Consider the following 56,822-nt stretch of genomic DNA (forward strand, 5'->3'; position numbering starts at 1 on the left):
GGTGACCAGAACCCGCATGACTGTGTCCTTTCGTGGGCGAGCGACGCGTGCAGGTGATGTTCGCTGACCGCGCTCACACTATTGTGTCCCACATGCGCGGAATCATCCTTGCCGGCGGGACCGGTACGCGCCTGCACCCGATCACGCAGGGCGTCAGCAAGCAACTGGTTCCGGTGTACGACAAACCGATGATCTACTACCCGCTCTCCACGCTGATGTTGGCGGGTATCCGTGACGTGCTGATCATCACGACGCCACATGACAGTGCCGCGTTCCGTGGACTGCTCGGCGACGGCGGTCAGTTCGGGATCAGCATCAGCTACGTGACGCAGCAGTCGCCGGACGGGCTGGCGCAGGCATTCGTGCTGGGTTCCGATCACATCGGCGACGACTCGGTCGCACTCGTGCTGGGCGACAACATCTTCTACGGCCCAGGGCTGGGCAGTCGCCTGCAGGGATTCGAGAATGTCGACGGCGGAGCGATTTTCGCCTATTGGGTGGCCGATCCGTCGGCGTACGGTGTCGTCGACTTCGACGAGACCGGGACGGCGGTTGCGCTGCAGGAGAAGCCCGACTGGCCGCGATCCAACTACGCCGTTCCCGGCCTGTACTTCTACGACAACGACGTCGTCGACATCGCGCGCAACCTGAAGCCCAGTGCGCGAGGCGAATACGAGATCACCGACATCAACGCGCATTACCTCGACCGCGGAAAACTCGCCGTCCAGGTCCTGCCGCGGGGCACCGCGTGGCTCGACACCGGGACCTTCGATTCGCTGCTCGACGCGGGCAACTTCGTGCGCACCGTCGAGCAGCGGCAGGGTCTCAAGATCGCCGTGCCGGAGGAGATCGCCTGGCGCCGTGGGTTCATCGACGACGCCGAGCTGGCCGCCCGCGCGGAGAAGCTGCGCAAGTCGGGCTACGGAGACTATCTCCTGGAGCTGCTCGAACGAGGAAAGGGTCTTTGAATGCGGCTGCGTCCATTGGCGATCGACGGTGCCTGGGAGATCACGCCGGTCCAGCACGGCGACGACCGCGGACTGTTCGCGGAGGTGTTCAAAGGTGACCTGCTCGCCGAGGCCATCGGCCACCGCCTCGACCTCGCCCAGGTCAACCTCTCGGTGTCGGCCGCAGGCGTGCTGCGCGGGGTCCACTTCGCCGACGTACCACCCGGACAGGCCAAGTACGTCACCTGCCCAGCCGGCGCGATACTCGACGTCATCGTCGACATCCGCGTCGGCTCACCCACTTTCGGCACATACGACACCGTGCTCCTCGACGACGTCGACCGCCGCGCCGTCTACCTCTCCGAAGGACTCGGCCACGCGTTCTGCGCACTCGCCGACGGATCCTCGGTCACCTACCTGTGCTCGACCGGCTACAACCCAACCGCCGAACACGGCATCAACCCCCTCGACCCCGAACTCGGGATCCAGTGGCCGACGACGGCCCGGGACGGCACGCCCCTGGAGTACGAACTGTCGGCGAAGGACACCGCCGCGCCGGGATTGTCGGCGGCGCGGGACGTGGGTTTGTTGCCGGTGTTCGACGACGTCACCGGGTATCTGCGAGGGTTGGCGTCGGGTCCGGTGGGTGAGTAGCCGGGGTGCGTGGGGCCGAGATCACCGCTGGTCGGGAGACTGATTCTCCGCATTCTGCAACGCGATCGCCCTCGCCAGCCGCGCGTATTTGATCTCGAGCTCGCGGAAGCGCAGGTAGGTCGAGACCGTGGTGAAGGCGAACGCGATGACCAGCAGGAACAGCACCAGATCCAGGCCACGCTGGATACCGATCTTGTTGGCCACCCAGGTGACGTCGTCCTGGCGCAGCATGGCATACACACCGAACACCACGAACGCGACGAACAGCAGCTTCACCCCGGCCGACGCGCGAGCGGTCCCGCGGTGGACGATGAAGAACGCGACCAAGGCCAGCACGCCCAGGATCGCCAGGATCTGCAACCAGATCATCGGGCTCACTTCCTCATACGGCCGTGGAGCAGACCGTCGGCGACGATGTTCACGCCGTTGATCAGGGACTGCCCCTTGGCTCGTGAGTAGTCGGTGTAGAGGATCGTCACGGGCTGTTCGGTGACCCGCCACTGGTAGTGGTCGATGAGTGCGACGAACTCGGAGGCGTGGCTCATTCCGCTCATCATCAGGTCGAGGTCGTCGGCGACGGTCCGATTGAAGGCGCGTAACCCGTTGTGCGCGTCGGTCAATCCGAGTCGACGTGTACGCGGACTCAGGAACACGATGGTGCGCAACGCCATTCGTCGGACGAGTGGTACCGATTCGCTGCGCCCCTCGGCGAACCGGGTGCCGACGACGATGTCGACCGGCTCGGTGCGCAGCCGGCCGACCATCGCGACGACGTCTTCGACGCGATGCTGACCGTCGGCGTCGAAGGTGACGAAGAAGCGGGCGTTCGGCTGGGCGCGCGCGTACTCGACCCCGGTCTGGATCGCGGCACCCTGACCGAGATTGACCGGATGGCGGACGAGGCGGATGCCGTCGGCAGATGCCGCGGCGGCACGGATCTCGGCCGACGACCCGTCCCGACTGCCGTCGTCGACGCACACGATGTTCGGGAAGGTCCGCGCGGCCGCGGTCACCACGTCCCGGATCACCTCGGCCTCGTTGAAGACGGGTATGACCAGCCACACGTCATCGTTGCTGGTGGAGCCCGAGGTCATGACGGTAACCCTAGCCGAGGCCCCCGCGGCGATGACCTACCCTGGTCGCGTGCCGATCGACGTGATGATGCCGTTCTACGGTGATGTCGCGCAGTTCCGGCAGGCGGTGTCGAGTGTGCTGGGTCAGCGCGACGGCGACCTGCGGCTGGTCGTCGTCGACGACTGCTACCCCGATGCCGAGCCGCGTGTCTGGCTGGAGTCCCTCACCGACCCGCGGGTGCACTATCACCGCAACACGACCAACCTCGGGGTGAACGGCAACTTCCGACGATGCGTCGAGTTGGTCGAGGCCGACCACTTCGTGGTGATGGGCTGCGACGACGTGATGCTGCCGGACTACCTCGGGACCGTCCGCGCACTCGCGGCCGCGCACCCGGATGCGTCCGTCGTGGCGCCCGGCGTCGAGGTCATCGACGACCGCGACCGCGTCGTACGACCGCTGGCGGATCGGATCAAGTCCGTCCTGTCGCCGAACGCATCTCCGGGGACACCCGTCGTGCTCGCCGGTGAGTCGATGGCGACCAGCCTCTACCACGGGAACTGGACGTATTTTCCGTCGCTGCTGTGGCGCACTGCGCCCGTCCGCGAGGTGGGTTTCCGGCCCGGCCTCGAGATCGTGCTCGACCTGGCCCTGCTCGTCGACCTGGCCGCCGACGGCGGCTCCCTCGTCCACGACCCCACCGTCATCTTCCGTTATCGACGCCACGACGCGTCGGTGAGTTCAGTGCAGGCCGTCGACGGCCGGCGCTTCGCGGAGGAGAACGCCTTCTTCGCCACCGAGGCACGACGATGCGCGGAGCGCCGGTGGCCGCGTGCCGCGCGGGCCGCCCGGCTGCACGCGACGTCGCGCCTCAATCACGCTCAGTCGCGGGTGGCGGCGGCCGTCGGAACCGTGTTGCGGCGGCCCAACGCGACGGCGTGAACCAGCATCCCGACGACGGGACCGCCGGCCAGGGCGAGCGCGACACGGCCCTGGACTCCCACCGGTATCAGCAGTAGCGCGACCGACGCGACGGTCGCGCACCACCAGCCTGCCGCGTACCAGCGATGCGCATCCACCGCGATCGCCGCGGCACCGGTGACGGTCAGCAGTGCGAGCACCGTCGCGCCCATCGTCAGGGCCGCCAGTGTCGCGCCGGGCAACCGGAAATCGGCGCCGAATACGCTCGTCATCAGCCACGGTCCGGCCAGCCAGGCGAGGCCTGAACCGGCGACGCCGATGGCCGCCACGCCCGTGGCGGGCGCGCGCAGCGCCGTCGCGAGGTGGTCGCGACCGTCGACGAAACGCGTGATCAGCACACCCTGAAAACTGTTCAGCGGCACCAGCAGCGGCGCCCGGGTGAGGGTGACGGCGAGGACCACAGCCCCGACGGTCGCGGTGTCCGCGGACCGCCCGGCCGTGGCATTGATGAGTACCGGAAATCCCATCACCAGAACGGCACTCGCCGCGGCCGCGGCCATGGCGGTGAGCGTGTTGGCGGTCAGCCGTCGCGACCCGACGTCGCCGGGGAGACCGACCGCGTGCCGGGCGGACGGCGATGTCAGCAGGAGCAGCATCCAGGACACGGAACCGGTGACGGTGATGATCAGGAACGCCGTGACATCGGCTCCGACGACGACCGCGATGACGGCGCCGACGAGACGGATCAGTGCGTCCACGGACAGCAGGACGGCGAACGCACCCCAGGACACCGATCCCGACAGCGCACCCGCGAGGTGCGCATAGACGGCGAACGACGCCACCCCGACCGACAACAGCACCACCGACAGCCAGCGATGGTCGGTGAACACATGGGCACTCCACAGCGGCGAGGTCGCCGCGACGATCGCGCCGAGGATCCCCCCGATCGCGGTGTTGACCAGCCAGGGACGAGCGGTGGTCGCGGAGTGTCCGTCGACGGCGGCGCGCACCGTGCGGGTGGTCTCCTGCAGCTGTCCGTTCTGAGAGCCGGTCACCATGCCGTAGGCGGCCCAGAAGACGGCGAACACCGCGTAACCCGCCGCACCGAGATATCGTGCGGCGAGCAGGAGTACGAGGTAGCCGGAGGCCGCTGCGACGAGCGTCGCGATCGTCACCCGACCGAGTGCCCCGGCGGCGGGAGGGTCCGCTGCCGGGAGGCGGTCGTCGTCGGACATCGCGGTCGGTTCGCTCAGGACGGCCCGGGGAACGACGGCAGCGCGGCGGTGAACAACCATTCGTCCCACAGCGGTCCGAGGGACATCGTCGAGTAGTTCGCGGCCAGGGCGATGAAGTCCTCGGTGGTGGCCGACCCGTAGCGGTACTTGTCGGTCCAGCGACGCAGGAGCGCGAAGAAGTTGCCGTCGCCGATGCTCAGCCGCAGGGCGTGCAACGTCAACGCACCGCGCTTGTAGACCCAGTCGTCGAACATCCGTCGCGGACCGGGATCGGCCAGGGTGGCCCGCACCGGATGTGCGGCGAGTTTCTCGTAGTAGTGGCGGGCCCACTCGGAGGCGCTCCTGCCGCCGGAGTGCTGACTCCACAGCCACTCCGCATAGCAGGCGAACCCCTCGTGCAGCCAGATGTCGCGCCACCGCGAGAGGGTCACCGAGTTCCCGAACCACTGATGGGCGAGTTCATGGGCGACGAGCCGTTCGGCGTGGCCGGTGCCGTCGCAATGGTTCGCTCCGAAGGTCGAGAAACTCTGCGCCTCGATCGGGATCTCCAGCGAGTCGTCGGTGACGACGACGGTGTAGCCGGGGAACGGATACGGGCCGAACATCTCGACGAAGGCCTCGAGCATCTCGACCTGCCGGCCGAAGTCGATGTCGAAGGTGCGCATCAGCCGGGGCGGCAGGATCGCCGTGACCGGTACCGGCTTGGTGGCCAACGTCTTTCTCTTGTACATCCCTATCTGCACCGAGGCCAGATAGGTAGGCATCGGTTCCACCTGGTGGTAGGCCCACGTGGTCTGGGCGGCCCGGGTGCGTTTGGACTCCAGCACACCGTTGGCCAGGGCGTAGTACGGGCTGTCGGTGGTGATGACGATCCGGTAGGGGGCCTTCGCGCTGGGGTGGTCGTCGCACGGGAACCAGGACCCCGCGCCGTTGGGCTGGTTGGCACACAACGCGCCGTCGGTGAGCTCCTCCCAGCCGACTTCACCCCAGGAACCGCGGATGGGTCGCGGCGTTCCCGAATACCGGATCACGATGGTCATCGCGCCGCCCGGCGGTATCGGGGTGTCGGGGGTGATCGCGAGTTTGCGGTTGCGATGGGAGTACCGGGCGCGCTTGCCGTTCACCGATACCCGCGACACGGACATCGTCGACGCCAGGTCCAGGGTGAAACGCTGCAGATGGATGAACGACGTCGCGGTCAGCGTGGCGACGCCTTCGAGCCGGTTCGGCGTGACCTTGTACTCGAGATCCAGGTCGTACCGCGAGATGCGGTACCCGAGGTTGCCGTTGTCGGGCAGGTACGGATCGAGAGCGTCGAGGGGAGCGCCGAGAAGGGGCTGACGTGGACCCTTGGCCGACTTTCCCGGCACTGACTCTCCTGTCTGTTCGAAAGCGACCAGGTGTCGCGGCGCGTTTTCCCCCGCTGCCGTCGTCGGTCGCGGACACTTAGGTTACCTGCCGCACCCCGGCTGCACCGGGCGGCAAGGTCGTGAGAAGCTGGAGAACCAAACCGGACCGCAGTCCGCTTCATTGGGGTCGGGAACGAAAGGGAGACCATGTTCGGTGTACGCAGCGTGACATTTTTCTTGGCGCGACTGATTCTCGGTTACATCTTCATCATGCACGGGTGGCAGAAGCTGCACACCAACGGAATCAGCAACGTGGAGAAGGGATTCGATGCCATGGGCGTCCCCGCTCCGGATCTGGCGGCGCAGTACGCGACCTGGGTCGAGTTCATCGGTGGCATCCTGCTGATCCTCGGATTGTTGCTGCCGATCGTGTCGATCCTGCTGATCGCGGACATGATCGGGGCAATCGCCTACGCCCACTGGGATGCCGGGTTCTGGAACAGCGATGGCGGATACGAGCTCCCGCTCGCCCTCATCGCCGGCCTGCTCGCCGTCGGCTTCGCCCAGGCGGGCACCGCTGCGGCGGACCACTATGTGTTCCGTCGTCGCCGTCGGGGTGCTGTCGTCGAGTAGTCGGGTCCTGCCCTTTCTGTTGATCGAGTAGGTCGGAGCGTCAGCGGCGCCTCGCTTCGCTCGGTGCCTACTCGATCGGCGGGGTGAGGTAGGCCCTGGTGAGGTTGCCGTTTGGTCCGCAGACCGGACCAAACGGCAACCTCCGCACGATCTGCCCAGTACACGCTTCGCTCGGTGCCTACTCGATCAGCGGGGAGTTCACCCGCTCCAGGGCACGATCGGATTGCCCTGCCAGCGGGTATGCGCCGGCACCACGTCGCCACGCATGACCAGCGAGGCCGGTCCGACCGTCGCACTCTCGCCGAGACCCGAGGCGGGCAGCGCGACGCAATGAGGCCCGAGCGTCGATCCGGCCTCGAGCACCACCTGATCGATCGCCATCACCCGATCGTGGAACAGGTGCGTCTGCACCACACATCCACGTTGCACGGTCGCGCCGTCGCCGAGGGTCACCAGGTCTGCCTCGGGCAGCCAGTAGGTCTCACACCAGACGCCCTTGCCGATGTGTGCGCCGAGCATCCGCAGCCACAGGTTCAGGATCGGTGTGCCGGTCGCCGCGTTCGCGAACCACGGCGCGGCGACGGTCTCGACGAACGCATCCGACAACTCGTTGCGCCACACGAACGAACTCCACAGCGGATGCTCGGACACCTGAATCCGGCCGACGACCAGCCACTTCGCGGCCGCCGCGATGCAACAGGCAGCCGCACCGGCGACCAGCAGCAGCAATCCGCTCACGAGAGCGGCGACCCAGTACGCCGAGTGCTGCGCGATGTACTGCAGCCCGATCAGCATGAAGATGCCCAGGCCGAACGACACGATCACCGGGATGATGCGCAGGGTCTCGACGACAGACCGCGCCGCCTTCAGCTTCCACGACGGGTGGAAGGTGCGTGAGGTGTCGGAGGCGGCTGCCGTGCGACGTAGCCGGACAGGCGGACTGCCCAGCCAGCTGGACCCGGACTTCGCGCGGTCCGGTGTCGCCGACAACACGGCCACCAGGCTGTTCTTGGGTACCTTGCGGCCTGGTCCGGTCATGCCCGAGTTGCCCAGGAACGAGCGCTTGCCGATCTTCGCCTCGTCGATGTGCAGCCAGCCGCCCCCGAGTTCGTAGGAGGCGACCATGGTGTCGTCGGCGAGGAATGCTCCGTCGCCGATGGCGGTGAACTTCGGCAAGACCAACGCCGTCGAGATCTCGGTCCCGGTGCCGACCTTCACGCCGAGGATGCGGAACCACCACGGCGTCAGCAGGCTCGCGTAGAGCGGGAACAGGTAGGTGCGGGCGGCGTCGAGGAGGCGTTCGGTCATCCACACCTGCCAGCCGACCCGTGACCGGACCGGGTGATAGCCCTTCGACAGCCCGAGCGACAACAGACGCACCAGCACCGCGGTGATGACGGCGAAGACCATGAGGCTGGTCAGTGTCGCCACCGGGAGCAGGGCGAGGCAGCGCAGCCCGACACTGCGCAGCCGGTCGGCGTGCAGGGCCCACGACCCCATCACGGCCAGCCCGGCACCGAGCGCGATCAGCGGGATGGCAGCCAGCAGTATCGACGAGATGACGTAGACCGGAACCCACTGTGTCCCGCGTGGCGGACGGTGATCCGGCCACGGGTGAGCGGCCTTGCGCACCTTGGCCGCCGGTGAGCCGGCCCAATGCTGTCCGGCCTTGACCCGGCCGCGCACCGCCGATCCGGGTTCCACCTCCGCGTCGCGTCCGACGACCGCGCCCGGCAGCAATGTCGAGCGTGCCCCGACCGAGGCGCCGCGTTTGATGACGATCTCCCCGATGTGCACGCGGTCACCGTCGATCCACCACCCGGCGAGATCGACCTCGGGCTCGATGGACGCGCCGTCGCCGATGGTGAGGAACCCGGTGACCGGGGGAATCGTGTGCAGATCGACGCCGCGCCCGATCGTCGCACCGAACGCGCGCGCCAGGTGGATCATCCAGGGCGCGCCGGAGAGATTCGCGGCGCCGCTCGCCTCGAGCAGGCGCTCGGCCACCCAGAGTCGGATGTGCGTGCCGCCCCCGCGCGGATATGTTCCGGGCGTCAGGCCGGCGAGCAGCAGCCGGGAGCCGGTCGCGGCGATCGCCATGCGCCCGGGCGGGGTGATGAACACCAGGAACGCGACGAGCAGCACCCACCAGTTCACCGGCACCAGCCACGGCACGTCGCGGCCCGCCCGGTCGACGACCTCGATGGCGACGTTGTTGACGACGCCGAGCCAGGTGGCCCACTGCAATCCGGTGAGCGTGGTCAACGGAATCGACAACGCGAGCTGGGCGAGTCCGGCCCGACGAGGCGTCGGTGTCACGTCGCGCTCGACGACCACGCGCGACGGGGTCCGTGCGTCGAGCATCTCGGCCAGCGAACCCAGGCGGGGATGATCGTAGAGGTCGGCGACGGTGATGTCGGGATAGCGGGTCCGCAGCGCGGTGACCAGTTGGGCCGCCGCCAGCGAACCGCCACCCTCGGCGAAGAAATCGGCGCGTGGATCCTCGATGACGACGCCGAGGACATCGGTCCAGCACGCAGCGACCCAGACCTCGGTGTCGCTGAGATCCTCGGACTTCTCCGACGATGCGGTCCCCGGCAGCGGCCAGGGCAGCGCGTTGCGGTCCACCTTGCCCGAGGTCCGCGTCGGGAGCTCGTCGACCAGGGCCAGACGCGGCACCATCGGGGCGGGGAGCTGGTCGACGAGCGTGGCGTGTGCCGCGGCGACGTCGAAATCCGGATGCGGCGACACCAGGTAGCCGACGAGCAGGCTGTTGCCCGCCGCCGACTTGCGCACCGCCGCCGCCGCGCCGCTGACACCCGGAAGTTGTTGCAGTGCATTGTCGATCTCGCCGAGTTCGATCCGCCGGCCGCCGACCTTCACCTGATCGTCGGCGCGCCCCTGGAATAGCAGGCCCGCCGGGTCGAGGCGGACGAGATCGCCACTGCGGTAAGCCCGTTCCCAACCCAGCGTGGGCATCGGTGCGTACTTCTCGGCGTCCTTGGCGGGATCGAGGTAGCGGGCCAGGCCGACGCCGCCGATGACGAGCTCGCCGACGGCGCCCTCGGCCACCGGCCGACCATCCGGACTGACGACCGCGAGATCCCAACCGGGCAGCGGCAATCCGATGCGGACCGGGCCCGTGCCGTCGAGCGGTGCCGCGCACGCGACGACGGTGGCCTCGGTCGGACCGTACGTGTTCCACACCTCCCGACCCTCGACCGCGAGCCGTTCGGCGAGCTCGGGTGGGCAGGCCTCGCCGCCGAAGATCAACAGCCGCACAGCTTCCAGGGCTTCCGGCGGCCACAGCGAGGCGAGCGTCGGCACCGTCGAGACGACGGTGATGTCGCGCTGGACGAGCCACGGGCCCAGGTCCATCCCGCTGCGCACCAGAGCGCGGGGAGCCGGGACCAGGCAGGCGCCGTACCGCCACGCGAGCCACATCTCCTCGCACGATGCGTCGAAGGCCACCGACAACCCGGCCAACACGCGGTCGTCCGGACCCAGCGGGTCGTCGAGCAGGAACATGCGTGCCTCGGCGTCGACGAAGGCGGCCGCGTTGCGGTGGGTGACGGCGACACCCTTCGGGGTGCCCGTCGATCCCGAGGTGAAGATGATCCAGGCGTCGTCGTCGACGGTGGGGCGCTGCGGGGCCGGGTCGTCGGCGGGCTCGGGCAGCGCCGTCACGCCACCCGGGCCGAGGACGGCGTCGACCCGAGCCTCGCCGAACACCAGTTCGGCGCGCTCGTCTGGGTCGTCGGCGTCCACCGGGACGTAGGCGGCGCCCGCGTACAGCGTCGACAGGATCGCGACATAGAGGTCGCGGCTGCCCGACGGCATGCGGATGCCGACACGCCCGCCGCGTCCGACGCCCGCGGCGCTCAGTCGCTCGGCCCCGCGGCGGACGAGTGAGAGGAGCTGGGAGTACGTGAGAGACAGATCACCGTCGTCGATCGCCGGGGAATCCGGGAACCTCGCAGCGGTCTCGTCGAGGACGTCGCAGAGGGTGCGCGGAGCGCTGGCCTGCGGTGACAGGAGGAACTGGGGAGGGATGACCACTCGTCACCACCATCGTCTCGGCACGAACGGAGGAATATAGCCGACGAATCCGTCCAGTATCTGTGACGTGGGTGAACATTCAGTGGCGCAGGTCTCGGCCTGTCCGATCGGTGAGGTTGGGCGCGAAACCTGCCGGATCACGGGCACAGCATCACAGGACCGGTGTAGTTTTCGCACTGACATATCTCAGCACGAACCCATCGGGGGGTGTGGCGCGCCTGCCACGGGCGTGTTGAGCATTGTGATGACGAGGGATGAGCAATGCCGATTGTGCACCACCGCAAACCGAGTCTCCTGTCCTTTCCGATGTGGCTCGGTACACGAACACTCCTGCGACCGGCGCTGTCCCTGTGGCCGCTGAACAAGCCGGGGATGGCCGGGCTGTTCCTGATCGACCGGGTCCTCGCGGTGGGACCGAAGCCGGGGGGCGTCGTCCGGGAGCAGATGACTCTTGACGGTAGACCCGTCGAGCTGATCATGCCGTCCGGACCGTCGCGCCGCGACTCGGAGGCGGCGATCCTCTACCTCCACGGCGGGGCCTTCGTGGTGTGCGGCCTCGGGTCTCACCGATCGATTGCGAGCCGATTGTCGAAGGCCTGTGAACTCCCGGTCTTCTCGGTGGAGTACCGGCAGCTGCCCGCTTTCGGCGTCGGGACCTCGGTGGCCGATGCAGTCGGCGCCTACCGCGAACTGGTCGGGGAGCGCGGCTACCGTCGGGTCATCGTCGCGGGCGATTCGGCCGGGGGATTCCTCGCAGGGAAGGTCATCGAGGCGGCCGCCCAGGAGGGCCTCCCGCGGCCGACCGCGTTCATCGGTATCTCTCCGCTGCTCGACCTCGAGGTCGGCACCAACCCGGATCGCAGCAGCCGGTCCGACGCCTACATCCCGCAGAGCAAGATGCGGCAGCTGGCCGCACTGTTCGGTCGCGGGCCCGTCGCATTCCAGGGCACCCGTCGTGTCCCCGACGTGGCCGACGAGGACTTCCCGCCGACGGTCATCATCACGGCCGAGGGCGAGATGCTCGAGCCGGACGCGATCGGTCTGGTGGAGTCGCTCGACGAAGTGGGCGTCGACGCCGTCGCGCACAGTTACTCTTGGCAGGTGCACGCGTTCCCGGTGCTCACGACCCGGCATCCGGAGACGTTGCACGCCATCGAGGTGACCGCCGCATTCGTTGCCCAAGCCATTCGAGAGGCCAAGGACGCTGACGACCGGAAGGACCAGCGGGCCGGCTGAGTCCGGGCCCGATGACTCCACCAGCGAGGACGGACCGACGCCCGTACGTGGCAGCGTCGACGCGCGGTTCACCCTCGCCGCCGAACGCACCGTGTTGGCCTGGGTGCGAACCGCCCTGGGTTTCATGGCCGCCGGGGTCGCCGTCGTCTACGTCGCCGGCAACATCGAGCATCCGGTCCTCGAGACCGCTCTCGGTCTGGTCATGGTGGCGCTCGGTTGCATCATCGCCCTCCTCGGGGCGTGGCGGTGGCGCCAGACCAGTCGCGCCCTGCGTGACGGCGGCGCGATGCCGGGGCCAGCTCACGTCACGTTCCTGATCGTTGGGATAGTGATCGTGGCCGTGGCGATAGCCGTGGTGATCGTGATCCAGACCTGAGGTGAGAAACGTTTCGATGATCAACAACGACTTCCAGCGCGGCGCGCAGAGCTTCTCCCGCGGCATGACCATCGTCGGCTCGGTGATTCTGATGATCTGTGTCGCGCTGCTGACGGTGAACTGGTGGCAGGAAGGCCGCTGGGTCTGGGTGGGCATCGGGATCGCCATCATCGTCGTCAACATCGGGCTGGTGATCCTGCAGTTCCGCCGTCGCAAGTTCCCCGAGCGGGGCGCCGACGACGACTCGGCCACGTGATCGACGCCCCGCTCCCGCCGACGGCAAGCCCGCTCCCGCCGACGGCAACCTCATCTGCGCCGGCGGCAACCGACCGAATCCCGGTTCGTCGCGGCGAACGATGACCTCGGCCCGCGATCGCTTCGAGGGCGCCCGGGTGGCGCGCCTGGCCACCGCCGGTGACGACCACCGACCACACCTGGTGCCGGTGGTGTTCACCCTCGCCGACGACACGGTGGCGTTCTGCGTCGACCACAAGCCGAAACGGACACAACGCCTCCGACGACTCGCGAACATCGAGGCGAACCCGATGGTGTCGCTGCTGGTCGACCACTACGACGACGACTGGACCTCACTGTGGTGGGTGCGAGTCGACGGCGTAGCCGAGGTCGTCGGCCCGGACAGCGCGGAGGGCGCCCGCGCCATCGACCAGCTCGCCGCGAAGTACCCGCAGTACCGCACGGATCGCCCCGACGGTCCGGTCGTCGTCGTCCGCGATCTCAGGTGGCACAGTTGGTCGGCCACGAGCTGAGATCTGGATCGAGGTTGCCGTCGGGCGATCAGGCGGTCAGTTCGTCCTCGCAGCAGACGATCCCGGACCGTGCGTCGTCGGCGAACTGGGTGCGGTACAGCTCGGCATAGCGCCCGTTGCGGGCGAGCAGGGTGGCGTGGTCACCACGTTCGACGATGCGCCCCTGCTCGAGCACGGCGATCTCGTCGGCAGCCCGGATCGTCGACAACCGATGCGCGATCACGATCGACGTCCGCCCGACGAGCGCCTCGCCCAGTGCCTCCTGGACCGCGGCCTCCGACGTCGAGTCGAGATGGGCGGTCGCCTCGTCGAGGATGACGACCGAGGGCTGGGCCAGCAGCAGACGGGCGATGGTCAGCCGTTGCCGCTCCCCACCGGACAGGCGGTAACCGCGTTCGCCGACGACGGTGTCGAGCCCGTCGGGCAGTGACTGCACCAACTCGTCGAGGCGGGCTCGCCGCAGCGCATCCCAGATCTGCTGTTCGGTCACCGTCGGGTCGGCGAGCGCGAGATTGGCGCGGACCGTGTCGTGGAAGAGATGTCCGTCCTGGGTCACCAGGCCGACGGTCCTATGCACCGACGCACTCTGCAGGTCTCGGATGTCGACGCCGTTGAGTTCGATGGTGCCTGCGTCGACGTCATAGAGGCGCGTCGCGAGGTTCGCGATCGTCGACTTCCCGGCACCGGAACTGCCGACCAGCGCCGTCATGGTCCCGGCCGGCACGTCGAGGTCGATGTCGTGCAGGACTGTCGAGCCGCCGCGGTTGTCCAGTTGCGCAACCTCTTCCAACGACGCCAGCGACACCTTGTCGGCCGACGGGTAAGCGAACGACACGTCGCCGAAGCGGACCGACACCGGGCCCTGCGGCACCGGCCGGGCGTCGGGTTTGTCCGCGATCAGCGGTTCGAGATCGAGGACCTCGAAGACGCGCTCGAAACTGACGAGCGCACTCATGATCTCGACGCGTGCGTTGGCCAGCGCGGTCAGCGGTGCGTACATGCGGGTGAGCAGGAGCGCCAGCGAGACGACGGCGCCTGCGGACAGGTGGCCGCCGACGGCGAGCCATCCGCCGAGACCGTAGACCAGTGCGAGCGCCAGCGCCGAGACGAGGGTCAGCGCGGTCATGAAGTACGCCTGGAGCATCGCACGACGAACCCCGATGTCGCGCACGCGATCTGCGCGATCAGCGAACTCCGAGGACTCCATGTCGGGGCGGCCGAACAGCTTGACCAGGGTGGCGCCCGGAGCCGAGAACCGTTCGGTCATCTGCGTCGACATGCGGGCGTTGTATTCCGCGGCCTCGCGCGACAACGCCGCCATCCGACGACCCATCCGACGCGCCGGCACGACGAACACCGGGAGCAGGACGAGCGCGAGAATCGTGACCTGCCAACTGATCGCGATCATCACGCCGAGGGTCAACACGAGCGTGACGGCATTCGACACCACGCCCGACAGTGTGTCGCTGAACGCACGTTGTGCCCCGATGACGTCGTTGTTCAGGCGACTGACCAGCGCGCCGGTCCGCGTCCGGGTGAAGAACGCGACCGGCATCTTCTGGACGTGATCGAACACCGATCGACGCAGATCGAGGATCAGACCCTCGCCGATGTTCGCCGAGAACCAGCGTGTGCCGATTCCGGCTGCGGCCTCGACGACGGCGATCAGGGCGATCAACAACGCCAGTCCGACGATGGCGCCGCCGCCGCCACCGCCGGTGATCAGATTGACCACTCGCCCGGCCAATAGTGGCGTCACCACCGTCAGCAATGCGGTCACCACCGACAACACCAGGAACACCACGATCCGACGACGATGCGGCTGCGCGAAACCGGCGATCCGACGCAGCGTCGCGCGGCGTTCGCCCTTGAGTGCCCGCGCCTGTGGCGCGTTCATCGACTTGTACATGGTGTCCCAGCCCACCGATTCCATGCTCATGCCGACCACGGTAGAACTTAAAGCTCACTTGAAGTCCACTCGGACCGTCACGAACAGGTTGCGAACCGGCGTTCGGTGGCTGCCAGAAGTGCAGCCCGCCGCCGGTCAGATGCGGCCGAGACGTTGGCGTAGTTGTGCCACTGGAGGTTGCGCACGCCAATCTTCCCGAAGGTCCCGCGAAACATGATCTTGGTGACCGGATCTCCGAACCACCAGCGGTACACGGGATGCGGTGTGGTCATCACCGTCTGCACCGACACTCCTCGCAGTTCGGTCATCAGGTTGCGGAACGGATTGCCCTTCGCGCCGCGGATCTCCTCATAGGCGACGCCCTGGGTGAGCACCCGATCGAGGAAGCCCTTGGTCGCTGCCGGCATCGCCTCCCACCAGATGGGGAAGACGAAGGCGAGGTGATTCGCGGCGAGTATGCGCTGCTGATAGTCGGCGACCACGGGATCGACGACCTGTTGCAGTCGCCATGCACGCAGGTCGTCGGCGCTCATCACCGGATCGAAGCCGTCGGCGGCCAGATCGATGACATCGACCTCGTGTCCGGCCGAACGTGCTCCGCGGATCGCTGCCGCGGCGACAGCGGCCGAGAAACTGCGTTCGTGTTCGACGTCGGCGGCCGAGGCCAGCGTGTACGGGTGATCGAGGATGACGAGGGTTCGCATGGCGACCTCCGGGGGGAAAGGTTGAATTAGCAACAGTTGTAATATCAACTGATACTCCATGAACCGTTGTACGTCAAACCTTGTTACGGTTGTCCGATGCGCGGCGCCGACGAGCTCCCCGACCTGCCGGATGACTTCGCGCGGTTCTGGTTCCTCCTCCGGCGGGTCGCCGGACTGATGGACCGGACCGGCGACGCCCTGTTCCGCACGGGGCTCGGGATCTCGCTGCCACAGTTCCTCGTGCTGTCCACGATCGACGCGTACCCGGGGAGGCTGAATCAGCAGATGATCGCCGACCGGCTCGGCCTCACGAAGTCGACGGTCAGCCGACAGATCGACAACGGGGTGTCGGCGGGCCTGATCTCGGTGTCGCGATCGGAACACTCGCGGCGGGAGAACGACATCAGGCTGACTGAGTCGGGTACCGACATGGTGCACCGTGGCGACGATCTGTTCGCCGCTGCGCGCGCCGATTTCCCGGACGTCTCGGCCCGGGAGATGCGGGTGACCCTCGCGACGCTGTCCGCGTTCGACCGCGCCTTCGGCGCCACGTTCGCATCGGACTGACCCGCCTCGCGTCGGCACAACCATTCGAGCTGAGTACGTTGGTCACAGAGTGATCGATCGGTGAGAAGTCCGCGAGCTCGACGGCCGCGGCCGGCAGGAACGAGGTCAGACATGTCAGCAGAACTCAAACTGGGGTTCAAGGCGTCGGCGGAGCAGTTCGATCCGCGTGAGTTGGTGGAGATCGCGGTGGCGGCCGAGGAGCACGGGATGGACTCGGTCGCGGTGAGTGACCACTTCCAGCCGTGGCGGCACAACGGTGGGCATGCGCCGTTCTCGTTGGCGTGGATGGCCGCCGTCGGTGAGCGCACGAAACGTGTGCAGATCGGGACGTCGGTGATGACGCCGACCTTCCGCTACAACCCGGCTGTGATCGCGCAGGCGTTCGCGACGATGGGGTGTCTGTATCCGGGGCGGATCATGCTCGGGGTGGGTACCGGTGAGGCGCTCAACGAGTATGCGACCGGTTTTCAGGGTGAGTGGCCGGAGTTCAAGGAACGCTTCGCGCGGCTGCGGGAGTCGATCCGGTTGATGCGGGAGTTGTGGACCGGCGAGGAGGTCGATTTCGACGGCGACTACTACCACACGCAGGGCGCGTACATGTATGACGTTCCCGAGCAACCGATCCCGGTGTATGTGGCCGCGGGGGGTCCGGTGGTGGCGCGCTATGCCGGGCGGGCCGGTGACGGTTTCATCTGTACCTCGGGCAAGGGTGCGGAGTTGTATCAGGAGAAGTTGATCCCGGCGGTCAAGGAGGGTGCGGAGAAGGCGGAGCGGGATTTCGAGACGATCGATCGGATGATCGAGATCAAGATCTCCTACGATCCGGATCCGGAGCTGGCGTTGGAGAACACGCGATTCTGGGCGCCGCTGTCGTTGACCGCGGAGCAGAAGCACAGTGTGAACTCGTCGACGGAGATGGAGCGTCTGGCCGACGAGTTGCCGATCGAGCAGGTGGCCAAGCGGTGGATCGTGGCCTCGGATCCGGATGAGGCGGTGGAGAAGGTGAAGTTCTACACCGATTCCGGGCTGAATCATCTGGTGTTCCATGCGCCGGGCCATGATCAGCAGCGGTTCCTGACCAATTTCGAGAAGGATCTCGCGCCGAGGCTCCGCGAACTCAGAGTGTGAGCTTGGGTGAAGGACCGGCGCGCACTCGTTCAGCTGAGGTGCTCGAGCAGGAACTCCAATGTCCGTGTCCACGCGTGCCGCTGAGCTGTGGCGACGTCCTCGGGAGCGCCGCCGCCGATCAGTCCGGCGGAACGGGTGACCGTGGTCGGTACCGCCGGCGGACGGATGAAGTGTCCGACGCGCGGGTAGATCAACAGTTCGTCGTCGGCACAGCGATCGGCACCGAGCCGGATCCGGCGATCGATGATCGCCCGGGCCATCTCGGCGGCGGGGTAGCACCGGTCGTTTGTGCCGGCGATCGCCAGGATCGGGCAGTCTATCCGCTCTACCGGGATGGCGGCATCGGCGACCGCGTGATGATCCCGCAATCCCGCCTCGTAGGCCTTCGTCGTCGCCATGGCCATCGACGACCGCCCGGCAAGGAGGCTGCGGCGCACCATGTTCATCGTCACCTGGCCGAGTAGACGTTCGGCACGGACGGGTACGTAGGGCAGATCGATCCCCTCGTGGGTGAGGGACGACACCTGCTCGGGAGGTCCGTCGGTGCGTAGGGATTGAAAGACGACGTGGCTGGGCGCGACGGCCACGATCGCTCGGAGCGGCGAGCGGGTCATGGCCACCGTCGTCAACGCTGTCTGCACGCCGATCGAGGACGCGTGAATCGCGACCGCGCCGTCGTCGACATACGGTCTCGCAGTAAATGCCTCGATCCCGTGGGCGATCGCCTCCACAGGAATCCGGGCTACGGAATCCGGGAGTCCGGGACGGCCGGTGTAGGCCAGGACCGACGTCGCGTACCCGTGTGAGGCGAACAATGCGGCAGTAGCCCAGGTGGAGCGCGTGACCATCGTGCCAGGGACGACGATCACGCCGGGCAGGGAACTGTCGTCGTCGGCCGGTCGGTACGTGTGGAGCTCCCACCCTGGCCCTCGAAGATCTTCGCAGACCAACCCGCGTCCCCACACCCGACGAAGGGTCGTGCTGGACACCTCGGAGCCATCGGATGCGGTGGCGGTGAACTCGAGCGCCGAATCGCACGCCTCGAACAGTGTCGGTACGGCGCGCGACGTCATCACGGGCTGCATGGTGACCCACGGTTCATCGTTGTCGGCGATGTCGAGGAGTCCGTTCCCGCCGACCGGATGTCTACCCGATGACCGCCAACGCCGCCCGTTCGCATCGACGCCGTATACGTCCAAGTCGACCGTTGTCGCCGAGGTCCCTGTCACCTGGAACCGAACGGGTGAGTCAACGAGCCCGTCGCCGGTGTCGATCACATGGAGGTGCATCCGTGGCTGGGGTGTGGCGGCCGTGTGTCAGGACAGGACGAATGTCGCACCCATGGCCGGCCCGTAGCGGAAGATGTTGGCGTAGACGGATTCTCCCGCAGATGCGCCGGTGTCCTGGAGGGTGGTGTATCCGAAGATGTGACCCAGCGAGGATCGGTAGGTGGTCGTGGTGTCGAAGCGGTAGGTGTACGAATAGGTCACCTCGACACCCATCGTTGCCGGATTCGAGGTCCAGGCCCTGACCACCGTGGTCTGGCCCATGTTCAGGGTGGCGGGAGGTGCATCGATCCAGCGGAAGTCCGACGAGCTGCCTGCACCCACGCTGGTGTCGGGGAACCGGCTGAGTGTCAGAGGCATTCCGGTCTGGTTCGTGATCACGAGAACCGCGCTCGACCCTCCGGGTGGAATCGGGCGAGCTGCTGCGGACGTGGTGGTCGTCACGCCCGCGAGGACCAACGTCACCGCGAGCGCCGAGGCGATCGCAGTGACGAGCCGAACGACACTTCGATGTGATCTCATGGCGATCTCCTTTGTCGATCCTTCGGTGGATCATCCGAGCGTATGAAGCATGCGAGGCCCGGATAAGTCCCAAAGATGGGGGTATCCAGGTCGCGGGCTCCGGCTGCGATTCGCCGTTGTGGCTCCCATGAAAGTCATCAGCTGCCAGAATGATCCACGGGCCGTGTGCGGAGCGCGGGAGGTGACATGACGGCGGACAGCGGATTTCGCGTCGGGATCGTGGACGATCACCGATCTGCGATATGGGGGATCGAACGCATACTCGAGGACAACGGCCGGTTGCGCCTCGTGGCGTCGGCCGCGACCGTCGACGAATTGCTGCACACGACTTCAGATCTCGCCGTCGTGATCCTCGACCTGCGTCTCGCCGATGGCACGTCACCTGAGGACAACGTCGAACGGTTCCGTGCCCTGGGCATCCATGTACTTGTCTACACCTCTGGGGATCAGCCCGAACTAGTGAGGTCTGCGGCGCGAGCAGGAGTCCTCGGCGTGATCCGTAAGAGTGCGGAGCAGGACGAGGTCGTCGATGCGATCACCTCAGCCGCTCGGGGTGAGGAGGTGCTGGGTATGGAGTGGGCCGCGGCGATCGACGCCGACCCCGACCTCGAACGAGTGCGACTGAGCCCTCAACTCCAGCGCGTGCTCACCCTCTATGCCAATGGCGAGACCTCACGTCGCATCGGCGAGCTCATGAATGTACAAGTCGATACGGTGCACGAGTATCTGAAGAGGATTCGCCAGAAGTATGCGGAGGCCGGGCGGCCGGCACGGACCAAGCTCGAACTGTTCAAACGTGCGGTCGAGGACGGATTGTTACCGATGCACCCGCCGCACCATCGCTCGTGATGGCGGCGCCGGACGGCCGGCGCATCCAACGACTGCTCGCGCGGTTCGTCGGGCTCGGCTACCTCGGGTATCTGGCGGTGTCCGCCCCGGAGTTCGGGCGCGCCGCCGAGTTGGTGTCCGCGTGGTGGACACCAACGGTCCTGTTCCTGACTTTTCTACCCGGCTTGGCGCTGTTGGTAGCGAGCTTCCGCGCGGTTCTCAGGACGATGCACCTTCTCGCGGTCTCCGCCGCGGGCGGCTATCTGACCTCGAATGTTCTCTGGCTGATCGCGTGGAACGGGACCAGGGTGGAGGATCTGCGCAGCAATTGGCTGGTGATCTTCTCCGGTCTCGCCGGATTGAGCGCGGCTCTGGTGCTGCGCGCGACGTGGGCGGTGGGCATCCAGGTCGTCGCCTCGATTCTGTCCAGCCTCACGAACCAACTGGGTCTGATCAGCACGCGACCGACGGCCGTCCGGGTGATCTACGAGTCGGTGTGGGCGACTGCTTTCAGCTGTGTGTTCGTGGTGGCGGTCCTCATCGCTGTCCGCACCGCCCGAACACTGGACGAGACAAGAGATCTCGTGCAACACGAGTCGGCTGCCGCCGCCGCGCGTGCAGCGCGTGACCACGAACGTGCACGCTTCGATGCCCTGGTCCACGATCAGGTCCTCGCGACCTTGCTAGAGGCGCATCGGGCTCCGCATGAGCCCAGTACGTCCCGGCATGCGCGCACGGCGCTCGCCGAACTGGATGCGCTGAACGGCGATCCGATGCGCGAGGGCGAGGTCGGGGCGATCGCCGTCGTCGCGAGAATCCGCTCGGTATGCACAGAGATCGACGATCAGTCGACGGTCGTGCCCACCGTTACCCAGACCGCGATGGCACAGATGTTTCCGGTCTCGGCTGTCGCGGTCGTCGGCGCTGCGACGGGCGAAGCGCTGCGCAACAGCGTCCGGCATGCGGGACCGGATGCCCAGCGGACGATCAGTGTGATGGTGGACATCGACCGTCTCGTCGTGAGGATCACCGACTTCGGCCGGGGATTCGGTGCCGACGACCTCGGCGGAGGCCGTCTGGGTATCGCGTTGAGCATCACTGCACGGATGGACAGTCTCCCCGGTGGTCGGTCGGCGGTCTACAGCCGACGAGGTTCAGGGACAACGGTGGAGCTCGAATGGAATCGCTGAGAGAACGGCGGGGGCGGGTGGCCGCCGAGCGGCGCGGGCGAAACGACGCTCCGACGATCATCGGTATGCACTCGCGGTGGGCTCTCGGCGTGGCAGGCGTTTTCGTACTCGCCGGGGCCGTGGTCACGATCGGCTCGTCCGGAGTCGGGGCGCAACTCGCCCCGGCGATGGTCTCGCTACTCCTACTGGTGGTGGGCGCTGCAACGCTGCTGACGACCGCGGGTGATCCACTCCCGACGTGGCCGGCCGCGGTGATCGCACTCATTCCCGCTGTGCAGGCGTCGATCTTCTGGCCCGCGTTGCCGACGCCCCTCGAGGATCCACTCCAGGCATCGGCGGCCATCGGGGGAGGCGTGGTGCTGTGTGCGTTCCTCTGCGTGCGTGGCCGGGTTCTGTACGCGTGGGCCGGGCAGGTCATGGCGTTCGTCGCGGTCCTCGCGATGACCCTCGGCTCGCACGGAGCGGTGTCGGCGGTCGTGGGGATGTTCCTGTCCAATGCCGGGGTGCTGGTGATGGCGACCTACTTCGCCTGGCTGATGCGACCGGCGGTCGACGCTCTCTTCCGGCTTCGTGAGACACAGACGACGATGATGGCGGATCTCGCGGCATCGGAGGCCGCACGGATCGAACGTGCCGCCCAGAAAGCCCGGCTGGATGCTCTGGCGCGGCCGGTGCTGAGCGCCATCGCGGACGGGGAGAACCTCAGCTCCGAGGACATCGCCCGCACAGGCCTACTCGAAGCGCTTCTCCGCGACGGTATCCGAGCACGAGGCCTCGATGTCCCCGAGATCAACCGTGCTGCGTGGGCGGCCCGCGAGCGCGGTGTCGCGGTGCAACTTCTCGACGACGGCGGGCTCGACGGACGGCACGTCGGCGCGGCAGCGCGGCAGCGGCTGTACTCGGAACTCGCGGCCTGTCTCGATGATGTCGCGGCGGGGACCGTGGTCATCCGTATCCAGCCCCCGGGACGAGAGGTGATCGTCACGTCAGTGGTCACCTGCGACGGTCTGGTGCGCAGCCGAGAGTTCGACGCTGTCTGGTTCAACGCATCATTGGAACGGACTCAGCGTTGACGTCGACCCGTCCCTGGAGGGTGGTTCACCGAGTTCTGGAGCAGGTCCACGATGCGGTCGACCGCACGATGACCGGCCACCCGATGGTGGCGGCGCACCCAGATCGACCGTGTCGGAGTCGGATCGTCGATACGTACCGCGACCACGCCGTCGGGAAGGCCCACGAGCGCGAGTTCCGGCACGACGGTGAGGCCGACGCCGGCGGCGACGAACCGGGTCGCGGTCGGATAGTCCTGGGTCTGCACGGCGAAATCGGGAGTGAATCCGACTGCCGTGCACGCGTCCAGCAGCGTCTGACGGCACGGTCCGCGCGCGATGTCGTTGTCCACCCATGATCGCGTGCTCAACTCGGCCAGCGTCACCCGATCGTGTTCGGCGAGGTCCGAATCTGCGTGGACCACTGCGTAATACGGTTCGGTCACCAACGGCAGGCAGTCGTAGCCGGTCATCGCCGACGTCGCGGCACCCGCCACGTACACCTCGACGTCAGGTCCGGGCCGCCCCTCCTCGACCAATTCGACGAGCCGGAGGTCGAGTCGGATGTCGGGGAACTCGCGCGTGATGGACGCGACGATCGGTGGTATCCAGGTCGTGCCCGCGGAGGCGAAGTAGTTCATCGACAGGCGACCCGCCCGACCTTCACGCAGATCATGGATCACTCCGTCGATCCGGGCCAGGTGATCGAAGACGCCTGCCGATTCGTCGGCCAGAATGCGACCCGCCTCGGTGGGCAGCACCCCGCGACCGTCGCGCTCGAGGAGAGCGAGGCCGGTCTCCCGCTGCAGGGTGGCGATCTGCTGACTGACCGCCGACGACGTGTACCCGAGGGCTCCCGCCGCTCCTCCGATGGAACCCTCGGCGACGACGGCCCGGAACACGCGGAGACGATGTGGATCGATCATGGGCGCAACGCTACAGTGATGCTTAATCGTCGGCAATGAAAAGTCACTTGTGCTTACGTCTACTGGTGGCGATGCTGGTGGACATGCGCACGATCCCTCTGCCCGCCGTCGCCGCGACCGTCACCGTCGTGCTGTGGGCGTCGGCATTCGTCGTCATCCGTGACCTCGGCCCGGTGTTCTCGCCCGGTGCGATGGCCTTCCTCCGGCTGCTGTTCGGCGTCATCGCCCTCACCGTCATCCTCGTGATCACGCGAGTGCGGATGGCGGGCCGCACGCCGGCCCCGAGCTGGCCGCGTGGTCGGGCACTCGGGCTGGTCATCGCGTACGGGGTCGCCTGGTTCGGCGGCTACAGCGTTCTGCTGAACTGGGCCGAACAGCATCTCGACGCCGGGACCGCCGCGTTGCTGGTGAACGTCGCGCCCATCATCGTCGCGGTGTACGCCGGGTTCTTCCTCGGTGAGGGCTTCACTCGATCGCTCGTGGTCGGGATCGTGGTGGCCTTCAGCGGGGTCGTCCTCATCACGGTCGGCGGCGACAGCGCGCACGCCGACTGGCTCGGTCTGATGCTGGGCCTGATGACGGCGGTGCTCTACGCGGCCGGGGTTCTCCTGCAGAAGGTCGCATTGCGGGAGGTGGACGCCGTCATGGCGACCTGGCTCGGTGCGGTGGCCGGTCTCGTGGCCACACTTCCCTTCGCGCCGGCCGCGGTGCGTGAACTCGGTGCCGCGAGTGCCGGCGAACTGGTCGCCATCGTCTTCCTGGGTGTCGGACCGACGGCGATCGCGTTCACGACCTGGGCGTACGCGTTGTCGCGCACCGACGCGGGCGCGATGGCGGCGACAACGCTCGTCGTGCCGGCGATCGTCATCGGGATGTCGTGGCTTTTCCTCGGGGAACTCCCGTCGGCCCTACGGATCGTCGGCGGTGTCCTCTGCCTGGCCGGCGTGGCCATCGGACGCGGCCTGCTGCGGTGGCCGCCGCGTCGGACCGACCGATTCGTCGGGATTTCCGACGACGAGGGGGTGCCGAGTTCGTCCGGGACTGGCTAGTCTCCTAGGTGGAAACATGACAAGGATGACCCGTGACCATCGCGGGACCGTCGAGGAGAGATGTCGCATGCGCAAGCTGACGGTATCCATCGCCGCCGCCGCGGTCGTCGCGGTGGGCAGCGGCATCACGATCGCGGTCATCGGCCCGTCGCCGACCGCCGCCGCCCCGTCGTTCGTCACGTCGTCATGCGGCTCCTTCTCCGGTGTCGGGCCGAGTCCCGACTGCGGATTCCGCGTCACCGACCGGACGGTCCGGGTGGAGTTGCGCAACAACGGTTCTGCGCCCGTCCCCGTGGTCTGCACCCTCGGCCGGGTCGGGGCCGCGCAACCGGTCGCCTCGACGACATTGGCGCCGAAGCAACGCGGCGTGGTCTCGGCGACGTCAGCGCTCGCCGGCGCACAGGCCTACGTGATCGACTGCCAGAGCGCGGTGCCGGTGGGCAAGGAGGTCTCCCGGACCGCGGTGTTCACCGCACGATTCGCGGCTCCCGAGCGTCGGACGCCGACCCGCAGCCAGTTCGTCCGGCCGGCCCCTCCCGAGCGCACCTCATCGCCGACGGTGACGCTGCCGGCGCCTCCGCGTCGCACCACCACGACGATCACGCCCACCGTCACCGAGGAACCGTCGTCCCCGGTCCGGCCCATCGCGCCGACGGAGGAGCCGCCCCGCACCACGACCACGACGACCACCCCGCCGGTCGGCTGAGCCGACCGGAGTCACGACCGGACGCGGTCGTTCTCCGACGCCACCGTTCTCCGATACCGTTGTGAGCCATGGATCGTGACCGCATGGTCGACGTGGGAGTCGCCGTCGTCTCCCGCTTCGGCGCCAAGGCATTGAGCCTGACCTCCGTCGCGCGGCAGGCCGGGGTGGCCCGCGCGACGGCGTATCGGATGTTCGGCGGCAGGGACGCGCTCGTCGCGGCGATCGTCGAGCGGGAGGTCGCGACTCTGCGGGTGAAGCTGCGCGAGTGGTCCGACACCGCGCCCGATCCGGCCGGCAAGGTCCGTGCGCAGATCCGCAACGTCCTGCCCTACATCCGGGAACACGAAGCGCTGCAATACATCCTGCGTAATGAGCCCGAAGAGATCGTGCGCGCACTCGTCACCACGAAGGACGGTGCCGGACCGACCCTGATCCATCAGATCGTCGCCGAGACCCTGCCCGACCTCGAACCCGAGATCGGCGATCAGCTCTATCCGAACTCGCAGGGTGCGGCCGAGTTCCTGGTGCGCACGATCTACTCGCTGATGCTCATCCCCGACAGCGCGCTCTCCGACGAGGAGATCGCCGACCTGGTCGTGCGTGCGATCGTGAAGTGAGGATTCGAGCCACTTCGAACCCGGGGTGGGTCTTTTCCCGCGTGACAGTTAGTGTGAAAGTGTAACGCTGATGTTCACCGGAGGGGAGGCCTGCATCGTGACCGATCTGACCACCGACACCACGACCGACACGGGCTCATCGAGCGCCGGGGGAGGCGCGCCGAGACAGACCGCAACGGTCGACGAGACAGCTCTGCCCGTGGTGCACATGCGCAGGCCACGCTGGGGCGATCCCGCGACGCCGGGCCGGCTGCCGACCGCGGCCGCAGGACTCGCTCCCGAGGGCGGCGATCGGACCGGCGTGGATCCGGACGAGATCCCCCTGAGCGACCCCACGGTGCCGTCGGCGGCGCGATCCGCACTGACCGAGGCGCTCGGTGCCGCTCACGTCACCGACGACCACCGTGCCCGTATCGACCACACCCGCGGGTACTCGACCCCGGACATCCTCGCCCTGCGCGCCGGCGACGGGACCGATGCGCCCGACCTCGTCGTCACCCCCGGATCGCACGCCGACGTCCTGCGGGTGCTGCAGATCTGCGCCGACCACCGGGTCGCCGTCGTGCCGTTCACCGGTGGGACGTCGGTGGTCGGGGGACTCACTCCGGATCGTGCGGGATTCGCCGGTGTGGTGAGCATCGACCTCGCCCGCCTGGATCGTCTGGTCGACATCGACGAGGTATCCCGGACCGCGACTCTGCAGGCCGGTCTGCGTGGAGTGCAGGCCGAAGAACTGTTGCGGGCCAAGGGGTTCACCCTCGGCCACTTCCCCCAGTCCTATGAGGGTGCGGGCATCGGCGGCTATGCGGCAACGAGATCGGCAGGCCAGTCGTCGGCGGGCTACGGCCGGTTCGACGAGATGGTCGAGGCACTGGTCGTGGCGACACCGAGCGGCACCATCGAGGTCGGGACCGCCCCGCGGTCGGCGGCCGGACCGGATCTCCGCCAGCTGTTCCTCGGCTCCGAGGGCGTGCTCGGCATCATCACCGCAGTGACCGTCCGCATCCACCCCCAGCCTTCCCATCGCGTGTTCGAGGGCTGGCGGTTCGACGACTTCGATTCCGGCGCAGCGGCACTGCGGGCATTCGTCCAGGACGGTCCGATGCCGACGGTGGTCCGTCTCTCCGACGAGATGGAGACCGCGGTCAATCTCGCCGATCCCGCCGCGGCCGGTGCCGGCGACGATGCGAGCGCGATCGACGGGTGTCTGGTCGTGGTCGGCTTCGAGGGCGAGCGCACCGAGGCCGAGACCCGTCGTGCCGCGGCGACCTCCGTCCTGGAACGTCTCGGCGGGACGTCGCTGGGCACCGGGCCCGGCGAGGCATGGCGGACCGGACGATTCCGCGGACCATACCTCCGTGACCCCCTGCTCGACGCCGGAGTGCTGGTCGAGACGCTGGAGACGGTCACCTACTGGTCCCGGCTGAGCGACCTGCGCTCGGCGGTCACGGGGGCCCTGACCGACACACTCGCCGCTGCCGGCACACCGCCGCTGGTCATGTGCCACATCAGCCACGTGTACCCGGCCGGCGCGTCGCTGTACTTCACCGTCGTCGCGCCGCAGACCGACGACCCGATCGCGCAGTGGTCGGCGGCCAAGACCGCCGCCAACGACGCGATCCGTGCGGCGGGCGCGAGCATCACCCATCACCATGCGGTCGGACGCGACCACCGGGTGGCCTATCACGCCGAGATCGGCGATCTCGCACTCGAGACGCTGCGTGCCATGAAGCGGACCCTGGACCCGACGGGGGTGTGCAACCCCGGCGTCCTGCTCTGAGGCGGCCGCGGCCGATAGGGTGTCGTCATGGGTGCAGACACCGCGACGTCGAGCAGCATCTACCTCGCCTCCGCCGAAGGGGACACCGGTAAGTCCACCGTCGCGCTGGGCCTGCTGGCCCTCCTGTCCGCGACCGGTGGACGCGTCGGAGTGTTCCGCCCGATCTCACGCGGCGCGGCCGGAGAGCGCGACTACATCCTCGACCTCCTGATCGAACACGATTCTGTCGACATCCCCTACGAGGACTGCATCGGCGTCACCTACGACCAGGTGCACACCGACCCCGACGGCGCGATCGGCGAGATCGTCGCCAGGTTCCATGCGGTCGAGGCGCGTTGCGACACCGTGCTGATCGTCGGGTCCGACTACACCGACGTCGGGAATCCGTCCGAACTCAGCTACAACGCCCGGATCGCGGCCAACCTGTCGGCCCCGATCATCCTGGCGATCAAGGCAACCGGGCGGAGCGCGATCGAACTCCACGGCATCACCGACCTCTTGCTGACCGAGATCTCCGCCGCACATGCCACCACCGCGGCCATCGTGGTCAACCGGTGCGAACCGGAATTGATGGTCGTCATCGGCAAGGAGGTCGAGAAGACGGGTGTGCCGACCTGGTGTCTACCCGAGGAACCCGTGCTCTTCGCTCCCACCATGGCCGAACTCAAGGAGGCGCTCGGCGCCGTGATGTACAGCGGCGACGACGACCTCCTCGACCGTGAGGCGCTGAAGGTCATGGTCGGCGGCATGACCGTCGAACACATTCTCGAACGGCTCACCGACGGCACGGTCGTGATCACCCCGGCGGACCGTTCCGACGTGTTGCTCGCGCTCGTCAACGCCAATACCGCACACGGCTTCCCACGACTTGCCGGCATCATCCTGAACGGCGGTCTGCGGCCGCACCCGATGATCCAGGCGTTGGTGGCCGGACTCAAGCCGACGCTGCCGATCATATCCTGCGAGCAGGGGACCTACGAGACGGCTCGCGCCGCCGCCCACACCCGGGGGCGGATCGGCCTCGGCTCGGCACGCAAGATCGAAGCAGCGCTGGCGCTGGTGGAGGAACACGTCAATCCGGAGGCCGTGATGAAGGTCCTCGACGTGCGCTCGCCGTCGGTGGTCACGCCACAGATGTTCGAGTACAACCTCATCGCCCGTGCCCGTGCCGACCAGAAGCACATCGTGCTGCCCGAGGGGGAGGAGGACCGCATCCTGCGGGCCGCCGGACGCCTGCTCCGACGGGGTGTCGCGCGGCTCACGCTGCTCGGTGATCCCGATGTGATCCGGACTCGCGCACAGGAACTCGGTGTCGACATTGTCGGCGTCGACGTCATCGACCCAGACACGTCGGAGATCGTCGACGAGTTCGCCGAGATCTACACCGAACTTCGCAAGCACAAGGGAATGGACCACGAACGCGCGGTCGAGACGATGCGCGACGTGTCGTACTTCGGCACCATGATGGTGCACACCGGCCGTGCCGACGGGATGGTGTCCGGTGCCGTGCACACCACGGCTCACACCATCCGGCCGGCGTTCGAGATCATCAAGACGACGCCGGGGGTGTCGACGGTCTCGAGCGTGTTCTTCATGTGCCTCGCCGACAAGGTGCTGGCCTACGGCGACTGTGCCGTCGTGCCCGACCCGACCGACGAGCAACTGGCCGACATCGCGATCTCGTCCGCGCAGACCGCGTCGCAGTTCGGGATCGAGCCCCGCGTGGCGATGCTGTCGTACTCTACCGGCCAATCCGGTTCCGGCGCAGACGTCGACAAGGTTCGGGTGGCGACCGGCCTGGTGCGCGAGCGCGCGCCTGAGATCCTCGTCGAGGGGCCGATCCAGTACGACGCCGCGGTCGAACCCAGTGTCGCCGAGACGAAGATGCCCGATTCTCCGGTCGCCGGGCAGGCGACCGTGCTGATCTTTCCCGACCTCAACACCGGTAACAACACCTACAAGGCGGTGCAGCGCAGCGCCGATGCCATCGCGATCGGCCCGGTGCTGCAGGGGCTCAACAAACCGATCAACGACCTGTCGCGAGGTGCGCTCGTCTCCGACATCGTCAACACGGTCGCGATCACCGCGATCCAGGCGCAGGGGCAGCCCGCGACCACGGAGGCAACGGCATGACCGGCACGACCGCGATGTCGGCGAGGGGTGCGGTCCTCGTCCTCAACGCCGGATCCTCATCGCTGAAATATCAGCTGCTGCAACCGGACACCGAGGAGGTACAGGCCGACGGCGTCGCCGAACGGATCGGGGAGAGCGAGTCGTCGATCACCCACGAGCAGGACGGTGAGGAGTCTACCGAGGTCCTCGCATTGCCCGATCACCACGCGGCCATCGAACGCGCCATGCGATTCTTTGCCGACCACGGGACGGACCTCACGACGGCCGGGCTGCTCGCGGTCGGGCACCGCGTGGTGCACGGCGGACGCACGTTCTACCGGCCGACGTTGATCGATCCCGAGGTGATCTCCGAGATCTCCCGGATCTCCACGCTTGCGCCCCTGCACAATCCGGCCAACCTGATCGGGATCGACGCCGCGCGATCGCTGCTGCCCGACGTGCCGTCGGTCGCGGTGTTCGACACCGCGTTCTTCCACTCGCTGCCCGACGCGGCCGCTACGTACGCCATCGATCGTGGGGTCGCCGACCTCCATGCGATCCGGCGCTACGGATTCCACGGCACCAGCCACGAGTACGTGTCGCAGCAGGTGGCCGAGTTCCTCGATCGCCCCGTCGATCTCCACCAGATCGTGTTGCATCTGGGCAACGGCGCGTCGGCGTCGGCGATCGCCGGTGGCAGTCCGATCGACACCTCGATGGGCATGACACCACTCGAGGGTTTGGTGATGGGAACCCGTAGCGGCGACATCGATCCCGGGATCGTGTTGCACCTGAATCGGGTCGCGAGACTCGGCGTCGACCAGATCGACACACTGCTCAACAAGCAGTCCGGGCTGAAGGGACTGTGCGGAGAGAACGACTTCCGGTCGATCACGGAGAAGATGGCGGCCGGTGACGCCGGTGCGCGACGGGCCTACGACATCTACATCCATCGTCTGCGCCGTTACATCGGTGCCTACATGATCGAACTCGGCCGGGTGGATGCGATCACCTTCACCGCCGGGGTCGGGGAGAACGCCGCGAGTGTGCGTGCCGACGCGCTGGCCGGACTCGAGAACTACGGCATCGTCATCGACGCGGAGCGAAATGCTGTGCGCGCCAAACATGCCCGCCGGATCTCCGCCGACGACTCCGACGTCGATGTCCTCGTGGTCCCGACGAACGAGGAGTTGGCCATCGCCCGCCAGGCGGCCGACGTCGTCGCGGCCCTCTGAGTGTCAGGCTGCTCCCGGAGGAGCGAGCTTGCGAGCGGCAACCACGCTCCCTGAGCTGAGGAGCGAGCGTGCGAGCGTCACGGAGGGGGCGACCTCAGAACAGCGTGTCCGGACGCACGTAGTTCGCCAGATCGACGAGCATGAATCGATGGGCGCGGTTGGTCCGTGTCTGGCGGGCCAGCGCGCGCAGCGACCGTTCGGTGCCGGCTCGGAGCCCCTGCTCGGTGAACGGATAGCCGAGGAGGGTCGTCGGCTGCAGTGCCGGATCGGTGTCGGGGTTCTCATGGACCCACCCGAGCGCGGTGCCCAGGACGATCAGCAGCAGGCGCTGTTTGCGAGGTTCGGTGTCCGGCATGACGCCGACGCGGCGCGCGGCCTCGACGACCTGCTCCCGGGTCACGTCCTCCGTGGGCCTGCCGTGTACGAGCGCGATCACGGCGGTCGCCCGGGCCGTGTTGAAGTGTCGGCTGGTCGGCGGCACCTCGTCGAGGGGTTCGATGGCCTCGTCGACCTTTCCCTGCGCGATCGACAGACGAGCGAGACCGAAAGCTGCGGTGACGATCCCGTGATCGGTCAACCACAGATCGTGATAGTGGTGGGCGGCGATGTCGAACAGCTCGGCGACCCGGGACCGGTGGTCCGCCGACGGCGACACCTCGTCGGACAGCCACCGGCCGATGAGTTCCGCGGTCCCGGCCACGGCGAGTTTCGGTGCCACCTCCCCCGGCATCGCCTGCAGCACATCGCTGAACCGTCGGTATGCGAGTTCGGGCTCGTCGTTCATGAGCGCGCAGATGGCCAGGTACCACTGCACCCGCCACGAATCACCGTGGTGCGCGGACACATCGCGCAGGAGGGCGAGTGCGGTGTCCACGTCGTCGAGCTCGAGGTGGGCGCGCACCTCGGCGAGGTCGATCTCCAGCGATGGATGCCGATTCTTGCTCGGTCGGCCGAGCATCGCGGTGAAGCCGTCGGCGCGCGCGGCATGGATGGAGTCGAGGGTCTGGCGCGGATCCGACAGCGCGGCCGACGTCAGCAGACTCGCCGCCGGATCCATCGGATCGACCAGTGGCAGTGGCAATGCGCGGGCGATGTCGACGGGATCGTAGAACGCCGCCTGCTCGGGGTCGAAGAAGCCGTCGACCGGTGCCAGCATGAGATCCGTGCCGAACGTGGAGCGTTGCGGGGTGAACACCGTCGACAGCGACGGCCGTGGCACGCCCGTGTGCACCGCGACGATCTCGCGGAGCACGTTGAGCACCTGGGTGGTCATCTCGTCGGTCGTCGCGAACCGATCGGCCGGGTCCGGCGCGGTGGCGCGTTGCAGGAGAAGGTAATACGACGGATTGTCGCGGAACACCGGTGTGTCCTGCGGGGACGGCAGGCCGTCGAGGTACCGGCCGTCCTTCTTCGGCATGTCCACGGTGAGCGCGGCCAGCGTGCGGCCGATGCTGTAGATGTCGGTCGCCACCTGCGGTCCGGTCTTGACGATCTCCGGCGCTTGGAAGCCGGGCGTGCCGTACAGGTGGCCGTAGCCGTTGATCGGGGAGACAGCACCGAGGTCGATGAGCTTGACCTCGTCGCTGCCGACCATGATGTTCTCCGGCTTCACGTCGTTGTAGACCAGGCCGACCGAGTGTAGATATCCCACGGCCGGAAGGACTTCCAGCATGTATGACATCGCGTGTTCGACGGGCAGCAACCCGCTGCCGCCATCCTGCTCTTCGTCGTCGGACGTGATCTGCTTGAGGGTCTGGCCGCCGATGTACTCCATCACGATGTAGCCGAAACGATCGTCGTAGTCGTTGACGTGCTCGACGAAGTTGTAGATCTTCACGATGCCGGGGTGATTCACCGACGCCAGGAACTGCCGTTCGGCCACCGCCACCGCCTGGGCCTCGGAATCCGACGAGTTGAGCAGGCCCTTGAGGACGACCGGACGGTCCGAGACATTCCGGTCGATGGCCAGGTAGATCCATCCGAGACCGCCGTGTGCGATTGCGCCGGTTATCTCGTACTGGTCGGCCACGAGCGTTCCGCTGGCCAGACCCGGCACGAATGAGTACCTTGCTCCGCAATGCGGGCACACCCCGGTCAGACCACCCTTGCCCGTTCCCCTCGACCGTCCGACCGGTTTGCCGCACCGCCAACACGTCCGCTTGCTCTCGGCGATCACCGGATTGGTCAGGACCGCGTCCGCCGGCTCGATGTCGGTGATCTTGGGCAGTTCGACGAGTCCACTGCCCAGCCGCCGATCGTGCACCATCGAACGGTTGCGCGGTACCAGACGCCGGCCCGAACCGAGCGACGCGATCACGTCGGTGGGGATGGTCGGCCCCGACCGTCCGGACACCCGATCCGTCGTGGGGTCGTCGTCGACCATGGCGGACTCGAGGTCGTCCAGATCGGCCTTCTGTGTACCGACGTCGAGGTCGTCGAGACTCACGGCCTGAGTGCCGACGTCGAGCTGCTCGCGGGTGGCGGCCTGGGTGCCCATGTCGAGTTCTTCGCGGGTGGCGGCCCGGGTGCCGACGTCGAGTTCCTCACGCGTCGCCGCCTGGGTGCCGACGTCGGGATCGTCGCCGCACAACTCGTCGCGGCTGACCGCCTGCGTGCCCACGTCGACGGCTCCCGCGTCCTGATCGGGAGTCGTTGCGTCGGTCGCGCTCTCGCGGTCGGTCATCTCAGTCGGTCATCTCAATCGCGGTAGACGGGTATCGGCGGCCCCGAGCCGGGACCGAGGATGGACAACCAGCGGTTGTACATCTGATACCACTGGCCGCTCGTCCGTAGCTGATCGAGTACCCCGTTCACGAACCGGACCATGTCGTCCTGCCCCTTGGGGATACCCACCCCGTAGTACTCCTCGCCGAGACCCGGGCCCACCAGTCGCACCCACGGATCCTGCTCGGCAAGGCCGGCGAGGATGGCGTCGTCCGTGGTCGTCGCGTCCACCTGCGCTTGCTGCATCATCACCAGGCAGTCCGCCCATGTGGTGGTGGTGACCATTCTGACACGTGGCTCGATGGATTGGATGCGCCCGATCGACGTCGCGCCGCGCGCCGCGCACACGCGCTTGCCCGCCAACTGGTCGGGTCCCGTGATCCCGGACATCTGCGTGGCCAGAATACGTTGTGACGCAGCATAATAAGGGCTGGAGAACGCGACCTCACGAGTGCGGTCGCAGGTGATGCTCATCGTCTTCACCACGACGTCGACGGAATGGTCGATGAGCGCCTGCGTGCGTTCGGCCGAGCTCAGCACCCGGTACTCGATGGTGCCCGGCTCGTCGAAGATCGCCTTCGAGATCGCGCGCGCGATGTCGACGTCGAATCCCTGGATGTCGCCGGAGATGGGATCGCGGAAGCTGAACAGATTGCTGCCGATGTCGAGTCCGACGATGAGCCGTCCGCGACCGAGGATGTCGGCCATGGTGCTACGGATCGGCATCTGCGCGGGCACCGGCATCGGGCCGGGCCGCAGACTGACCGTGGCATCGCAGTTCTCCGAGTTCGGCGCCGGCTCGCGGGCCACGTCGGTCTCCGCCCCGGCGGGCGACGGCTGCACCCCGAACGCGATGGGCGGTGGCGACGACGGCGCGGCGAACCGCACGCACCCCGTGGCGAGGAGACAGATGGCCAGACAGATCACCACCGACCCGAGCGCCCGCCGACGACCGTCGGGTCCGGTGCGGAGGTGGGATCTCATCGGTACTCCCGGATACGCGGGATCAGGCCGACGACCACGGCCGCGGCGGCGAACAGCGTCAGCATGAGGATGCCGGTACCGGTGTAGCCGAGGACCCGTTGCGCGGTGTTGATGTCGTCGCGGAACGACTTGCGGGTGATGGTGATGTTGTCGACGAGGGCGCGGTCGAGATCGGCGTAGGCCTTCGCCGTCGAGTTGGGGCCGTCGCCCACCGTCAACACCCGCGCCTGGGAGAAGTTGCCGGCACTCATCTGCGCGCGCACCTGCGCGTCGCGTTCCTTCCACTGGTTCAGCACGAAGTTCGCGTTGTAGAGCTGGGCGTCGGTGACCGGGCCGGACTCATCGTCGCCGCGGTCACTCTTGATCCGATCGAGGGTGCGGCCGATCTCTGCGGTCGACTGGGCGAACGTGCGGTCGAGATCGGCCTGGTCGCCGCGACGGACCAGGGACAGCGTCTCCGCGGACCGCGCCTGCTGCGTGAGGATGCGTGCCGACGTCAGCTCGCGCAGGGGATCGGCGCCGTCGATCCGGGCGTTGTTCGTGGCCGCCACCGACATGAGACCGGACGCGAGCAGCCACACGGTGCCGACGACGACCGCGATCAACGCGGCCAGCACGCCGAGGTTGAACCGTCGTCGGGTGCGCCGGGCCAGATATCGACTCGTTGCGACGAGCGCCACGATCAGGACGATCAGGGCGACGTACACGCCCCACGGGGGAACGGTCAGCGCGCTCTGGGGGTCGGCGATCGCCAGTGATCGTTGCTCGTAGAGGCGTTGCGCCGCGGGCAGGATCTTCTCCTGCATCAGGCTCGACGCCTCACCGAGATATGACGACCCGACCGGGTTGCCCAGCCTGTTGTTTGTCCGGGCGACCTCCACGAGACCGCTGTACACGGGGATGCTGATGGCGAGTGTCTGCAGGTCCGTGTTGATCTCGCGCTTCTCCGCGCTGGTGGTGTCCTCGCCGGGTTCCTGCGACGTGCCGGCGGCGATGATCAACGACGACGACGCCGTCGCGAGCGCATCCGAGTAGCGGGTGCGAAGTTCGGGAGACTCCAGACCGCCGGAGATGAATGCGGAGTTGGCCGCGGCGTCGGCGATCGACAACGAGCTGTAGAGCACCTGGGATGCCTCGGCCAGCGGCTCGGTCCGCTCGATCATCTCGCGCAGTGTCTCGGTGCGCTTCTCCAGCGTGGTGGAGGCGTAGAACCCGGCGCTCACACACATCACCGCGATCAGCACGAGGATCAGGATCAGTTTGCCGGGGCTGGTGACCGCGTACCGGCGCACGGTGGTCAGCGGCGATTGCGCACGCTGACGGGCGGTGGTGACGAGGTCGCGCCGGTCGGCGAGGACCTGTCGGATCGGGGGAGCCGTGGGACTGGGCCGGATCGTCCGGCCCGCGCGGGTGAGCGCGGTCCGCATGGGCGAGACGTCGCCGGTCACGTCAGGGCCCTTCCGAACTCTCCATGATTCCGGCGTCACTTTCCGATCGTGCCGGTTGCACCCGGCGTCGGTTCCACTGTCTCCACCTTGTCTGTCGCCCGGGGCGGCTGTCGCGTTTCAGTCCTGGCCACAACCCTAGTCCTCACCACCATGTCCGGCTCGCCTTGTGGACGTCGTGTCCGCGGGTCCTCAATGCTCGTCCCCTGGCCAGGGTCGCGACCCTCACATACCGTGGACGCAACTGGGGCCATTCGGGGCGGGGCGACGATCAGGAGGCATGCGTGCGCGGAGACGGTGACGGCTGGGTGATCGACCCGGATGGTTCTCGCTACTGGGGACGTAACGGCGCTGCCGGCCTCCTGCTGCGTGCGCCGCTGCCCGACGGCGCGAATTCGATCCTGCTGCAACATCGTGCGGTCTGGTCGCATCAGGGTGGCACCTGGGGACTGCCCGGTGGTGCCCGGGATTCGCACGAGAGCGCGATCGACACCGCGATCCGTGAGGCCGACGAGGAAGCCGGGATCGGCGGGGCGGATCTGCGCATCGTCGCCGCCGTCGTGACCCATCAGGCGCCGAGCGGCTGGACCTACACGACGGTGATCGCGGAGGTCGACATGCCGGTCCACACCATCGCCAACGGCGAGTCCGCCGAATTGCGCTGGGTGCCGGAGGACGAGATCGCCGCATTGCCGTTGCACCCAGCGTTCGGCCGGGCGTGGCCCGAGTTGCGCGAGCGCATCATGGCGCTCGACCTGCAGCGCTGACGTCGTCGCGGCGGCCTGGACGCGACCCGCGATCCGCTCAGCCGGCGACGAGTAGACGGTTCGCCCCGGCGATGAGCGCATTCAGGCTCGCCTCGTCGCCGGTCGCGCCGTCGCCGTAGGCCCAGCACTGTCGACCGTCGTTCTCGCAGAGCAGGAATGTGGTGACCGTGCCGTCGACCTCCCGCTGATGCAGACGGACGATCTGCACCGGCGCCCCGATGTCGTGCAGGATCGACGTCATCGCGCCGATCGGGCCGGACGCGGTCGCCTGCACGGACATGATGGTGTCGGAGAAGGCGATCGTCGCGCGGCACGTGACCAGGTCCTCGCGCGCGGTCTCCATGCTCCAGGAACCGAGCCGGATGGCGCCGGTCGGTGCGTACTCGTCAGCGAATCCCTGCCAGGTCATCCCGATCGCCTCCTCGTGCATGCCTCGGGGCAGTCTGCAGCCGTAGCGGCTCGCGAACGGATCCAGTCGTCCGTCCCGCGCCGGGGCACAGGACAAGGATCTGTGGGAAATGTGAAGGCTGTGCATCTCGTGTCGTCGTTTCGGTCAAACAGATGGTGACCGACGAGAAGAGAGCGCAACGACCCCGCAGCGGGGGGTCGGTCGAATCAGACCCCGCTGCGGCAGGTTACGAGAATGCTCGTCCTGGGCGACATGATGCCGACCACGGTAGTCCCCCGCCCGCGGCTTCGGCAACCGTGTTCATCGAGCGCACGAACACGACGGCCGCGCGTCGAGACGTGCGTCAGCGACTGACCTGATGTCCGCTCAGCAGAGCCCGCAACCGGATCGCGGCGGCGGTGGGGTCGTCGGCGGCGGTGATCGCGCGGACGACGACGGCCCGCCGTGCACCGGCCGCCGCCACCTCGGGCATCCGGTCGGCGTCGATCCCACCGATCGCGAACCACGGTGTCCTCGCGCCCGCCGCGGCAGTCGCTCGTACCAGGTCGAGCCCGGGTGCGCTCCGGCCCGGTTTGGTCGGCGTCGGCCAGCAGGGGCCGACGCAGAAGTAGTCGAGTTCGTCGTCGGCGACGGCGACGGCCATCTGCTCGACGTCGTGGGTGGACTGTCCGATCAGGATCTCGGGCCCGACGATCTGTCGTGCCTGCGCAGCGGACAGATCCCCCTGCCCGACGTGCAGCACGTCGGCGTCGGCGAGGGTCGAGATATCGGCGCGGTCATTGACGGCGAGCAGGGCACCGCGGTCCTGTGTCACCGCGCGCAGTCGCGCCAGGATCTCCAGCTCTTCACGTGCCTCGAGCGTTCCGAAGCGTGACTCGCCGACCGACCCCTTGTCGCGAAGTTGCACGAGGTCGACGCCACCGTCGACGGCCGCCGCGACGAAGTCGATCAGGTCGCCGCGCTCGCGACGGGCATCGGTGCACAGATACAACCGCGAGTTCTCGAGGCGGTCGGTGCGCAGGCGTCGCGAGGTGGTCACGCGGGCAACGGTAGGCTAGCGGTGCAACGACACGGGAGTCCGGGGGTACGCCGGGCTGAGAGTGCGGGACGAACCCCTGCTGACCGTTTGACCTGATCCGGGTAATGCCGGCGAAGGAAGGAGGTCATCGGATGACCCACTCTCCGAATCACACCGATTCGCCGAATCACACCGGTGGTGCCCCGCGATCGCTGGCCGTCGTCGGCGGGGGCGTCATCGGCCTGACATGCGCGCTCGCCGCCCTCGACGCGGGCCGCCCCGTCCACGTGTACGACGCCGGGGCCGATGGTCGTGCCGCCTGGGTGGCCGCCGGGATGCTGGGGTCGCTCGCCGAAGGACACCCCGGTGAGGACGAACTCCTGCGCCTCTCCGTCGCATCGGTCCGCCGCTGGCGGGTCCTCATCGCCCGACTCGGTGATCCCGCTGTCCTGGCGGCCGCGGATTCGCTGTTCGTGGCGGCATCGTCGACGGATGCCGAACATTTGGCGACCCTCGCCGAGTTCGTCTGGGCCCGACAACCGCGGGCCACCGACGACCTACGGCGTGTCGACCTCGCCGAGATCCGACGGCTCGAGCCGACGCTGAGTTCGCGGATGCACAGCGGATTTCTCGCCGTCGGCGAAGGGGCCGTCGACAACCGGCGTCTGCTGACCCGACTGCGTGACGCGTTCGTCGCCGGCGGTGGGCAGATCGTCGAGGAGCGTGTCGACGACCTCGCCGGGCTCGACGTCGACGATGTGCTCGTCGCGGCCGGCCTCGGAACCCGCGCGCTGCTCCCGGAGATCGAGCTGCACGCGGCGAAGGGCGAGATCCTGCGGCTGCACCGGACGCGATGGTCGGTGCCCGGGCCGGAGCGGGTGATCCGCGCGCGCGTGCACGGGCGATCGGTGTACCTCGTGCCGCGACACGACGGGATCGTCGTCGGCGCAACACAATATGAGCCGTACGACGAACAGAGCGTCGCCCCGGAGGTCGGCGGCGTCACCGACCTGCTCGCCGACGCGTCAGAACTGATGCCGGGCATCCGGACCTACGAACTCACCGAGGCGGGTGCGGGACTGCGCCCGTGCACGGCGGACGGGCTGCCGATCATCCGACGCGTCGACGAACGGGTCGTCGTCGCCACCGGCCACGGACGCAACGGAATCCTGTTGGCACCGTACACCGCCGACACGGTGATGGCCGTACTGGATGGGGCCACAACCGACCACGACCAGGTGGCTGCATCCACCGGAGGAGTGAAACGATGACCGTCGTCGTCAACGGAGAGAGCCACGACCTGGGCGCCGAAGTCTCGGTCGGGGGCCTGGTTGCGAAGCTCGGCCTGCCCGATCGCGGGATCGCGGTCGCGGTCGACGGCGAGGTCATACCACGAGGAAGGTGGGATCGGATGCTGCACGACGACGCCCAGATCGAGATCGTGACGGCGGTGCAGGGTGGGTAGCGCGGTGTCGACGGACACGGACACGGATGCCCCGCTGCGGATCGCCGACCGCGAACTGACATCTCGGCTGATCATGGGAACGGGTGGCGCAACGAATCTCGCTGTGCTGGAACGGGCCCTGGTGGCGTCAGGGACAGAGCTGACGACGGTCGCATTACGGCGGGTCTCGCCCGAGTCGAGGACCGGGTTGATCGAACTGCTCCGCCGGCTGGACATCGCGATCCTGCCGAACACCGCCGGCTGCCACACCACGGCGGAGGCGGTGCTGACCGCACAGCTGGCGCGCGAGGCCGTCGAGACCCACTGGGTGAAACTCGAGGTCGTCGCCGATGAGCGGACCCTGCTGCCCGATCCGATCGAATTGGTCGAGGCCGCACGGGCTCTCGTCGACGATGGTTTCGCGGTGCTCGCCTACACGAACGACGACCCGGTGCTTGCGAGACGTCTGCAGGATCTCGGGGTCGCCGCGGTGATGCCACTCGGCTCGCCCATCGGCACGGGACTGGGCATCGCCAATCCGCACAACATCGAGATGATCGTCGCCGACGCTGCGGTGCCGGTGGTGCTCGACGCGGGTATCGGCACCGCAAGCGACGCCGCTCTGGCGATGGAACTCGGCTGCGACGCGGTGCTTCTCGCGTCGGCGGTCACCCGCGCCGACGACCCCGAACGGATGGCCACGGCGATGCGGCACGCGGTGATCGCCGGCCGTCACGCCGCCGGGGCCGGTCGCATTCCCAAGCGGTTCTGGGCGGAGGCGTCGTCGCCGGCACGGAGTTGATCGGCCCTGTTGATCGCCCCTGTTGATCGACCCTTCGTTACGCTCGCGGGCTCGCTCCTCAGGGATCGGATCTCGCCGACTGTGCCCAGGATTTCGGCGATCGTGCCCGGGATTCCATCGATCGTGTTCTCGTGGACCCGGTCGGCGAAAAGTTGGACACGGTCGGCGGTGGGTCTCTTGCTGCGCGACGCGGGGTGTCTTGCTGCGCGACACAGGGCGCTACGGGACGGCAGGCGCGTTGTCGACCAACTCGTGGGTCACCCCGTAGGCCGTGCGCATTCCGCGTCATCTCGACATCGCGAGATCGCGAGATCGCGAGATCGATAACCCCTGCGCGACAATCTCTCCCGGCCTCCGCCGACGATCATGCGCGCCCGCCCGGCCGCCGCCGTCATCGGCCCGGCGGCGCGGATGCCGTGCTTGAGGTGGGTGTCCGGGATGTGTAACGCGTCTGCGTCGTCGTCGGAGAGTCGGACACCCAAGGTGTGCATGGCGTCGAGGGCGATGTGGCCGAACTCGGCCATGGTGAACGCCATGTAGGGCTGCGGGATGGGCACGCCCCACGCCGCCTCGTCCCACGTACCGAGCTGATACATGCCACGCCGGACGTGGGCATGGATCAACCTGACTCGCACGGTGTAGGCGAATCCACCGCCGTCCCGACGCATCCCGCCCGGCGTGATCACCTGGCGCAGCCACTCGCCGACCTCGACCGATCGGATCGCCGGCATCGAGGCGTAGCGGCCGGTCAGCACCAGCGGCTTCCCGGCGATGTTGTTGCCGGCCCCGCGGAGCAGCGATGCCGCGCCGAGCGCGATGCCGAAGGCGGCGGTATGTCGGATCAGGGCGTCGGCGGCGCGGTCGAGCCGGGCGTGGTCGCCCCAGTCGGGTTCGGCGTCGAGGAACGCGAACAGGTTGCGCAGCGATGCGGGGGCGTCGTCGGCGTCGTCGGCAGCACCGTGACGGGCACGGGCACGGTCGACGTTCACCAGTTCTTTCGGGGGCGCGAGATCCACGAGTTCAGTCAAACACGAGGATTCCTCACTTCCTGTTCACTTTCATGACAGGCCCCATTCGCCGTCCCACGCGTGGGTCGGTCCGCGCGCGACCGCAGCAGAAACGCAGCGCTGAGATGCGACGACACCTGCTCTCCGAGACTGTCGAGCTCCTGCGCCGACGACCCGGTGTCCGTCTCCGACGACAGCCCAGCTCGCGGACGGCGCTGGCCGCGCTCGTTCCCGGTTGAGCCGCGACGGCCCACCCACGCCGACGGCTCACACGGACCCGGGCCATGCCCGGAGGGAAGGTCAGCCGAGGTCGACCCGCCACAACTGTGTCCGCGCCACGCACGCGTCGCGCCGGTCGGTCACCGCCGTCCGACGCGGATCGCTCATGTAGGCGTCGAACCCCGCGTCCTCGTCGAACGAGATGAGCTGCGTCTCGAGCGGTTGTGATCCATCGGTGTCGACGCTGCGCGCCCGGGTCACGACGCGGCCACCGTGGTCGTCGAGCAGCCGGAGGACGTCGTCCTCGTAGGCGTGGAGTTCCGCCTCCCGCCCGGCCACGGGCCACAGCAGTACGGCAAAGGTGACCGACACGCGGCCAACGCTACCCACTCGGCGTGTTCGCCGCGTCTGTCTATGGTCGAGGGTGTGCTGAGAGTCGAGAACCTGACCAAGGTCTTCGGGCAGGTACGTGCCGTCGACGACCTCACCTTCGAGGTCCGACCCGGTTTCGTGACCGGATTCCTCGGACCCAACGGTGCCGGTAAGTCGACGACGATGCGGATGATGCTCGGGTTGGACCGGCCGACCGCGGGGACGGCGACGATCAACGGCAGCCCTTACCGCGACCTCGACCACCCGCTGCGGCAGGTCGGTGCATTGCTCGATGCCGGCTGGATACATCCGAATCGCAGTGCCCGGTCACATCTCCGATGGATGGCCGCCTCCAACGGTCTACCGACCCGGCGCGTCGACGAGGTGCTCGACCTCGTCGGTCTCGGTTCGGTCGCGTCGAAGAAGGCCGGCGGGTTCTCGCTCGGCATGAAGCAACGCCTCGGCCTGGCCGGTGCCCTGCTCGGTGACCCGCACACGCTGCTGTTCGACGAGCCGGTCAACGGCCTCGATCCCGAGGGGATCGTCTGGATTCGCGGGTTCATGAAGCACCTGGCGGCCGAGGGACGCACGGTCCTGGTGTCCAGTCACCTGCTCGCCGAGATGTCGTTGACCGCCGACCATCTCGTCGTCATCGGACAGGGACGCCTGATCGCCGACTGCTCGGTCAGCGACTTCACCGGGCAGGCCGCACGCAGTGTCCGCGTGCGCAGTCCGCGACTGCCGGATCTGCATCGGTTGCTCGCGGAATCCGGGCTCGTCGTCACCGTGGGATCGGCCGCCGACGGACAGCCGTTCCTGTCGATCGCCGACGTCTCCACCGAACAGGTCGGCGACATGGCCGGGCATGCCGGGATCGTGCTGCACGAGTTGACCACGACGAGTGCCTCGTTGGAGGAGGTGTTCATGTCGATGACCGCGGGTGCCGTGCAGTATCAGGGCGGCGCTCCCGGGGCCCATCCGGCGGGAACGCACCCCCCGTCGTCGACTCCGTTCCCGCCGAATCCCCAGACCCCGAATCCCCAGAGCAGCCCGAATCCGCACACCCCGATGCCGGAGGGACCGCGATGATCACCGCGATGAACGCCGAACGCATCAAACTGACCTCGACCCGGTCTCCGTACTGGTGTGTGGGGATCGTCGCCCTGCTGGCCATCGGTGTCGCGGTGCTGACCGGCGCGACCGTCAATGGTCCGCTGGCGCCGACACCGCTCGAGTCGGCGTGGACCGCACTCGTCGGACTCAACTCCTTCGGCGTGCTGGTGCTGATGATCATGGCGGTCCTCGCAGTGACCAGCGAGTACCGGTTCGGCACCATCCGCACCACGTTCCAGGCAATCCCACGCCGGTCCACGGTCCTGCTCGCCAAGGCGAGCGTGTTCGGGGTCCTTGCCTTCGTGGTCACGCTCGTCCTGGCCATCGTCGGAGTGGTGCTGGCCAAGGCGTTCTCCGGCTCGACGGGCGGCATCGAACTCGGCGACAGCGGGGTGCTGCGGCAGATCTGGGGCACCCCGGTCATCGCTGCGCTGTATGTGCTGATCGGGCTCGGTGTCGGTGCGATCGTCCGGCACACGGCCGGTGCCATCGTCATCGTGCTGATCTGGAATCTCGCGGTCGAGTCGATCCTGTCGATCCTGCCGAAGGTGGGGGAGCACATCGCACCATTCCTCCCGTTCGCGAACGGCAGCCGTTTTCTCAACGGTTCGCTCGACGACACCGGATATCACTGGAACGCTTACGGATCGCTGATCTACTTCGCCGTGTTCGCGGTCGTCGTTTTTGTGGTCGGCATCCTGGTGACCGACCGCCGCGACGCCTGACCTCCCTCATCCCGCTCCCTGCGCCGCAGACGTAGCGCACATCGTCGTCAGGCGCCGGTTCCCGCTACGCCTGTCGGGTCCCGGCGGGTCAGGACTAAAATCTGCAGCCATGTCCCCGAACTGGCCTCTGGTCGAGCGCGAGAAGGAATTCCGCATCATCCGTGCCGCTCTGCGCGGGGAGACGGCCGCATGCGGTGTCGTGCTGACGGGTGACTCGGGAGTCGGCAAGACGACGCTCGCCCGCCACGTCACCGCCGCCCTCGACGGTGGCGTGCGCTGGGTGGCCGGAACCGAGTCGGCGCGCAGCATCCCGCTCGGCGTGTTCGCGCACCTCGTCGGTCCCGCCACCACCAGCGATCCGCTCACCTATCTCGCCGCAGCGCGCGAATCACTGCTCGCCGACGGCAATATCGTCATCGGGGTCGACGACGCCCACCTGCTCGACGAATTGTCGGCGACGTTGCTGCATCAGCTCGCCATCGACCGTGCGGTGCACATCGTCGCGACCGTCCGCAGCGGGGAGACCGTCCCCGACGCCGTGACATCGCTGTGGAAGGACAACCACCTCACGCGGATCACGTTGTCGCCGTTTACCAAACATCAGAGTGTCGAACTGATCGAAACGGTGCTCGGCGGCCAGCTGGAAGGTCTGTCGGCCGACCTGATGTGGGAGGCGTCCGGCGGCAACGCCCTGTTCCTGAGGCACCTTGTCGAGGGCGCGCGCCAGGCTGACACCCTGCGTCAGGTCAACGGGGTCTGGCAGCTGCGGGGCCGCGCCGCGATCACCTCTGAGCTCGCCTCGTTGCTGGAGAGCCGGATCGAGCAGCTCGACGACTCGGTCCTGACGGTGCTCAAGTACCTGGCGCTGTGCGAGCCGCTCGACATCGACATCCTGGCCGACCTCGCCGGCGAGGAAGCGGTCGAGGAGGCCGAGATCGCCGGGCTCGTCCGCATCCTGCGCGACGGCCGACGACTGAACGTCCAGTACAACCATCCGCTGTTCGGCGAGGTCATCCGGCACCGGCTCGGCCTGGCGTCGTCACGCCGACTCCGCGGCAGCCTCGTCAAGGCCCTGCAGTCGCGGGGCACCGACACCGCCGCCGAACGCATCCGGCTCGCCGACCTCGCACTCGAGAGCGACGTCGCGATCGACGCGGACCTGATGAGTGCCGCAGCCCGCGACGCACTCGGCTTCGCCAACGCCCCGCTCGGGGAGCGGTTCGCCCGTGCCGCGCTCGCCGAGGGCAACGGCGGTCTCGGCGCCGCGGAGCCGTTGGCGCGATCACTGATGTGGCAGGGCAACGCCACCGAGGCCGATCGGGTGCTGGCCGGTTTCCGTCCCGACGACCTCAGCGACATCGAGCTGATCTATTGGGGCGGAATACGTTTCGCAACCGTATTCTGGGCACTCGGCGATGCCGGTCGCGCCGACGACATCCTATCGATGCTCCGGGAGAAGGTCACCGATCCCAATCTGGCGTTGGTGGTGAAGGGTTTCGCGGCGGCGTGCGCGATCTTCGAGAACTGCGTCGATGACGCCATCGCGCTGTCGGATGAGGTGCTCGACTCGCCGAATCCGTCGCCGTGGGCCGTGGAGTGGGCGGTCTTCGGCGGAAGTCTCGCGCGCGCACTGACCGGGCGAGGGCACGAGGTCGCGGACCTCGCATCGCGGGCCCGGGTCGCCGAGACGGTCACCGACGGCCTGCTGCGCTTCCCGGCGGGGCTCGGTGAGATCCTCGCGCTCACCCTCACCGGACAACTGGACGAGGCAGCATCGCGTGCGAATCGGTACGTCGAGTTCTCGAACATCGGGCAGTATCTCGGCTGGGCCATGGCGGGCATCCTGGTGTCGGTCGTCGATCTGGCCCGCGGCGACAGCGCTGCCGTCGCACGGCAGATGGAGCAGACGCTCGCAACCCTCGACAGCGGCAGCGGCGAGGCCGAGTCATGGAATTATCCGGCGATGTTCTACCTGGTACAGGCGCTGTCGGCGGCCGGTCGCACCGACGACGCCGAGCGGGCCCTGCGGACCGCCGACGAGCGGTTCGGCCCCCACATCGCGGTGTTCGGCCCGATGCTGACGATCGCGCGTTCCTGGCAGCAGGCCTCCGCCGGGACGGTGTCGCTCGCGCTGGAGACCGCGCGCGCCGCCGCCACGGAGGCGGGCCGTACGCGTCAGTTCGCGATCGAGGCCGAGGCGCTGCACACCGCCGCCCGCTTCGGTGACAGCACCGTCGCCGAACGGTTACGGGAGTTGTCGGGCTTCCTGGACGGACCGCTTGCCGGCCTGTACGCGCGGCACGCCGAGGCCCTCGCCGCCGGCGACGCCGTCGAGTTGGATCTGTGCGCGGGCGCGTTGGAAGCGCTCGGGTTCCGGTTGTCGGCGGCCGACGCGGCAGCGCAGGCGAGTGTTCTGCACGAGGCGGCCGGCTCACGGGCGGCGACGGTCGCCTCGGCCGCTGTCGCGAACCGGCTGTCCGCCGACTGCGGGGGTCTGCGGACCCCGGCGCTCGTAGAGGCCGCACAACCACTTCCGCTGACCTCGCGTGAACGAGAGATCGCCAACCTCGTCGCGGCGGGCCTGTCCAACAAGGAGATCGCGCAGCGACTCACCGTGTCGGTGCGTACCGTCGAGGGTCACATCTACCGGGCGTGCACCAAGCTCGACGTCACCGACCGCTCCGAGATCGCCGCGCTGCTGCGACGCTCCGACGCCGGCGACGCCTGAACAGACCTCTCTCGCCGAATCCGCCTCGCCCGGCGGGTCCGTCGCGCGACAATGACCGTGCCGTGCACGCGGCCGCCGACGTGGCGGCCGGGCGCAGACGTCGGGGGCCGGGGAACGTGAGAGGCGGTTGCAGTGGGCGACTCGATGGTGCTGGCCGAGGTACGTACAGCGTGTGAGCTGCGCGCGGTGACGGAGTGGGCGGCCGAACAGCATCCCGACGCGCCGGTTCGCTCGGCCCGCGGCATCGACCTCGACGGTCTCTCATCGGAGACGGTCCTGATCCCGGCCCGGGTCGCGTGGCTGCCGCCGGTGCGCAAGGGGGAGCGCCGGGTGTCGGTCGCCGACGTGCTGGTCCTGTCGAATCCACGACGACCGATGGCGATGACCCAGCCCGTCATCAAACGCCGCAGGCCGGACCGGCTGCGCGTCGTCGAGGGCGAGGCGGCAACGATCGCCGATCTTCGCCGACGATACGACCAGCATCTGGCCGAGGGGGAGTCGTTCACCGCTTATGTGACGGTGCAGGCCTCGCTCTCGGCCGAGCGTGCCGAACGGCAGATCGTCGGAGACCGATACAAGGTGCCCCGGCTGGTCGCCGAGCAGATCAGCACCTCGGCCCGCTTCCAGGCCGGGGCCGCGAAACTGGCCGCCGAACTCGGTCGTCCCGCCGCCCTGGTGGCGCAGGAGGCGACGGACAAGATGTCGACGTTCGTCGCGACGCAGAGCCGGCTGATGGACGACATCTTCTCGTCGGTCTTCAGCAATCTGCACGAACGGACCTGGACGGTGTCGGTCGACCTCGGCACCCTCAACCGGCTGCGCGAACTGAACAAGTCCAACGGACTGGTGTTCCTGCCGTCGCACCGCTCCTACGTCGATACGCTCGTGTTGTCGGAAGTGCTGCGCAGCCACGATTTCCCGCCCAACCTGGTGCTCGGCGGCAACAATCTCGCGTTCTGGCCGGTGGGTCCGATCGCGCGCCGCGCCGGGATGATCTTCATCCGACGCAAGTTCGGGGCAGACCCGATCTACAAGTTCGCGATGCGCGCCTACCTGTCGTTCATCGTCGAGAAGCGGTTCAACCTCGAGTGGTACATCGAGGGTGGCCGGAGCCGAACGGGCAAGCTGCGCAAGCCGATGCTGGGTCTGCTGGCCTACGTCGTCGACGCGGTGGAGCAGCTCGACGACGCCGACGTGATGATCGTCCCGACGTCGATCGTGTACGACCAGCTGCACGAGATCGGCGCGATGGCCAAGGAATCGGCCGGCGGGAAGAAGAAGCCCGAAGGCGTCGGCTGGCTGCTGAAGTACGCCAAAGCGCAGCGCGATTATCTCGGCGAGGCGAGAGTCCGCTTCGGAGAACCATTCTCGCTCCGTCAGGCGCTCGCCGAGTCGGGTGAGGGCCCGGCGAAGCTGGAGAAGGTCGCGTTCAAGGTGATGGACGAGATCAACGCCGCCACACCGATCTCGGCGACCTCACTGGCCGGATTCGCCTTGCTCGGCGCCCGCGACCGCGCCTACACGGCGGCCGAGATCGAGGCCATCCTCGCGCCGCTGCTCGAGTACATCGACCGTCGCGGTCTGCCGGGACCCGACCCCGAGCTCTGCCGCGGCATCGGCCTGCGGCGCACGCTCGGCGTCCTCACCGAGGAAGGGGTACTCACCCGGTTCGACGAGGGGCCGGACACTGTGTGGTCGATCGCGCCGGGCAGTTACGCGGTCGCCGCCTATTACCGCAACGGTGCCCTGCACCACTTCGTCGACCGGGCCATCGTCGAACTCGGCATGCTCGCCGCCGCCGACGGCGCGTTGGAGAACGACGGTGCCGGTGAACTGCTGCCGTCGGCGCAGCAGGAGGCGCTACGCATCCGCGATCTGCTGAAGTTCGAGTTCTTCTTCCCGGCGAAAGACGCGTTTCTGCACCGGCTCGGGGCCGAGCTCGATCTCATGTCGTCGGAATGGCGGGACGTGCGCCCCGATCAGGCGTGGACCGAGCGAACGTTGCGCGAACACGGCGGATCACTGGTCGCCCGGCGCACCCTGCAGCCGTTCTTCGACGCCCAGCTCGTCGTCGCCGAGAGCCTGGTGTCGGCAGGAGCCGAGACGTCGATCGACAAGGAGACGTTGCTCGAGGCCTGTCTGGGACTCGGGCGGCAACTGTCCCTGCAGGGTGTGGTCCGCAGTCGTGACTCGGTGTCCAAGGAGCTCTACGACGCGGCCTACCAGCTCGCCGACAACCGCGGTCTGATCACCGGCACCGGTGTCGACGACCTCGTCGCCGGGCGTCAGGCGTGGCTCGACGAGGTGAACCTGATGCGCGACCGGCTGTCCCGGATCGCCACGATCGAGGCCGAACACTTCGGTGAGGCTCTGCGGGGACTGCGCCGATGAGCTCCGTCGCCGACCGACTGCGGGAGATCCGGTCGGCGCCCACCGGCAAGAAGGTAGGCGCCTTCTTCGACTACGACGGCACGCTGATCGAGGGGTTCTCGGCCATCGCCATCACCCGGGCCCGCATCCGCAGCATGGAGTTCGGGCTCGGCGAGCTCGCCGACTTCCTGCTCATCGGCCTGCGCGGGGTGAAGTCCGAACAGGACTACGCCGAGGTGCTCGAGGCGACCAAACCGACCTTCGCCGGCAAGACCTACGCCGAGCTGCTGGACTTCGGTGCCGATCTGTTCAAACACGAGACCGCAGCCCAACTGCGGCCCCAGATGTGGCAGATCCTGCGGGCACACCGGGAGATGGGGCACCGCATCGTGATCGCGTCCTCGGCGACCCGATTCCAGATCGACCCCATCGCCCGGGAGATCGAGGCCGACGACGCACTGGCGACCGACGTCGAGGTCGTCGACGGCGTTGTCACCGGCAAGTTCGTCGGACGGCCGCTGTGGGGGCCGGGCAAGGCGGCGGCCGTCCGGGCGCTCGCGCGCGAGCACGACATGGATCTGGACGCGTCGTTCGCCTACAGCGACGGTAACGAGGACATCCCCTATCTCGAATCGGTCGGTCACCCTGCCGCGGTGTCACCGCGGCACGGACTGCGCGCGGAGGCCCAGGCACGCGGCTGGCCCATCCTCGATCTCCGCAATCCCTCCTACAACCGTCTGGCGATGGCCGCCCGCACGGGGGCGTTCTACGGATCGTTCATCTCCTCGGCCGCGATCGGCGTCGCCGGGGGACTCCTGCGTCGCGATCCGAGCATCCTGGTCGATTCGGCGATCCCCACCGGCAACGACATCGGGCTCGCCATCGCCGGGGTCAGCGTCCGCGTCCTCGACGGCGAGGAGCACCTGACCGCGGATCGGCCATGCGTCTTCGTGTTCAACCACCAGTCCAAGCTGGACCTGCCGGTGCTGATCCACCTGGTCCGCCGTGACGCCACCGGCGTCGCCAAGAAGGAGATCAAACGCGTGCCGGTCCTGGGCCAGATCCTCGACGCCGCGGGTCTCGTCTTCATCGACCGCGCCGATCCCGGCCGCGCCATCGAACAACTCCAGCCCGCGGTGCGGAAACTCCGGGACGAGGGCATCTCGCTCGTGGTGGCGCCGGAGGGGACGCGGTCGTCGACCCCGCGCATCGGTCCGTTCAAGAAGGGGCCCTTCCACATCGCCATGCAGGCCGGCGTGCCCGTGGTCCCCGTCGTGCTCCGCAACACCGGCGAATTGATGTGGCGTGGATCGCAATTGATCAAGCCTGGGACCGTCGAGGTGAAGGTGTTGCCGCCCGTGGACACCTCACAGTGGCGGCCGGAGACCGCCGGTGAGCATGCCGAGGAGGTCCGACAGATGTTTCTCAGCGCCCTGACCGACTGGCCGGTCGAGTTTTTCGAGGACGGACGGATGACGCGATCGACGGAGGCAGACCTGTGAGCAGCAATGACGAACCACTCGACTGGGCCAGCGAATCGCACATGAGCGCGGTCGACGCGCTGATGTGGCGCGGCGACACCGACCGACGACTGCGCGCGACGATCTGCATGATCGAGATCTACGACTGTGTCCCGGACTGGGATCGGTTGCTCGCCGCGCACGAGTGGGGGAGTCGGATGGCGCCACGCTTCCGGCAGCGGGTGATCGACTCACCGTTCGGCACGGGCACACCGAGCTGGGCGGTGGATCCCGATTTCGATCTGCACTATCACGTCCGACGGATGCGTCTTGCCGGCGACGGCTCGATGCGTGAACTCTTCACCACCTGTGAGCAACTCGCGATGACGGCGCTCGATCAGGGCCGCCCGCCGTGGGAGGGGACGCTGATCGAGGGGTTGCCCGACGGCAGGGCCGCCTACTTCCTCAAGGCACATCATGCCCTCACCGATGGTCTCGGTGCGATACTCGGACTGGCGCAACTGCATTCGACATCGCGCGATCCGATCCCCGGCAAACCGCAGCCGCCGGATCCCGAACCTCGCAACGTGTCGTCCCTCGACGTCCTCGGCCGCCAGGTGGTCGAGGAGGTGCAGCGGCTACCGCATCGCGTCGACACCGCGTGGCACGGCGTGCGTGCTCTCGCGCGACCGAGGCGCGCGGTCAGCGAGGTGCTGCGGTACGGGCGGTCGGTGCCGCGGGTGGCGGGGCTGGTCAGTCCGCCGGGCTCGCCGTTGCTCCTGCACCGCAGTCTGTCGTGGCGGTTCAGCGCGTTCGAGGTGCCGTTCGACGACCTGAAGGCGGCCGGCACGGCGGCGCGCGCCTCGGTGAACGACGCCTATCTGGCCGGGTTGATCGGCGGATTCCGCTTCTACCACGAGAAGATGGGTACACCCGTCGAGGCGATTCCGGTCGCCATCCCCATCTCCGTACGCCGCCCCGAGGACCCGGCCGGCGGCAACCGGATCGCGGTGGGCCGCATGGCCGGACCCGTCGGGATCGAGGATCCGTTCGAGCGCGTACTCACCATCCGCGAGCAGGTACGCGCGGCCCGGACCGAACCCGCCGTCGACATCTTCAACACCCTCGGGTCGGTGCTCGCGTGGCTGCCGGGTCAGGTGCTCGCCCAGTTCAGCGGCGCGACAACGCAGAACGACCTGCAGGCCAGCAACGTGCCCGGAATACCGTGGGACACCTTCGTCGCGGGTGCCAAGGTGGAACGCATGTTCCCGTTCGGACCGCTGCCCGGCTGCGCGGTGATGGCCACGATGATCACCCACAACGGCGTCGCCTGCCTCGGGCTGAACCAGGACGCGGCCTCGATCACCGAACCGGAGCTGTTCGCGGAGTGTCTCGTCGAGGGATTCGACGAGGTGTTGGCCCTCGCCGCAGACACCGGCGCGGGCGGGCGTGCGGGGACCCTGCGGCGGGTGATCTGAGCTGGTCGTGCTGGGACTGCTCATTCGCGTCGCAGGCTGCGCCGCACGTGGTCGTCGTCGACCTGACCGAAGGTCCGATACGACTGTCCCACAGCGTGAAAGGGCTCGGGAGTCATCACGGCGACGACGGCGTCGACGCCCGGGTCGTCGGCGAATCGTCGTAGGGTGTCGGCCGGTCCGGTCGGCACGGCGACCACGATCGCGGCGGCCCCGCCCGCCCGCGCGGCGCGCACCGCCACCGCCATCGTCGAACCGGTGGCGAGGCCGTCGTCGACGAGGACGACGGTACGGTCGGTGAACGAGAGTGGTTCGCGACCTTCGCGATACCGTTGTTCACGCTCGATCCGCAGTCGATTCTCCCGGTCCACCGCCTCGGCGAATCGGGCCTCCGAGACGCCGAGCCGGCGCGGGACGTCGTCATTGACGACGATCTCGCCGGCGGCTATCGCGCCCATCGCGAACTCCGGTTGCCCGGGTGCTCCGATCTTGCGCACCACCAGGACGTCGAGCGCGGCATCGAACGCGTCGGCGACCTCCCGTGCGACCGGGACGCCGCCCCGGGCGAGGCCGATCACGACGACGTCGCGGCCGTCGGACTTCGTCGTCGACATCAGCGGCTCGCGCCTCAATCGTTGCGCCAGTGCGATTCCCGCGTCACGTCGATCGTCGAAGGCCTCCGCCCGGAACGGCATGACCGCTCAGATCCGGATCGCGGGGCCGACGTCGAGTGCGAAGCTGGGCACGTCGGCGAGATTCAGCTTGGCCTCGTAGGTGCGGTCGTATCCGGTGGCGCAGATCCGCCACCCGTGCTCGGTGCGGCGATAGCGGTCGGCGTAGAAGGCGGCGCCGAAGAGCATGAACGAGAAGTCGGGGACGATGACCCGGTCCTGCAGGTACCACCGGCCGGTGGCCTCGTCGCCCTCGACGTCGATCTCCGGGTGATCCACCCGGTGTTCGGTGATGACGGCCGGGCCGACAGATGCGCGCATGTAGTCGACGAGGTCGGTCCGGTTGGCGAAGCTCAGCGATGCGCCGTAATCGCCGGTGACGTCGTCGGTGAGGGTCGCGGCGAACGTATCCCAGTCCTTGGTGTCCAACGCTCGCAGATAGCGGTACTTCAGATGTTTGATCGCCTCGAGGTCGTCCATGTGTCCACATCTACCGGGTCGATCGGCAGTGCGGGCCGAAACGCGGCGGCCCGGTCGGCGGTTGACAGTCGTGCGCCGCGACGGCAAGTGTGGGGCCATGACCTCGATTGCCGATGAGACCACTCAGCAGAGCGCTCGCAAGGCGTACGAATCCATCGAACCGTTCCATGTCCTGGCGTACTTCAATCCGGGTCTGCGTGCCGCCCGGGAGGATCTCGGCATCGATGCGCACGCCTTCTACGTCGGCGCCCGCGGGGCACCCCTGGGCGATTGTGATCCGTCGGTGGTGGTGTCCGCGTTCTACAACTTCTCGTCGTCGGTGATCACCCCCGGTTGGGAGGCGGCCCGGGGTGCCGGGCTGCAGAGCGTCGCCGACCGGCGGGTGCAGATGCTCGACGACGAGCTGCGCGCCATCCTCGGGGAGCGGGTCAATGACCCCGAGATCGTCGAGCTGACCGCGCGCTACACCGACATCGCGGCGTCGGTGCCGTTCGGTGGCCGGCCACTCGCTTCCGCGTGGGCCTCGGCCGCGCAGCCCGAGCAACCGCACGTCGCCCTGTGGCACGCCATCGCGGTGCTACGGGAGTGGCGCGGCGACAACCACATCGCGGTGCTGGTGAACCACGGTCTCGATGCGCTCGACGCGGTGACCTTCCACGAGGCGGAGATCGCCGACCCGACCGTCCGCCGTCGGCTTCTTGGTCGCAAGCTCGTCCAGATCACGCGCGGCTGGTCCGACGACGACTGGGAGGCGTCCGTCGACCGCCTCGTCGACAAGGGGTATGTCGCCCGCACCGACACCGGACACGAACTGACCGAGACCGGTCTGGTGATGTACCGGGCCATCGAGGCCGAGACGGATGCCATCACGGCACCTGCGTGGTCGGGACCTGACGTCGACGACTTGCTCGACCGCACCCGCCCCTACGTGAAGGCGGTCATCGACGCGGGCGTGCTGCCGGGGACGAAGAAGAAGGGCTGACCGGTTCAGGTCAGGAGGTACTACCCGGTGGGGGAGCGTCGGGGTCGTCGGTGAACCGGTCCTGCGATTCGTAGTGTCGCCGCGTTGCGCCGTACATGTCGTAGCCGGCACCGGTGTCGATCTCGCCGGTGTCGGTCGTCGGTTCCTCCTCGCGGCCGCGGCGCCACCCGCCCTTGAGTGGCGGGGCTTCACCGAAGTGGTCGGGATCGCCGGAGCCGTACCAGGCGACCAGTACCGCGCCGATGACGGCACCGATGAAGCCGACGATGGCCAGCCAGCCGAGACCGGGTTTGGCGGTGTCGTCGAGGAAGATCACACCGACCAGGCTGGGTCCGGCCGTCTCGCCGACGACGAGGACCGCGGTCACCCCGTTCACCGCTCCCACCTGCAGAGCCACGGTCTGCACGAAGAAGCCCACGGCGCCGGCGACGGCGATGGTCCAGGCAGCGGGGTCGGCGATCAGGACCAACGGCTCGAAGGGTGCGACACCGTCGAGGACGCGCACGGCGATCGCGATCACGCCGAACAGCAGACCGGCCGTGGCGCCGCCGACGATGGCTGCGTGCCTACCGAGCCGGTAGACGCCGAACAGTGCGATCGCGCAGAGACCGAGGGTGGCGACGAACAGTTCCCAGTGGAACACCGCGCTCTCGCCGCCACCGGTGTGATGCTGCGCCGACAGTCCGAGCAGACACAGCGACAACACGACCAGCCAGATGGCGATCCAGTCGCGGGTCTGCAAGGCGATGTTGAGCATGATCGTGCCCAGCAGGGCGGTGACCACGAGGTTCGCGGAGACGATGGTCTGCGAGAGGAAAAGGGGGAGGAAGCGTGCGGCGAGCGCACCACCGGCGAAACCGATGATCACCATCGTCGTGCCGAGGATGAAGGCGGGATCGACGAACGTCGACATCGTCGACTGCAGGGAGGGCCCGCCGGCCGCATTGACCTGGCTCTCTTCGTTACCCTCTTCGCGCGCCGTCGTCGCCACCCGGCGAGCACCCAACGCGCGGAGTACGGTGGACATCCCGTAGGCGACGGCGGCGAGACACGCGGCGATCACACCGATCATGAACATGCCCACACCTCCCCAGACTGGCCTCACGCAACCCGGGACTGCACAGCACCCCGGTTGACAGCATTGTGCAACGATCCCGGCGGCCCGACTATTCCTTTTTCACCGAACTCCCCCGGAGGCCGGTGAGACAGCCTAATCTGCCCCTCCTACACTCCTGACAGTGGGCACTTCGGCAGGCAAACACGTCTTGATCACCTTCGGCCGCTCGTTCCTGACCCTGGAACTCGCGCGGCTGATGTCGGCGGCCGGGCATCGGGTCACGATCGTCGACTCCATCCCGATCGGCGTGACGCGCTTCTCGCGCGCCGCCGACGCCTTTCACCGGGTGCCCGCTCCCAAGTTCGAACCACGCGCCTACTGCCATGCACTGGCGAAGATCGTCGCCGACGAGAAGGTCGACATGGTCATCCCCATCCACGAGGAGACCGACATCCTCTCGATGATGGTCGACATCTTCCCGGCCGACTGCGAACTGTTCCTGTCCGACTTCGAGTTGGAGAACAGTCTGCACAACAAGTTCGAGTTCCAGGAGCTCCTTGTCGCTCGTGGTATCCCGACGTTGAAGTACGCCCAGGTCGCCGGACCCGAGGATCTCGCGAAGCTCGACTTCACCGCGCCGTTCGCGCTCAAGGAGTGCTATTCGCGGGGATCGCAGAAGGTGCACAAGGTGATTCCCGGCGGCGACCTCGACTGGGTGGAGTTCGATCCGATCAACCCGTGGCTCGCGCAGGAGTGGTTGTCGGGGACGAACTACTGCACCTACTCGATCGTGCGCGACGGCCGCATCCATGCCCACGCCACCTATCCCGTCGACTACGCGATCGGCGGGAGCTCATGCCTGAACTTCCGCTCGGTCCAGCACGACGCGATCTTCGACTGGATCTCGAAGTTCGTGCAGGACATGAACTTCACCGGGCAGATCGGGTTCGACTTCATCGAGGACCCGGAGCGCGGTCTGTTCTGCATCGAATGCAACCCGCGGGCGACGAGCGGGATCATGATGTTCGAGCCGCAGGATGGCGTCGACCGCGCGTTCTTCGGGACAAACGACGAGATCGTCACCCCGCAACCGGATGTGGACAAGATGATCGGTCTCGGCATGCTGCTCTACGGATGGCGCAAGGCGTCTCGGCGCGGACGCAGCATGCGGAGGTTCTTCCGTGACTTCCGCAACTCGAGTGACGTCATCAGCGCGCGCGGCGATCAGCGGCCCGCGCTCCTGCTGCCGTTCGCCTACATGGGAATTCTGCGCAGCTGCTTCAAGTATCGTGTCGGCCTCGCGGAGGGTTTCATGCACGACCACGAGTGGGACGGTCTGCGGATCTCCGAGTGAGCGGTGCCCTGAATCCCACGGTCGGCGAAGTGTTCGGGTCCCTGAGGAGCGGCCGAGCCTGTGAGGCAGCGTCACGAAGGGGTGGTCACCCGTGACCCGCGGACGTACACCTCCGCGACCGCCGGCTCCCGTAGGCCCATGAGCAATGCGAACAATGTCTGATCGCGGGCGGTGGTCTCGTCGTCGGCGCGGATGCCGTGCTGCAGAATCGAATCCAGCGGTGGCCACAGTTCTGGGCGAATCACCAGGAAGTCGGCCTCCTTCCCGACGTCGAAGTTGCCGAAGCGGTCCTCCATGTCGAGGGCGCGAGCGCCGGCGAGCGACCCGGTGAACAGCATCTGCGCGGGATGGATCGCG

The 56,822-nt window shown here is 67.8% G+C and carries 51 protein-coding genes, 1 pseudogene and 1 riboswitch (1 of these 53 running past the window's edge); of the genes and pseudogenes, 31 read left to right on the forward strand and 21 right to left on the reverse strand.

Features of this window, described 5'->3' with window-relative positions; all coding sequences use genetic code 11:
- Positions 1–92: 92 nt before the first annotated feature.
- Together rfbA and QSJ19_RS11715 are read left to right on the forward strand one after the other, a co-directional pair.
- The gene (gene rfbA, locus QSJ19_RS11710; protein WP_286320568.1) at positions 93–968 is read left to right on the forward strand and encodes a glucose-1-phosphate thymidylyltransferase RfbA; all 876 of its coding nucleotides are present in this window, start codon (positions 93–95) and stop codon (positions 966–968) included.
- Positions 969–1,601 carry a dTDP-4-dehydrorhamnose 3,5-epimerase family protein gene (locus QSJ19_RS11715; RefSeq protein WP_286320569.1) on the forward strand — a complete coding sequence of 211 codons (633 nt, stop codon included), beginning with the start codon at positions 969–971 and terminating at the stop codon, positions 1,599–1,601.
- A 21-nt stretch (positions 1,602–1,622) separates the two neighbouring features.
- Here QSJ19_RS11715 and QSJ19_RS11720 read toward each other — a convergent pair whose 3' ends face one another.
- Complete coding sequence (locus tag QSJ19_RS11720; protein ID WP_286320570.1) at positions 1,623–1,970, reverse strand: DUF2304 domain-containing protein; 348 nt, start codon at positions 1,968–1,970, stop codon at positions 1,623–1,625.
- Positions 1,971–1,975: 5 nt separating this feature from the next.
- A complete protein-coding gene (gene ppgS / locus QSJ19_RS11725; RefSeq protein ID WP_286320572.1) occupies positions 1,976–2,695 on the reverse strand; it encodes a polyprenyl-phospho-N-acetylgalactosaminyl synthase PpgS in 720 nt (239 codons plus the stop codon).
- A 49-nt stretch (positions 2,696–2,744) separates the two neighbouring features.
- On the opposite strand from ppgS, the gene QSJ19_RS11730 reads away from it, so the two are divergent.
- Entirely contained in the window at positions 2,745–3,617 is an 873-nt protein-coding gene (locus tag QSJ19_RS11730; protein ID WP_286320816.1) for a glycosyltransferase family 2 protein, read from the forward strand.
- Here QSJ19_RS11730 and QSJ19_RS11735 read toward each other — a convergent pair.
- Positions 3,557–4,831, reverse strand: coding sequence for a lipopolysaccharide biosynthesis protein (locus QSJ19_RS11735; RefSeq protein ID WP_286320574.1), 1,275 nt, complete (start codon positions 4,829–4,831; stop codon positions 3,557–3,559). The genes QSJ19_RS11730 and QSJ19_RS11735 overlap by 61 nt on opposite strands.
- Before the next feature lie 14 nt (positions 4,832–4,845).
- Positions 4,846–6,201: a M1 family metallopeptidase gene (locus QSJ19_RS11740; RefSeq protein WP_286320575.1), complete on the reverse strand. Its 1,356-nt coding sequence runs from the start codon at positions 6,199–6,201 to the stop codon at positions 4,846–4,848.
- Between the two features lie 186 nt (positions 6,202–6,387).
- Between QSJ19_RS11740 and QSJ19_RS11745 the strand changes: the two genes are divergently transcribed.
- The gene (locus tag QSJ19_RS11745) at positions 6,388–6,813 is read left to right on the forward strand and encodes a DoxX family protein (protein WP_286320577.1); all 426 of its coding nucleotides are present in this window, start codon (positions 6,388–6,390) and stop codon (positions 6,811–6,813) included.
- Positions 6,814–7,011: 198 nt separating this feature from the next.
- On the opposite strand, the gene QSJ19_RS11750 is transcribed toward QSJ19_RS11745, so the two are convergent.
- Positions 7,012–10,872: a Pls/PosA family non-ribosomal peptide synthetase gene (locus QSJ19_RS11750; RefSeq protein WP_286320578.1), complete on the reverse strand. Its 3,861-nt coding sequence runs from the start codon at positions 10,870–10,872 to the stop codon at positions 7,012–7,014.
- Positions 10,873–11,133: 261 nt separating this feature from the next.
- Between QSJ19_RS11750 and QSJ19_RS11755 the strand changes: the two genes are divergently transcribed.
- The 4 genes from QSJ19_RS11755 (at position 11,134) to QSJ19_RS11770 (ending at position 13,251) form a co-directional block, all read left to right on the forward strand.
- Positions 11,134–12,108, forward strand: coding sequence for an alpha/beta hydrolase (locus tag QSJ19_RS11755; protein WP_286320581.1), 975 nt, complete (start codon positions 11,134–11,136; stop codon positions 12,106–12,108).
- Entirely contained in the window at positions 12,047–12,484 is a 438-nt protein-coding gene (locus tag QSJ19_RS11760; RefSeq protein WP_286320582.1) for a YidH family protein, read from the forward strand. The genes QSJ19_RS11755 and QSJ19_RS11760 overlap by 62 nt, the downstream gene beginning before the upstream one ends.
- Positions 12,485–12,500: 16 nt before the next feature.
- Positions 12,501–12,740, forward strand: coding sequence for a hypothetical protein (locus QSJ19_RS11765; protein WP_286320584.1), 240 nt, complete (start codon positions 12,501–12,503; stop codon positions 12,738–12,740).
- 100 nt (positions 12,741–12,840) lie between these two features.
- Positions 12,841–13,251, forward strand: coding sequence for a TIGR03668 family PPOX class F420-dependent oxidoreductase (locus QSJ19_RS11770; protein ID WP_286320586.1), 411 nt, complete (start codon positions 12,841–12,843; stop codon positions 13,249–13,251).
- 28 nt (positions 13,252–13,279) lie between these two features.
- Here the strand turns inward: QSJ19_RS11770 and QSJ19_RS11775 are convergent, their stop codons facing one another.
- Together QSJ19_RS11775 and QSJ19_RS11780 are read right to left on the reverse strand one after the other, a co-directional pair.
- Positions 13,280–15,190: an ABC transporter ATP-binding protein gene (locus tag QSJ19_RS11775; RefSeq protein ID WP_286320587.1), complete on the reverse strand. Its 1,911-nt coding sequence runs from the start codon at positions 15,188–15,190 to the stop codon at positions 13,280–13,282.
- A 47-nt stretch (positions 15,191–15,237) separates the two neighbouring features.
- Positions 15,238–15,864 (reverse strand): NAD(P)H-dependent oxidoreductase, encoded by a 627-nt coding sequence (locus tag QSJ19_RS11780; protein ID WP_286320588.1) that lies wholly within the window; start codon positions 15,862–15,864, stop codon positions 15,238–15,240.
- Between the two features lie 96 nt (positions 15,865–15,960).
- Between QSJ19_RS11780 and QSJ19_RS11785 the strand changes: the two genes are divergently transcribed.
- Together QSJ19_RS11785 and fgd are read left to right on the forward strand one after the other, a co-directional pair.
- Positions 15,961–16,431 (forward strand): MarR family winged helix-turn-helix transcriptional regulator, encoded by a 471-nt coding sequence (locus tag QSJ19_RS11785; RefSeq protein WP_286320589.1) that lies wholly within the window; start codon positions 15,961–15,963, stop codon positions 16,429–16,431.
- A 111-nt stretch (positions 16,432–16,542) separates the two neighbouring features.
- Complete coding sequence (gene fgd / locus QSJ19_RS11790; protein WP_286320590.1) at positions 16,543–17,559, forward strand: glucose-6-phosphate dehydrogenase (coenzyme-F420); 1,017 nt, start codon at positions 16,543–16,545, stop codon at positions 17,557–17,559.
- 29 nt (positions 17,560–17,588) lie between these two features.
- On the opposite strand, the gene QSJ19_RS11795 is transcribed toward fgd, so the two are convergent.
- Complete coding sequence (locus QSJ19_RS11795) at positions 17,589–18,758, reverse strand: acyl-CoA thioester hydrolase/BAAT C-terminal domain-containing protein (RefSeq protein ID WP_286320591.1); 1,170 nt, start codon at positions 18,756–18,758, stop codon at positions 17,589–17,591.
- 117 nt (positions 18,759–18,875) lie between these two features.
- Positions 18,876–19,367, reverse strand: coding sequence for a hypothetical protein (locus QSJ19_RS11800; RefSeq protein ID WP_286320593.1), 492 nt, complete (start codon positions 19,365–19,367; stop codon positions 18,876–18,878).
- A 186-nt stretch (positions 19,368–19,553) separates the two neighbouring features.
- Here QSJ19_RS11800 and QSJ19_RS11805 point away from each other — a divergent pair, with 186 nt between their 5' ends.
- Genes QSJ19_RS11805 through QSJ19_RS11815 form a run of 3 tightly spaced genes read left to right on the forward strand, consistent with a single transcriptional unit; the run spans position 19,554 to position 22,458 of the window.
- The gene (locus tag QSJ19_RS11805; protein WP_286320596.1) at positions 19,554–20,216 is read left to right on the forward strand and encodes a response regulator transcription factor; all 663 of its coding nucleotides are present in this window, start codon (positions 19,554–19,556) and stop codon (positions 20,214–20,216) included.
- The gene (locus QSJ19_RS11810) at positions 20,216–21,385 is read left to right on the forward strand and encodes an ATP-binding protein (protein WP_286320597.1); all 1,170 of its coding nucleotides are present in this window, start codon (positions 20,216–20,218) and stop codon (positions 21,383–21,385) included. Before QSJ19_RS11805 ends, QSJ19_RS11810 begins: the two co-directional genes overlap by 1 nt.
- On the forward strand, positions 21,373–22,458 hold the full coding sequence (locus QSJ19_RS11815; protein WP_286320598.1) for a DUF8320 family protein: 1,086 nt from the start codon (positions 21,373–21,375) through the stop codon (positions 22,456–22,458). The genes QSJ19_RS11810 and QSJ19_RS11815 overlap by 13 nt, the downstream gene beginning before the upstream one ends.
- Here the strand turns inward: QSJ19_RS11815 and QSJ19_RS11820 are convergent.
- On the reverse strand, positions 22,449–23,360 hold the full coding sequence (locus QSJ19_RS11820) for a LysR family transcriptional regulator (protein ID WP_286320599.1): 912 nt from the start codon (positions 23,358–23,360) through the stop codon (positions 22,449–22,451). The genes QSJ19_RS11815 and QSJ19_RS11820 overlap by 10 nt on opposite strands.
- 83 nt (positions 23,361–23,443) lie before the next feature.
- On the opposite strand from QSJ19_RS11820, the gene QSJ19_RS11825 reads away from it, so the two are divergent.
- The 6 genes from QSJ19_RS11825 to QSJ19_RS11850 all read left to right on the forward strand — a co-directional run bounded on the left by QSJ19_RS11825 (position 23,444) and on the right by QSJ19_RS11850 (position 30,859).
- Positions 23,444–24,409: a DMT family transporter gene (locus tag QSJ19_RS11825; RefSeq protein ID WP_286320600.1), complete on the forward strand. Its 966-nt coding sequence runs from the start codon at positions 23,444–23,446 to the stop codon at positions 24,407–24,409.
- Between the two features lie 16 nt (positions 24,410–24,425).
- On the forward strand, positions 24,426–25,115 hold the full coding sequence (locus QSJ19_RS11830) for a hypothetical protein (protein WP_286320602.1): 690 nt from the start codon (positions 24,426–24,428) through the stop codon (positions 25,113–25,115).
- 68 nt (positions 25,116–25,183) lie between these two features.
- Positions 25,184–25,732, forward strand: coding sequence for a TetR/AcrR family transcriptional regulator (locus QSJ19_RS11835; protein ID WP_286320604.1), 549 nt, complete (start codon positions 25,184–25,186; stop codon positions 25,730–25,732).
- A 208-nt stretch (positions 25,733–25,940) separates the two neighbouring features.
- On the forward strand, positions 25,941–27,512 hold the full coding sequence (locus tag QSJ19_RS11840; RefSeq protein WP_286320818.1) for an FAD-binding oxidoreductase: 1,572 nt from the start codon (positions 25,941–25,943) through the stop codon (positions 27,510–27,512).
- A gap of 27 nt (positions 27,513–27,539) precedes the next feature.
- Complete coding sequence (gene pta / locus QSJ19_RS11845; RefSeq protein WP_286320609.1) at positions 27,540–29,645, forward strand: phosphate acetyltransferase; 2,106 nt, start codon at positions 27,540–27,542, stop codon at positions 29,643–29,645.
- Positions 29,642–30,859 carry an acetate kinase gene (locus tag QSJ19_RS11850; protein WP_502876144.1) on the forward strand — a complete coding sequence of 406 codons (1,218 nt, stop codon included), beginning with the start codon at positions 29,642–29,644 and terminating at the stop codon, positions 30,857–30,859. The genes pta and QSJ19_RS11850 overlap by 4 nt, the downstream gene beginning before the upstream one ends.
- 94 nt (positions 30,860–30,953) lie before the next feature.
- Here QSJ19_RS11850 and QSJ19_RS11855 read toward each other — a convergent pair whose 3' ends face one another.
- From QSJ19_RS11855 to QSJ19_RS11865, 3 genes are read right to left on the reverse strand one after another with little or no spacing between them, the layout of a single operon-like run.
- Positions 30,954–33,542 carry a serine/threonine-protein kinase PknG gene (locus tag QSJ19_RS11855; RefSeq protein WP_286320612.1) on the reverse strand — a complete coding sequence of 863 codons (2,589 nt, stop codon included), beginning with the start codon at positions 33,540–33,542 and terminating at the stop codon, positions 30,954–30,956.
- Positions 33,543–33,556: 14 nt separating this feature from the next.
- On the reverse strand, positions 33,557–34,567 hold the full coding sequence (locus tag QSJ19_RS11860; RefSeq protein ID WP_286320614.1) for a glutamate ABC transporter substrate-binding protein: 1,011 nt from the start codon (positions 34,565–34,567) through the stop codon (positions 33,557–33,559).
- Entirely contained in the window at positions 34,564–36,015 is a 1,452-nt protein-coding gene (locus tag QSJ19_RS11865) for a GlnX family signal transduction membrane protein (protein WP_286320615.1), read from the reverse strand. Before QSJ19_RS11865 ends, QSJ19_RS11860 begins: the two co-directional genes overlap by 4 nt.
- A gap of 281 nt (positions 36,016–36,296) precedes the next feature.
- On the opposite strand from QSJ19_RS11865, the gene QSJ19_RS11870 reads away from it, so the two are divergent.
- Positions 36,297–36,779 carry an NUDIX hydrolase gene (locus tag QSJ19_RS11870; protein WP_286320616.1) on the forward strand — a complete coding sequence of 161 codons (483 nt, stop codon included), beginning with the start codon at positions 36,297–36,299 and terminating at the stop codon, positions 36,777–36,779.
- A 37-nt stretch (positions 36,780–36,816) separates the two neighbouring features.
- Here the strand turns inward: QSJ19_RS11870 and QSJ19_RS11875 are convergent, their stop codons facing one another.
- Entirely contained in the window at positions 36,817–37,188 is a 372-nt protein-coding gene (locus QSJ19_RS11875) for a 2-isopropylmalate synthase (RefSeq protein ID WP_286320617.1), read from the reverse strand.
- A 343-nt stretch (positions 37,189–37,531) separates the two neighbouring features.
- The gene (gene thiE, locus QSJ19_RS11880; protein ID WP_286320619.1) at positions 37,532–38,227 is read right to left on the reverse strand and encodes a thiamine phosphate synthase; all 696 of its coding nucleotides are present in this window, start codon (positions 38,225–38,227) and stop codon (positions 37,532–37,534) included.
- A gap of 21 nt (positions 38,228–38,248) precedes the next feature.
- A riboswitch (TPP riboswitch) is annotated at positions 38,249–38,364 on the forward strand.
- On the opposite strand from thiE, the gene thiO reads away from it, so the two are divergent.
- From thiO to QSJ19_RS11895, 3 genes are all read left to right on the forward strand, one after another.
- Positions 38,359–39,477, forward strand: a complete 1,119-nt coding sequence (thiO, locus tag QSJ19_RS11885) for a glycine oxidase ThiO (RefSeq protein WP_286320620.1) — start codon at positions 38,359–38,361, stop codon at positions 39,475–39,477. (Overlaps the previous riboswitch by 6 nt.)
- The gene (thiS, locus tag QSJ19_RS11890; RefSeq protein WP_286320621.1) at positions 39,474–39,671 is read left to right on the forward strand and encodes a sulfur carrier protein ThiS; all 198 of its coding nucleotides are present in this window, start codon (positions 39,474–39,476) and stop codon (positions 39,669–39,671) included. Before thiO ends, thiS begins: the two co-directional genes overlap by 4 nt.
- Positions 39,672–39,675: 4 nt before the next feature.
- Positions 39,676–40,452: a thiazole synthase gene (locus tag QSJ19_RS11895; protein ID WP_286320623.1), complete on the forward strand. Its 777-nt coding sequence runs from the start codon at positions 39,676–39,678 to the stop codon at positions 40,450–40,452.
- A 440-nt stretch (positions 40,453–40,892) separates the two neighbouring features.
- On the opposite strand, the pseudogene QSJ19_RS11900 reads toward QSJ19_RS11895, so the two are convergent.
- Together QSJ19_RS11900 and QSJ19_RS11905 are read right to left on the reverse strand one after the other, a co-directional pair.
- Positions 40,893–41,444, reverse strand: a pseudogene (locus tag QSJ19_RS11900) (oxygenase MpaB family protein); the annotation flags it as partial.
- Between the two features lie 315 nt (positions 41,445–41,759).
- The gene (locus QSJ19_RS11905; RefSeq protein WP_286320626.1) at positions 41,760–42,050 is read right to left on the reverse strand and encodes a DUF1330 domain-containing protein; all 291 of its coding nucleotides are present in this window, start codon (positions 42,048–42,050) and stop codon (positions 41,760–41,762) included.
- Positions 42,051–42,104: 54 nt separating this feature from the next.
- On the opposite strand from QSJ19_RS11905, the gene QSJ19_RS11910 reads away from it, so the two are divergent.
- The 6 genes from QSJ19_RS11910 (at position 42,105) to QSJ19_RS11935 (ending at position 51,924) form a co-directional block, all read left to right on the forward strand.
- On the forward strand, positions 42,105–43,139 hold the full coding sequence (locus QSJ19_RS11910; protein ID WP_286320628.1) for an ABC transporter ATP-binding protein: 1,035 nt from the start codon (positions 42,105–42,107) through the stop codon (positions 43,137–43,139).
- Complete coding sequence (locus QSJ19_RS11915; RefSeq protein ID WP_286320630.1) at positions 43,136–43,888, forward strand: DUF2705 family protein; 753 nt, start codon at positions 43,136–43,138, stop codon at positions 43,886–43,888. Before QSJ19_RS11910 ends, QSJ19_RS11915 begins: the two co-directional genes overlap by 4 nt.
- Before the next feature lie 109 nt (positions 43,889–43,997).
- Positions 43,998–46,616: a helix-turn-helix transcriptional regulator gene (locus tag QSJ19_RS11920; RefSeq protein WP_286320632.1), complete on the forward strand. Its 2,619-nt coding sequence runs from the start codon at positions 43,998–44,000 to the stop codon at positions 46,614–46,616.
- A gap of 144 nt (positions 46,617–46,760) precedes the next feature.
- Positions 46,761–49,007 (forward strand): glycerol-3-phosphate 1-O-acyltransferase, encoded by a 2,247-nt coding sequence (locus tag QSJ19_RS11925; RefSeq protein ID WP_286320820.1) that lies wholly within the window; start codon positions 46,761–46,763, stop codon positions 49,005–49,007.
- Entirely contained in the window at positions 49,004–50,488 is a 1,485-nt protein-coding gene (locus QSJ19_RS11930; protein WP_286320633.1) for an HAD-IB family hydrolase, read from the forward strand. Before QSJ19_RS11925 ends, QSJ19_RS11930 begins: the two co-directional genes overlap by 4 nt.
- A gap of 41 nt (positions 50,489–50,529) precedes the next feature.
- A complete protein-coding gene (locus tag QSJ19_RS11935; protein WP_286320821.1) occupies positions 50,530–51,924 on the forward strand; it encodes a wax ester/triacylglycerol synthase domain-containing protein in 1,395 nt (464 codons plus the stop codon).
- 20 nt (positions 51,925–51,944) lie between these two features.
- Here QSJ19_RS11935 and QSJ19_RS11940 read toward each other — a convergent pair whose 3' ends face one another.
- Positions 51,945–52,616 carry a phosphoribosyltransferase gene (locus QSJ19_RS11940; RefSeq protein WP_286320635.1) on the reverse strand — a complete coding sequence of 224 codons (672 nt, stop codon included), beginning with the start codon at positions 52,614–52,616 and terminating at the stop codon, positions 51,945–51,947.
- Positions 52,617–52,622: 6 nt separating this feature from the next.
- Positions 52,623–53,072, reverse strand: a complete 450-nt coding sequence (locus tag QSJ19_RS11945; RefSeq protein WP_286320637.1) for a nuclear transport factor 2 family protein — start codon at positions 53,070–53,072, stop codon at positions 52,623–52,625.
- 97 nt (positions 53,073–53,169) lie between these two features.
- Here QSJ19_RS11945 and QSJ19_RS11950 point away from each other — a divergent pair, with 97 nt between their 5' ends.
- A complete protein-coding gene (locus tag QSJ19_RS11950) occupies positions 53,170–54,054 on the forward strand; it encodes an SCO6745 family protein (protein ID WP_286320638.1) in 885 nt (294 codons plus the stop codon).
- Between the two features lie 10 nt (positions 54,055–54,064).
- Here the strand turns inward: QSJ19_RS11950 and QSJ19_RS11955 are convergent, their stop codons facing one another.
- The gene (locus QSJ19_RS11955) at positions 54,065–55,132 is read right to left on the reverse strand and encodes a DMT family transporter (protein WP_286320640.1); all 1,068 of its coding nucleotides are present in this window, start codon (positions 55,130–55,132) and stop codon (positions 54,065–54,067) included.
- A 235-nt stretch (positions 55,133–55,367) separates the two neighbouring features.
- On the opposite strand from QSJ19_RS11955, the gene QSJ19_RS11960 reads away from it, so the two are divergent.
- The gene (locus tag QSJ19_RS11960; protein ID WP_502876151.1) at positions 55,368–56,465 is read left to right on the forward strand and encodes an ATP-grasp domain-containing protein; all 1,098 of its coding nucleotides are present in this window, start codon (positions 55,368–55,370) and stop codon (positions 56,463–56,465) included.
- A 71-nt stretch (positions 56,466–56,536) separates the two neighbouring features.
- On the opposite strand, the gene QSJ19_RS11965 is transcribed toward QSJ19_RS11960, so the two are convergent.
- On the reverse strand, positions 56,537–56,822 hold the final stretch of the coding sequence (locus QSJ19_RS11965; RefSeq protein ID WP_286320644.1) for an amidohydrolase family protein. Its footprint extends 1,136 nt past the window's final position; the window shows 286 of its 1,422 coding nt (coding positions 1,137–1,422); its start codon lies off the right edge, out of view; the stop codon is at positions 56,537–56,539.

The organism is Gordonia sp. ABSL11-1, from assembly GCF_030315685.1.
Classification (GTDB): domain Bacteria; phylum Actinomycetota; class Actinomycetes; order Mycobacteriales; family Mycobacteriaceae; genus Gordonia.

What these genes read in the sequence shown, in the direction of transcription:
- rfbA (WP_286320568.1), top strand. Translation starts at nt 93, where the DNA reads ATGCGCGGAATCATCCTTGCCGGCGGGACCGGTACGCGCCTGCACCCG.
- QSJ19_RS11715 (WP_286320569.1), top strand. Translation starts at nt 969, where the DNA reads ATGCGGCTGCGTCCATTGGCGATCGACGGTGCCTGGGAGATCACGCCG.
- QSJ19_RS11720 (WP_286320570.1), bottom strand. Translation starts at nt 1,970, where the DNA reads ATGATCTGGTTGCAGATCCTGGCGATCCTGGGCGTGCTGGCCTTGGTC.
- ppgS (WP_286320572.1), bottom strand. Translation starts at nt 2,695, where the DNA reads ATGACCTCGGGCTCCACCAGCAACGATGACGTGTGGCTGGTCATACCC.
- QSJ19_RS11735 (WP_286320574.1), bottom strand. Translation starts at nt 4,831, where the DNA reads ATGTCCGACGACGACCGCCTCCCGGCAGCGGACCCTCCCGCCGCCGGG.
- QSJ19_RS11745 (WP_286320577.1), top strand. Translation starts at nt 6,388, where the DNA reads ATGTTCGGTGTACGCAGCGTGACATTTTTCTTGGCGCGACTGATTCTC.
- QSJ19_RS11755 (WP_286320581.1), top strand. Translation starts at nt 11,134, where the DNA reads ATGCCGATTGTGCACCACCGCAAACCGAGTCTCCTGTCCTTTCCGATG.
- QSJ19_RS11765 (WP_286320584.1), top strand. Translation starts at nt 12,501, where the DNA reads ATGATCAACAACGACTTCCAGCGCGGCGCGCAGAGCTTCTCCCGCGGC.
- QSJ19_RS11770 (WP_286320586.1), top strand. Translation starts at nt 12,841, where the DNA reads ATGACCTCGGCCCGCGATCGCTTCGAGGGCGCCCGGGTGGCGCGCCTG.
- QSJ19_RS11775 (WP_286320587.1), bottom strand. Translation starts at nt 15,190, where the DNA reads ATGAGCATGGAATCGGTGGGCTGGGACACCATGTACAAGTCGATGAAC.
- QSJ19_RS11780 (WP_286320588.1), bottom strand. Translation starts at nt 15,864, where the DNA reads ATGCGAACCCTCGTCATCCTCGATCACCCGTACACGCTGGCCTCGGCC.
- QSJ19_RS11785 (WP_286320589.1), top strand. Translation starts at nt 15,961, where the DNA reads ATGCGCGGCGCCGACGAGCTCCCCGACCTGCCGGATGACTTCGCGCGG.
- fgd (WP_286320590.1), top strand. Translation starts at nt 16,543, where the DNA reads ATGTCAGCAGAACTCAAACTGGGGTTCAAGGCGTCGGCGGAGCAGTTC.
- QSJ19_RS11800 (WP_286320593.1), bottom strand. Translation starts at nt 19,367, where the DNA reads ATGAGATCACATCGAAGTGTCGTTCGGCTCGTCACTGCGATCGCCTCG.
- QSJ19_RS11805 (WP_286320596.1), top strand. Translation starts at nt 19,554, where the DNA reads ATGACGGCGGACAGCGGATTTCGCGTCGGGATCGTGGACGATCACCGA.
- QSJ19_RS11810 (WP_286320597.1), top strand. Translation starts at nt 20,216, where the DNA reads ATGGCGGCGCCGGACGGCCGGCGCATCCAACGACTGCTCGCGCGGTTC.
- QSJ19_RS11815 (WP_286320598.1), top strand. Translation starts at nt 21,373, where the DNA reads ATGGAATCGCTGAGAGAACGGCGGGGGCGGGTGGCCGCCGAGCGGCGC.
- QSJ19_RS11820 (WP_286320599.1), bottom strand. Translation starts at nt 23,360, where the DNA reads ATGATCGATCCACATCGTCTCCGCGTGTTCCGGGCCGTCGTCGCCGAG.
- QSJ19_RS11825 (WP_286320600.1), top strand. Translation starts at nt 23,444, where the DNA reads ATGCGCACGATCCCTCTGCCCGCCGTCGCCGCGACCGTCACCGTCGTG.
- QSJ19_RS11830 (WP_286320602.1), top strand. Translation starts at nt 24,426, where the DNA reads ATGACAAGGATGACCCGTGACCATCGCGGGACCGTCGAGGAGAGATGT.
- QSJ19_RS11835 (WP_286320604.1), top strand. Translation starts at nt 25,184, where the DNA reads ATGGATCGTGACCGCATGGTCGACGTGGGAGTCGCCGTCGTCTCCCGC.
- QSJ19_RS11840 (WP_286320818.1), top strand. Translation starts at nt 25,941, where the DNA reads ATGCGCAGGCCACGCTGGGGCGATCCCGCGACGCCGGGCCGGCTGCCG.
- pta (WP_286320609.1), top strand. Translation starts at nt 27,540, where the DNA reads ATGGGTGCAGACACCGCGACGTCGAGCAGCATCTACCTCGCCTCCGCC.
- QSJ19_RS11850 (WP_502876144.1), top strand. Translation starts at nt 29,642, where the DNA reads ATGACCGGCACGACCGCGATGTCGGCGAGGGGTGCGGTCCTCGTCCTC.
- QSJ19_RS11855 (WP_286320612.1), bottom strand. Translation starts at nt 33,542, where the DNA reads ATGACCGACCGCGAGAGCGCGACCGACGCAACGACTCCCGATCAGGAC.
- QSJ19_RS11860 (WP_286320614.1), bottom strand. Translation starts at nt 34,567, where the DNA reads ATGAGATCCCACCTCCGCACCGGACCCGACGGTCGTCGGCGGGCGCTC.
- QSJ19_RS11875 (WP_286320617.1), bottom strand. Translation starts at nt 37,188, where the DNA reads ATGACCTGGCAGGGATTCGCTGACGAGTACGCACCGACCGGCGCCATC.
- thiO (WP_286320620.1), top strand. Translation starts at nt 38,359, where the DNA reads ATGACCCACTCTCCGAATCACACCGATTCGCCGAATCACACCGGTGGT.
- thiS (WP_286320621.1), top strand. Translation starts at nt 39,474, where the DNA reads ATGACCGTCGTCGTCAACGGAGAGAGCCACGACCTGGGCGCCGAAGTC.
- QSJ19_RS11915 (WP_286320630.1), top strand. Translation starts at nt 43,136, where the DNA reads ATGATCACCGCGATGAACGCCGAACGCATCAAACTGACCTCGACCCGG.
- QSJ19_RS11920 (WP_286320632.1), top strand. Translation starts at nt 43,998, where the DNA reads ATGTCCCCGAACTGGCCTCTGGTCGAGCGCGAGAAGGAATTCCGCATC.
- QSJ19_RS11925 (WP_286320820.1), top strand. Translation starts at nt 46,761, where the DNA reads ATGGTGCTGGCCGAGGTACGTACAGCGTGTGAGCTGCGCGCGGTGACG.
- QSJ19_RS11930 (WP_286320633.1), top strand. Translation starts at nt 49,004, where the DNA reads ATGAGCTCCGTCGCCGACCGACTGCGGGAGATCCGGTCGGCGCCCACC.
- QSJ19_RS11935 (WP_286320821.1), top strand. Translation starts at nt 50,530, where the DNA reads ATGAGCGCGGTCGACGCGCTGATGTGGCGCGGCGACACCGACCGACGA.
- QSJ19_RS11940 (WP_286320635.1), bottom strand. Translation starts at nt 52,616, where the DNA reads ATGCCGTTCCGGGCGGAGGCCTTCGACGATCGACGTGACGCGGGAATC.
- QSJ19_RS11945 (WP_286320637.1), bottom strand. Translation starts at nt 53,072, where the DNA reads ATGGACGACCTCGAGGCGATCAAACATCTGAAGTACCGCTATCTGCGA.
- QSJ19_RS11950 (WP_286320638.1), top strand. Translation starts at nt 53,170, where the DNA reads ATGACCTCGATTGCCGATGAGACCACTCAGCAGAGCGCTCGCAAGGCG.
- QSJ19_RS11955 (WP_286320640.1), bottom strand. Translation starts at nt 55,132, where the DNA reads ATGTTCATGATCGGTGTGATCGCCGCGTGTCTCGCCGCCGTCGCCTAC.
- QSJ19_RS11960 (WP_502876151.1), top strand. Translation starts at nt 55,368, where the DNA reads ATGTCGGCGGCCGGGCATCGGGTCACGATCGTCGACTCCATCCCGATC.